Genomic DNA, 54661 nt, shown 5'->3' on the forward strand with positions numbered 1-54661 from the left:
GGGCCTTCGCCGACGCGGGTGGTATAGGCTTTGACGATGCCCAGCACATAGTTGATCGCGCCCGGTCCGATGCCGACGCCGGTCGCCGCCTGCCCTGCAATCACGTTCGACGAGGTGACGAAAGGATAGGTGCCAAAGTCGATGTCCAGCAGCGCGCCCTGCGCGCCTTCGAACAGGATACGCTTACCGGCCTTGCGCTTTTCGTTCATCACCTTCCAGACAGGTGCTGCGTATTCAAGGATCTTCGGTGCGATCTCTTTCAGCAGTTCAACCAGCCCGTCGCGGTCGATGGCTTCGACGCCCAGACCCTTGCGCAGCGGATCATGGTGCTGCAACGCGCGGTCGACGCGGGCTTCAAGCGTGGCTGTATCGGCCAGATCGGCGACGCGGATGGCGCGGCGGCCGACTTTATCCTCGTAGCACGGGCCGATGCCGCGACCGGTGGTGCCGATTTTGGTCCCTTTTGATGCGGCCTCTTCGCGGGCGCGGTCCAGCTCGCCGTGGTAGGGCATGATCAGCGGTGTGTTTTCCGCGATCATCAGCGTTTCCGGCGTGATCTCTACGCCTTGGGCGCGGATCGTCTCGATCTCTTTCAGCAGGTGCCACGGGTCCAGCACAACACCGTTGCCGATGACCGAAAGCTTGCCGCCGCGGACAACGCCCGAAGGCAGCGCGTGCAGCTTGTAGACCTTGCCGTCGATGACCAATGTGTGGCCCGCGTTATGGCCGCCCTGAAAACGCGCGATGACATCGGCCCGTTCGCTGAGCCAGTCCACGATTTTGCCTTTTCCTTCGTCGCCCCATTGGGCGCCTACGACTACGACGTTGGCCATGAAGATATTCCTTTAACAGTTCAAATAACCGTGCAAACCCGTGGAGGTATAGCGACGACCGTCGGGGACCGAAACTGTAAAATGCAGCCAAAACGCCGCCGCGTCATTTTTCTGGGCATTTATCAGCTTGGGGCCGTGAAACTTCGCATCGGGCCATAGACTTTGCCTGGGCTGCACCGATATCCCATGCCGGATCAAAGAAGGAAGTACCGGAGATGGGATTCATCATACGTTGGGCCTGCGCCTTTGTCTTGCTGGCCGCGACCTTTAACCCGACCCCCTATAACTATATCACTTGGGCGCAACGATATGGGCATATGAACCTGTCCATCGCGGTGCTGCTGGGGCTTTTGCTGTTCATCGGCTACGTGATCTATCTCCGCGCGACGCTGCGCTCTATCGGCGGGCTGGGGATGCTGCTGGTGCTGGCGTTGGTGGGGTCAAGCCTTTGGGTGCTTTATGATCTGGGCATTCTGCGGCTGGACAACCGCAGCTTTAACCTCTGGCTCGGCCTTGTCGCGCTGAGCTTTGTGCTGGGCATCGGCCTCAGCTGGAGCATCTTTCGCAGGGCGGTATCCGGTCAGGCAGACGTGGACGATGTGGAAACCTGAGGCGGCTTTCACACGGGCTTTCCGCCCAAGCGGCACCGCGGGTGCCAATCCTCCCTTGCCCCCATAGGCAAACTTGCCTAGACACGCCCAAAGTCCAAAACGCAGAGCCGTAGGTACCCATGGAAAATGTAGTCCTGATTGTCCATCTCATTCTGGCCCTTGGCCTGATTGCAGTCGTGTTGCTGCAACGGTCCGAAGGGGGCGGCCTTGGCATGGGCGGCGGCGGTGGCGGCGGGGCCGTTTCCGGTCGCTCGGCAGCCACAGCTATGGGCAAACTGACCTGGGTTCTGGCCGCGGCCTTTATCGTGACCTCGATCACGCTGACCATCATCGCGGCTGAAAAATCTGCCGGGTCTTCGGTTATCGATCGTCTGGGCGGCACGCCACCCGCGCTGAACCAGGGTGACGCACCAGCGCTGCCCGATGCCGACGCGCTGCTGCCACCGACACCTGCGGAAAATACACCGCAAGTGCCGACTGCGGATTAATCCAGACACTACAACAGCTTGAGGTTGGGCCAAGATACGCAACAGGATGTTGCGGCTTGGCCTTGCTTTTTCCATCCGAATCCTGTTAGGCTTAAGTCCCGTGATGCTGCGGTTTTCCGCAGCTCAATTGCTTGGCTTTTGCCGCATCAAATCTGAACTCACGGGGGCCTTCATCACATGGCACGCTATATTTTCATCACCGGTGGTGTGGTTTCCAGCCTTGGCAAAGGCCTTGCCTCTGCGGCCTTGGGGGCCTTGTTGCAAGCGCGCGGATACTCCGTCCGTCTGCGCAAACTGGACCCCTATCTGAACGTCGATCCCGGCACGATGTCGCCCTTTGAACATGGCGAGGTTTTCGTCACCGACGATGGCGCCGAAACCGATCTGGATCTGGGCCACTACGAACGCTTTACCGGCGTGGCCGCGCGCAAGACGGATTCGATCAGCTCGGGCCGGGTCTATTCCACCGTGCTCGAGAAAGAGCGGCGCGGCGACTATCTGGGCAAGACCATTCAGGTGATTCCCCACGTCACCAACGAGATCAAGGATTTCCTGCACGTCGGCGATGACGAGGTCGACTTTATGCTGTGCGAAATCGGCGGCACCGTCGGCGATATCGAAGGCCTGCCCTTCTTCGAAGCGATCCGCCAATTCAGCCACGACAAGCCGCGCGGCCAGTGTATCTTCATGCACCTCACCCTGCTGCCCTATCTCGCGGCCAGCGGCGAGCTGAAGACCAAGCCGACGCAACACTCCGTCAAGGAACTGCAAAGCATCGGGATCGCGCCGGATATTCTGGTCTGCCGCTCCGAACACCCCATCCCCGAGAAAGAGCGCGAGAAAATCGCCCTGTTCTGTAACGTCCGCAAAGAAGCCGTGGTCGCGGCCTATGACCTGAAAACCATCTATGACGCGCCGCTGGCCTATCATGCGCAGGGTCTGGATCAGGCAGTGCTGGATGCTTTCGATATTTCCCCAGCACCCAAGCCCGAACTGTCGGTCTGGCGCGATGTCTCTGACCGCGTGCACAACCCCGAAGGCGAAGTGAACGTCGCCATCGTCGGCAAATATACCCAGCTGGAAGATGCCTATAAGTCGATTGCAGAGGCGCTGACCCACGGGGGCATGGCCAACCGCGTCAAGGTCAAGATCGACTGGGTCGATGCCGAGGTCTTTGATCAAAGCGATGATGTATCGGCCCACCTCGAAGGGTTCCACGCGATCCTCGTGCCCGGCGGCTTTGGCGAACGCGGCACCGAGGGCAAGATCAAGGCGGCGCAATACGCCCGCGAGCAGAAAGTCCCCTATCTGGGGATCTGTCTGGGCATGCAGATGGCCGTGATCGAAGCCGCGCGCAACGTCGCCGGCCTGACGACCGCAGGCTCGGAAGAATTCGACCACGAATCCACCGGCAAGAAACGGTTCGAGCCCGTGGTCTACCACCTCAAGGAATGGGTGCAGGGCAACCACAAGGTTGAACGCAAGGTCGACGACGACAAAGGCGGCACCATGCGGCTTGGCGCCTATGACGCGACGCTGAAAGAAGGGTCGAACGTGGCCAAAGTCTATGGCACCACCTCCATCGACGAACGTCACCGCCACCGCTACGAGGTCGATACCGCCTACCGCGAGCAGCTTGAAAAAGCGGGTCTTACCTTCTCGGGGATGTCGCCCGACGGCATGCTCCCCGAGATCGTGGAATGGTCCGATCACCCGTGGTTCATCGGCGTGCAGTTCCACCCCGAACTCAAATCCAAGCCCTTTGATCCGCACCCCTTGTTCAAGGATTTCATCCGCGCCGCCAAGGAAATGTCGCGGCTGGTCTGACCCTCGCGAAAGGCGGCCAACGGCATGCTCAGCTACCAACATATCTACCACGCCGGCAATCTGGCCGATGTTCACAAACACAGCCTGCTGGCGTGGATGTTGGGGTATCTGACCCGCAAGGACAAACCGCTGTCCTATATGGAAACCCATGCGGGGCGCGCGCTGTATGACCTGTCCGACACGCCCGCGCTGAAAACAGGCGAGGCGGCGCAGGGCATTGGCCGCGTGCGCGGCTGGTTCGACGATGCGCATCCTTACGCACAGGTGCTTGACCAGATCACCGCTGAACATGGCGCAGACGCCTACCCCGGTTCGCCCCTGCTGGCGGGCAAGCTGCTGCGCGACAGCGACAGCATCCATCTGGCCGAACTGCACCCCGGCGAACATGCCGCCCTTGATCTGGCGATGTCGCCCTATGACGTCAAATGCCACCACCGCGACGGGTTCGACATGGCTTTCGCCCTGACCCCGCCCACGCCGCGCCGTGGCCTGATGCTGATCGACCCCAGCTTCGAGATCAAGACAGACTACGCCGATATCCCGCGCCACATTGGCAAGCTGGCGCGCGCGTGGAACGTCGGCGTCATTGCGCTGTGGTATCCGATTTTGACCAATAAAGCGCATCAACCGATGCTCAGCGCGCTGATGGGGGCCCACCCCGAGGCCCTGCGTCACGAGGTCAGCTTTGCCCCTGCGCGCCCCGGTCACGGGATGGTCGGTTCTGGCATGTTCGTGCTGAACCCGCCCTTTGGGCTGAAAGAAGAAGCGGCCCGTCTGGCGGCCAAGTTCAAAACCCTACCCCGATAAGGAGCCCCCGATGCCCAAAGGTTACTGGATCGCTAACGTCGACGTGCATGATGCCGAAGTCTACGACAAATACCGCGCCGCCAACGCCAAGCCCTTTGCCGATTTCGGGGCGAAGTTTCTGGTGCGTGGGGCCGCGCCCGACATCCGCGAAGGCACGTCGCACCCGCGCATCGTGGTGATCGAATTTGCCTCGCTGGCCGATGCGGTGGCCTGCTATGAAAGCGAGGGGTATCAGGCGGCCAAGGATATCCGGTCCTCCGTCTCTGACGGGAATCTGGTCATCGTCGAAGGGTATGACGCCTGAGGCCGCGACAGGCCCCCTGACGCCCCCGCCCCGCCTGCCCCTGCGGCATTGCGCTTTTTATACATCACCCCTTTGCGAATATGGGAAAAACGGAACGCTGCGCGCGGAATCGGGTTAGCCTCATGTGCCCGCAAGGATAAAGAGTTGCCATGTTTGAACGTCTATTTCCCCGCCGCAAGCCGGACCCCAAGCCGCTGCCACAGCCGACCCCCCAGCTTGCCCTTGGCGCGTTGCTGGTGCGTGTGGCGCTGGCCGACCGCACCTACCGCGCTGCCGAAGTGGGGCAGATCGACCGCATTCTCGCCCAGACCTTTGGCCTGAAACCGATCGAGGCCGCGAAACTGCGCGCCACCTGCGAAGCGCTGGAACGCCACGCCCCCGGTACGCCCGAATTCGCCCAGATCCTGCGCGAGGAAGTCGCCTATGAGGACCGCAAGGCGCTTGGCGATGCGATGTGGTCTGTGGCGCTGGCCGATGGCGCACGTGACGACGACGAAGAGATCCAGCTGCTGGCCATTGAAACCGCGCTTGGCCTTAGCGACGCCGACATGACCGCCGCCCGCGAAAAAGCGCTGAACGCTTTGTGACCTTGGCCTTGCGCCGCAACCGCTCTATATCACGCCCATGTTCGCAGAATTCATCAAACGGCTGACCCAGCCTGATCCCGCCCAGCTTCCCGATGGGGATGCCCGCCTTGCGCTGACCGCGCTTTTGGTGCGCATCGCCAAGTCGGATAATGAATACGCCCCGTCCGAGCGCGCGCGCATCGACCAGATCATCGCGAAACGCTATGCGCTGGACGCTGACGGCACCGCCTCCCTGCGCGCCGACGCCGAAGCGCTGGAAGCCGAAGCCCCCGATACCGTCCGCTTTACCCGCGCGATCAAGGATGCCGTCCCCTATGACGACCGCCTTGCCGTGATCAAAGCCCTGTGGGAAGTCGTGCTGGCCGATGGCAGCCGCTCTGACGAGGAAAACGCATTGCTGCGTTTGGTGGCCAACTTGCTGGGGGTCACAGACACCGACAGCGCCATCGTGCGCAAGCAGATTGAAGACAAAGACTAGTTTACGCGCAGGCGGTGAATTTACGCGGGGTCAAGCGTTGAATTATTGGGCAAAACCCAAGTTCTGGATTGCAAATCCCCCTTGAAATCACCTTAACTTGCTGCGGAATGCACAATAAGGCAGCACAGTGACAGATCAGCCCCCCGTTATTGAGATCAACAATCTTCACAAGGCTTATGGCCCTCTGGAGGTGCTCAAGGGGGTGTCGGTCAAGGCCCCGCGCGGGCACGTCATCTCGCTGATCGGGTCGTCCGGCTCCGGCAAATCGACGCTGCTGCGCTGCTGCAACCTGCTGGAAGACAGCCAAGAGGGCGATCTGCGCTTCAACGGCGAGGCCGTCACCTGGAAAGGCACCGGCCACCACCGCCGCCCTGCCGATCCAAAACAGGTGCTGCGCATCCGCACAAATTTGTCGATGGTGTTCCAACAGTTCAACCTGTGGTCCCATATGACGATCCTTCAAAACGTGATGGAGGCCCCGCTGACCGTCCTGCGCCGCGACCGCGCCGAGGTTGAGGCCGCCGCGCGGGCCTATCTCGACAAGGTGGGCATCGGCGACAAATGCGATGTCTTTCCGGCGCAACTGTCGGGCGGCCAGCAACAACGCGCCGCCATCGCACGCGGGCTGTGTATGGAGCCCGAAGCATTGCTATTCGACGAACCGACCTCGGCGCTGGACCCCGAGCTTGAGCAAGAGGTCGTCAAAGTCATCAAGGATCTGGCCGCCGAAGGGCGGACCATGATGATCGTAACCCATGATATGAAACTGGCGGCCGATGTCTCGGATCACGTCGTGTTCCTGCATCAGGGTTTGATCGAAGAACAAGGGGCCCCCGAAGACCTGTTCGGCGCCCCTAAATCAGAACGTCTGCGCGGGTTCCTCTCGGCCACTCACGCAGAGTAAAACCACCTAAAAACAATAAACTGGGAGACTTCAAAAATGAAAACACTCGTTCTTGCAACCGCCGCACTGGCGCTCAGCACCGGTTTCGCCATGGCAGACGCCCACGGCAAGACCATCCGCATGGGGACCGAAGGGGCCTACCCTCCCTATAACTTCCTGAATGACGCGGGCGAAGTAGACGGCTTTGAGCGCGAAGTCGGGGACGAGCTTTGCGCCCGTGCCGAGCTGACCTGCGAATGGGTCACCAACGAATGGGACAGCATCATCCCGAACCTCACGTCGGGCAACTACGACACCATCATCGCCGGTATGAGCATCACCGACGAGCGTGAAGAAGTGATTGATTTCACACAGAACTACTTCCCGCCCGCGGCTTCCGCCTATGCGGCGAAATCGGCGGATGCCGATGTGATGGGCGGTGTTGTTGCAGCACAGACCAGCACGATCCAGGCCGGTCACGTGGCTGAATCCGGTGCCACCCTGCTGGAATTCGCCACCTATGATGAAACCGTCGCAGCCGTGAACAATGGCGAAGCGGATGCGGTTTTCGCCGACAAGGACGCGCTGGTCCCCACGGTCGAGGAATCCGGCGGCGAGATGGTCTTTGTCGGTGACGACGTGCCACTGGGCGGCGGCATCGGCCTTGGCCTGCGCGAAAGCGACACAGAGCTGAAAGCGAAATTCGACGCCGCGATCCAGTCCATGAAGGACGATGGCAGCCTGAACAAGCTGATCATCAAATGGTTCGGCGAAGACGCCAATACATTCTGATCATGATCGGGGCGGCGCAGATGCCGCCCCTTTTCTCTGCCTGCCGATCTGATTAAAGACCCAAATCCAGACGCCCGCCAAAGGGCGCATACCACCGGGACATTCCGCCATTTTTGCCTGCACCGACCCAGAAACGCTTTCCGGCCTGTCGTGGCTGACGTGCTACCTGACCACGGGCAAGCATTTGGCCTTTTATGGTGCATTCGGCACCGTCTTGCTGCTGCTCGCCATCACCGCTCCCGCAGCACTTGCCTTTGGCTTTGGCGGCGCAATGGCCGCGCGGTCGCCCTTTGCGCCCCTGTCATGGCTGGGCCGCGCCTATATCGCCATTGTGCGCGGCGTGCCCGACATCGCCTTCTTCCTGTTCTTCGTCATCGCGCTGGATCAGGGCATCGAATACCTGCGCCACAAGGTGAAATGCCCCGACTGGGATCAGCCGATCCGTCAGGGCAGCGACTTTATCGTCTGTCAGGCCGCCAAGATGCCGCTTGGCAACTCTGCCCAATGGGTCCACGAGGCCTATGGCTTTTCGCTTGCGGTGCTGACCTTTGCCATCGTTTTCGGGGCCTTTGCCGCCAATGTGCTTTATGGCGCGATGCGCGCTGTGCCCCGCGCCCAGATCGAGACCGGCGAGGCGTATGGCATGACCCTGCGCCAGACCTTCTGGCGTATCCTTGTGCCGCAGATGTGGGTCTATGCGCTGCCCGGTCTGGGGAACCTGTGGATGGTGCTGATCAAGGCCACCCCACTGTTGTTCCTGCTGGGCGTCGAGGACATCGTCTATTGGGCGCGTGATCTGGGCGGAGCCAAGACCCCGCGCTTTACCGATTACCCCCACCCCGACTGGCGCATGTGGTATTTTCTGGCGCTGCTGGTGTTCTACCTCTGCTTTACCCGTGTGTCTGAAATCGTGCTCGACCGGCTGATGCGCCGTCTGACCAAGGGTCAGGCCACCGCCGGCGGCGAAGCACAGCGAAAGGCAGCGGCATGACCTGTTGGGAAACCATCCAATCCTACGGGCTGCGCTCGCTTGGCTATGGCGAACGGCTGCTGCCGCGCAGCGACTTTACGCTGTGTGACCAGTTCACCCTGATCGGGTCGGGCATGATCTGGAATGTCTACTACGGGTTTTTCGCGCTGGTCAGCGGCTTCCTGCTGGCGACCGCGCTGGCCGTGGCCAAGGCCCACCCCAGCCCTTGGCTGCGCAAACCGGCCGAATGGTTCATCTTCCTGTTCCGCGGCTCGCCCTTGTTCATCCAGTTCTTCTTTGGCTATTTCCTGTTCCTTAGCCTAAAATCTGTGCACCCGTTCTTTGATATGTTCACCTCTGCGTGGCTTGGGGCGCTGATTGTTCTGTTCTTCAACACCTCTGCCTACTCGGCCGAGATATTCTATGGCGCGCTGCAATCCATCCCCAAGGGCGACACCGAAGCCGCCGATGCCTACGGCATTTCCGGCTGGTCGCGGTTCAAGCGCATCATCTGGCCCACCATGCTGCGGCTGGCATGGCCCGCCTATACAAACGAGGCGATCTTCCTGTTTCATGCGACAACGCTGGTGTTTTTCACCGGTTTTCCGGCGCTGCAACAACGCGGGGACGCGCTGTATTACGCCAGCTATTTCGCGGACAAGACGTTTAACCCGTTTATCCCCTACCCCATTCTGGCGGGCTACTTCATTTTGCTGACGCTGGTGATCATCGCCATCTTCGGGCTGATCAACCGCCGTTTGAACCGCCATGTGCCTCAGGCTGCGGTGCGGAAAATTCGCTTGCGTCTAAATCTGATCCGGTAGTATCTGTTTTTTGATCAAATTATTTAGCGCGTGGGCGCTACCCCCGGTTTTCACGTTGTAAGAACGCCGTTCATGCCCGCCGCTTGCAAGGTGTGATATGAAAAACTGGCTCCGCAAACATCCTCAGGTCCGCACAATCCGTGTGGCCGCCGCCGACCTCAATGGTCAGGCCCGCGGCAAGCGCATCCCCACGCGTTTTGCCGACAAGGTGGTAGAGGACGGCACGCGCTTTCCGATGTCGGTGCTGAACCTCGATATCTGGGGCGAAGACATCGACGACAGCCCGCTGGTGTTTGAAAGCGGCGATGCCGATGGCATCCTGCACCCGACCGAACGCGGCTTTCTGCCGATGCCCTGGCTTGATGCGCCCTCTGCGCTGCTGCCGATCTGGATGTTCCACGAAGACGGGCGCCCCTATGGCGGCGACCCGCGCCATGCCCTGCGCGCGGTGGTCGAACGCTACAAGGATCGCGGGCTGACGCCGGTCTGCGCGGTCGAGCTTGAGTTTTTCCTGATCGACGATTCGGGCCGCAAACTGCAGGTGCCGCTGTCGCCGCGGTCGGGCAAACGCCGCAAGGCCGCCGAAACCCTGTCGATCCGCGCGCTGGACCAGTTCGATGAATTCTTCACCGATCTTTATGACGCCTGCGAAGAGATGGACATCCCCGCCGACACCGCCATTTCCGAAGCGGGTCTGGGCCAGTTCGAGATCAACCTCATGCATTGCGACGACGCCCTGCGCGCCGCCGATGATGCCTGGCTGTTCAAGATGCTGGTCAAGGGCCTCGCCCGCCGCCACGGCTTTGCCGCAAGCTTTATGGCGAAACCCTACGAAGATTACCCCGGATCTGGTTTGCACACGCATTTCTCGGTGCTCGACAAGAACGGCAACAATGTCTTTGACGACGGCGGCCCCCAAGGCACGGCGATCATGCGTCACGCGGTGGCGGGTTGTATGAATGCCATGGCCGGTTGCGCGTTGGTCTTTGCGCCCCACGCCAACAGCTTTGACCGTATGGTGCCCGGTGCCCACGCCCCCACGGGGATCTCTTGGGCCTACGAGAACCGCACCTCCTCCATCCGTATCCCGTCCGGCAGCCACAAGGCGCGGCGGATCGAACACCGTGTGTCGGGCGGCGACGTGAACCCCTATCTGATGCTGGCCGCCGTGCTGGGTGCTGCGATGAACGGCATCGAGGACGGGGCAGAGCCCCCCGCCCCCATCACCGGCAACGCCTATGCCGCCGACCTGCCGCAAATCCCCGGCGACTGGAAATCCGCGATCGACGCGTTCGAAAACTCCGCCGAGGTAAAGCGTATCTTTGCCCCTGAAATGGTGCGCAACTTTATCCTCACCAAACGGCAAGAGCTGCATTATATGCAAGAACTGACCCCGCAAGAGCAGGTCGAAATCTATCTGGACACGGTGTAATCAGATGCCCCCTATGAAAATCGGTATCCTTCAAACCGGCCACTCCCCCGACAATATGAAAGACGCGCTTGGCGATTATGGCGACATGTTCGTCAAATTGCTGGGCGGGCACGGGTTCGACTTCCAGATCTGGTCCGTGGTCGATGGCGACTTCCCCGCCTCGGCGGTGGATGCGGACGGCTGGCTGATCACCGGATCGAAACACGGTGCCTACGAGGATCACGACTGGATCCCCCCGCTGGAGCAGCTGATCCGCGCCATCCGCGAAGCAGGCCGCCCGCTGGTCGGCATCTGCTTTGGCCACCAGATCATTGCACAAGCCCTTGGCGGCAAGGTCGAGAAGTTCGCCGGCGGCTGGTCCGTGGGCCGCACCGAATATACCATCGACGGAGAGACCCTGGCCCTGAATGCCTGGCATCAGGATCAGGTCACCCAACTGCCCGATGGGGCCAAGGTGGTCGGCGCTTCCGACTTCTGCGCCAACGCTGCCCTGCTATATGATGATCAGATCTGGACCATCCAGCCCCACCCCGAATTTACCCAAGACTTTATCGACGGGCTGATCCGCACCCGCGGCAAGGGCGTGGTGCCCGATCACCAGCTTCAGGCGGCCTCTGCCCTACTGGACGCCCCCACCGACAATGCAAAAATCGCCGACCATATTGCAGATTTCCTCAAGAAAGAGAGATTATGATGTCCGACTGGCTTGAAGAGCTTCCCCCCGCAGCACGCGAATATCTGGAGGGCAAGCGGCTCGACGAAGTTGAATGTATCATCCCCGACCTCCCCGGCATCGCACGCGGCAAAGCGGTGCCCGCCACAAAATTCGCACGGCAGGAATATTTCCACCTGCCCGACAGCATCTTCTACCAGACCATCACCGGTGAATGGGGCGACGCCGCCGGTGCCGACGGGTTCATCGAAAAAGACATGATCCTGCGGCCCGATATCTCGACCGCGACCGCCGCCCCCTGGACCGGCGACTGGACATTGCAAGTGATCCACGACGCCTTTGACCGCGACGGCAATCCGGTAGAATATTCGCCGCGCAATGTGCTCAAACGCGTTGTCGATCTGTATCGCGCGCAAGGCTGGGAGCCGGTTGTCGCCCCCGAGATGGAATTCTTTCTGGTCGCGCGCAACCTCGACCCCGCGCATGAGATCAAGCCGATGATGGGTCGCTCCGGCCGCCCTGCTGCCGCGCGTCAGGCCTATTCCATGACCGCCGTCGATGAATTCGGCCCCGTGATCGACGACATCTACGACTTTGCCGAAGCGCAGGGGTTCGAGATTGACGGTATCACCCAGGAAGGCGGCGCGGGCCAGCTTGAGATCAACCTGATCCACGGTGACCCCGTGCGGCTGGCCGACGAGGTGTTCTATTTCAAACGTCTGATCCGCGAAGCCGCCCTGCGCCACGATTGCTATGCCACCTTCATGGCGAAACCCATCGCCAACGAACCCGGCAGCGCCATGCATATCCACCATTCGGTGCTGGATGCCACGACGGGCAAGAACATCTTCTCCGGCCCGCAAGGCGGCGAGACGGACGCGTTTTACCACTTTATCGCCGGCATGCAGAACCACATGCCCGACGCGCTGGCCGTCATTGCGCCCTATGTGAACAGCTACCGGCGCTACGTCAAAGACCATGCCGCGCCGATCAATCTGGAATGGGGCCGCGACAACCGCACCACCGGCATCCGCGTGCCCCTCTCCGGCCCCGCGTCACGCCGGGTCGAGAACCGCCTCGCCGGGATGGATTGCAACCCCTACCTCGGCATCGCCGCCTCGCTCGCCTGCGGTTATCTGGGTCTGATGGAACAGAAAAAGCCCAAAGCCGAATTCAAGGGCGACGCCTATGACGGCGACGGGGATATCCCGCAGGTGCTGGGATCCGCGCTGGATCTGTTTGAAGAGGCCACGACCCTGCACGAGGTGTTGGGCCCCGAGTTCGCCCGCGTCTACGCCATCGTCAAACGCGCGGAATACGAAGAGTTCCTGCATGTGATTTCCCCGTGGGAACGCGAGCACCTATTGATGAACGTCTAGGCCCGCCGCACCCGCGGGAGCCTTCGGCGAGGATTTAAGACCATTTGGAAGCGGCCAAGGGGGCCGATCTGCAATGAACCTGCTTTACGCAAACGACGCGCCGGGGCGCTATCCAGACAGCTGGTACGCCGCAACCGCAACCCCGACCGATGCCTACCCCACGCTCAAGGGCGATCAGCGCGCGGATGTCTGCGTTGTCGGGGGCGGCTATACCGGCCTGTCGGCTGCGCTGCATCTGGCACAGGCCGGTCGCCGCGTCGTGCTGGTCGAGGCGCAGCGCGTGGGCTTTGGGGCCTCGGGGCGCAATGGCGGGCAATTGGGGAGTGGTCAGCGCGTCGAACAGGACACGCTGGAAAAGATGGTCGGACGCGACACCGCAACGCGACTATGGGATCTGGGTCAGGACGCCAAAGCGCTTGTCAAAAGCCTGATCAAGACCCATGACATCGATTGCCACCTCAAGCCCGGCGTCGCCTGGACCGCCAGTTCTGCCGGTGACGTAGAGCATCTGCACACCTATGCCGGCTTCTTGCAGGACCGCTATGGCTACGACCAGATAGAGGTGTTGGACCGCGACGCGCTGCGCAACGTCTGTGCATCGCCCGCCTATCGCGGCGGTATTCTGGATATGGGGGCCGCGCATCTGCATCCTCTCAACCTCGCCCTCGGGCTGGCACGGGCGGCGCAGGCGGCAGGGGTCGAGATCTATGAACGCAGCGCCGTGCATCAGATCACCGAAGGCAGCCCCGCCACTGTGCAGACCGACGGCGGGCGGGTGACGGCGGACCATGTGATCCTGGCCTGCAACGGCTATTTGGGCGGGCTGAACCGCAAGGTCGCGGCCAAGGTCATGCCGATCAACAACTTTATCGTCGCCACCGAACCCTTGGGCGACCGCGTGAAAGACGTGCTGCCCCGGGATGTCGCCGTGGCCGATAGCAAATTCGTGGTGAATTATTTCCGGCTCAGCCATGATGGGCGGCTGCTGTTCGGCGGCGGCGAAAGCTATGGCTACCGCTTTCCCAGCGACCTCGCCGCCAAGGCGCGCAAACCCATGGGCCAGGGTTTCCCTGCGCTGCGCGACGTCAGGATCGACTATGCCTGGGGCGGCACGCTGGCGATCACCATGAAGCGGCTGCCCTTTCTGGCCCGCGTGGCCCCGAACATCCTGTCGGCTTCGGGCTATTCCGGCCACGGCGTCGGCACCGCGATCCACGCAGGACAGCTGATGGCCCGTGCGATCCAGGGCGATGGCGACGGCTTTGACACGATGAGCGCCCTGCCCACGCCGACCTTCCCTGGCGGCGGCGCGCTGCGCAGCCCGCTGCTCGCGCTCGCCATGAGCTGGTTCAGCCTGCGCGACCGTCTGGGGATATAGTCACAAAACATTCATGAAGCGGAACGGGGAAAAGACTTGGTCCCATAGGCGCATTGTTTTACCATTCTGAAAACAAACATTCAGGATATTGAAATATGACCCTGCCCGACATGCACAGCGCCGAAGCCATTCCCGACACAGCCCGCGCCGAGATAGAGCAGCTGTTGCAAAGCGGCGATCTGTTTCGCTACACCGCTGCCGCCGATGCGCCGGTGTCCCTGCTGGAGGCCGAGTTTGCGCAGATGATGGGCAGCCGCTATGCGCTGGCGGTGTCGTCCTGCTCTGCCGCGCTGTTTCTGTCGCTGCTGGCGCTGGACCTGCCGCAGAACGCCAAGGTGCTGATCCCCGGCTTTACCTTCGCGGCCGTGCCCTCTGCCGTGATCCACGCCAATTATACACCGGTGCTCTGCGAGGTCGGGGAAAACTACCGGATCGATATGTCGGATTTCGCCGCCAAGCTACCGGGTGTCGACGCGGTGATCATCAGCCACATGCGGGGGCATACCTCGGATATGGATGCGATCATGCAGCTGTGCGATGCCGCAAATGTGCCGGTGATCGAGGATGCGGCCCATTCACTCGGCACCCTCTGGCACGATCGCAAGATCGGCACCATCGGCAAGATCGGCTGCTTTTCCTTCCAGTCCTACAAGATGGTCAACGCGGGCGAAGGCGGCATCCTGATCACCGACGACGCCGATCTGGTGGCCCGTGCGATCATCATGTCCGGCGCCTATGAACACAACTGGAAGAAACACCCCGGCATCGCGGACGCCTGCGCGCGTTGGCAGAATAAACTGCCGCTTTATAACTTGCGTCTCAACAACCTGTCAGCGGTTCTGGTGCGGGCCCAACTGGCCGAACTGCCCCGCCGTGTGGCCGACGGGCTGCGCAACCACGACTACGTCGCGGCCAAGCTGAACGCCGCCCCCCAGATCGACGTCCCCGCCCCGCTGCCCCCAGAAACCCGCGCGCCGGATTCCATCCAGTTCAATCTGGTCGGGCTGGACGATGCCGCCATCCACGCCTTCGCCGAAGCCAGCGCCAAGGCCGGCGTCAAGGTTCAGGTCTTCGGCCAAAGCACCGACAACGCGCGCGCCTTCTGGAACTGGCAGTTCATCAAGGACCTGCCCGACCTGCCCCGCACCCGCGCCATGTTGATGACCGCCTGCGATGTGCGCCTGCCCGTGCAACTGCAACCAGCCGAGCTCGACGCGATTGTGAATGTGCTGCTCGGGGCGCTGGCGACGGTGACGAAATCCGCCGCGGCCTGAGGCTTCATTTTGCCAGATAAACTCCCGCCGGAGGCATCCGGCAGACACACCAAAGCCCACCCGTCAGCGGGTGGGCTTTAACCGTTCAAACGGGGGCCAAGCGCCGTCACTTCAGCTTGGACAGTTTTTCCTGCAGCTCGGCCAGTTGTTGTTTGATCGCATCCAGACTTTCGGCGTCATCGCCCTTGGCGCTGGCGGGGCGCTGGTCGGTCTTGCCCATGCCGTTCCAAGGTGTCGGCATATTGCCGGTCATCGCCTTCATGAACGCCTCTTGCTGGGCCTGCATGACCTCGAAACCGGGCATCTTCGCCATCGGGTTGATCGTGTTCATGTTCTCAAGCACCCGCGCCTGACCGTCGCGCAGCATGTCAAACGATGTCTTGAGGAACTGCGGCACAACGCTCGCATCGGGGGACATATAGCTGCGCACAAGATCGTTGAGCACATCCACGGGCAGCACGGATTCACCGCGGCTTTCGTGTTCGGCGATGATTTGCAGCAGATATTGGCGGGTCAGATCGTCGCCTGATTTCAGGTCCACAATCTGCACCTCGCGCCCGTCGCGGATAAACCCCGAGATATCATCCAGCGTCACATAGTCACTGGTTTCGGTATTATACAGGCGGCGGCTGGCATATCGTTTGATAAGCAGGGGCTTGACTGTTTCGGTCACGGTAGATCCTTCCCAAATAGCATGCTGCATTGCAGCTTAGGGCAGCTTAAATGAAAAAGATAGGTGCCACAAAAAAGGGCAGACCGCAAAGTCTGCCCTGATCAATCTTTACCTGAACCAAAGGCCGGTGCGATTACTTCGCAGCGGCTTTCTTTGTGGCGGCTGTCGCGTCGGATGTCGCTTTTTTCACAGCAGCTGTTGCTTCTTCGGACATGTCTTTGCCCGCAGCCATCATCAGCTCGACTGTGTCCATCTGGACCTTCTTCGCGATTTCAGCGAAAGCGGCCATATGCTCGGACGCGACTTCAGCAGAAGCCGAGGTGAACTCGGTCATTGCTTTGGCGTAATCTGCTGGCTCTTGCTTGGCTTTCGACATCTCGGACATTTTTGCCAGAGTGTCTTTTGTCCATTTGCTGGAAATCTCGGCGGATTTCTCGGCAGCGTTCAGCGCTACGCCGGACAGCTTTTCGTTCAGTGTCGCGGTTGTTTTGAACGCGTCGTTCATTGCGGATGTGTCAACTGGGAATGCACCCATCATGTCTTTCATCATCGCGGCGAAATCTGGTGTCTTCGTCATGGTAAACTCTCCTTCTGGGGTCAAGCGGCGTCTACCGCTACGTTATGACTACCCCATAGATAGATGCTGCGGTGCGGCATTGCAAGTTTTTTCTGCAATGCAGCATCAGGCCATTTCAGCCCGCCGCCCCATAAAAAATTGACTAATCAGATCAGCCTCTTGCCTTGCGCACCACATAGGTACCCGGGGCTTCGCCCAGGGTATCACGGCCCTTTTCACCCGGAATACGGGCATCGACTTTCCCGTCAGAGCGATTCTCGAGCCACGCGCCCCAGCGGGGCCACCACGACCCTTCGTGGAACTTTGCCCCCTCCAGCCAGTCCTCGTGATCCAGCGACAGGTTGTCGTTTGTGTAGTGGCCGTATTTGCCTTTGCTCGGCGGGTTCACGATCCCCGCGATATGGCCCGATTGGGTCATCACAAAGGTCTTGTCCGCGCTGCCCATCATGCGCACGCCGCGATAGCTGTCTTTCCACGGCGCGATGTGGTCGGTCTCGCAGCCGATGGCGATGAGCGGCACATCGATATCCTCCAGCTTCAGACGATGCCCCAACAGTTCAAAGCCGCCCTCGACCAGCTTGTTCTGCTGGCAAAGCCCGCGCAGATACTCCATCGCCATGCGCTGCGGCAGGTTCGCCCCGTCACCGTTCCAATACAGCAGATCAAAGGCCGGAGGCGTGTCGCCCAGCATGTAGCTTTTGATCGCGGGCCCATAGACCAGATCATTCGACCGCAAGAAAGAGAAGGTCCGCGCCATGATGACCGAAGGCAGGATCCCCTTGTCCTTGGTCTCTGCCTCGATCCCGTCGATAAAGTCGTCGGTCAGGAAGGGCTGGAACTCCCCCTGATCGGAGAAATCGGTGAGCGCGGTAAAGAAGGTCGCGGATTTGACGGATGTATCGCCGCGCTGCTTCATCAAGGACAGCGTCAGCGACAGCGTGGTTCCCGCGATGCAATAGCCTACGGCGTGCACCTGTTCCTGCGCCGTGATCTCCTTCACCTCGCGGATCGCGGTCAGGAACCCGTCCTCGATATAGTCGCCCATGCCGATGTCACGATGACTTTGGTCCGGATTGACCCACGACACCATAAACAGCGTATAGCCCTGATCCACGATCCATTTCACCAGACTGTTCTGGGCCTTGAGATCAAGGATATAGAATTTATTGATCCAGGGCGGGAAGATCACGATCGGCGTGGCATCGACCTTTTCGGTGCTGGGGCTGTATTGGATCAGCTCGAACAGATTGTTGCGATAGACGACCTTGCCGGGGGATGTGGCGATGTTGCGGCCCAGTTCAAACGCGCTTTCATCGGCCAGCCGCACGATCAGCTCGCCGTTATTCGCCTCCAGATCGGCAATCAGGTTCTCCAGCCCGCGGATCAGGCTTTCGCCCTCGGTCGCCACAGCGCGTTCCAGCGCATCGGGGTTGGTGGCCAGAAAATTGGTCGGGCTCATCATGTCGATGATCTGGCGGCTGAAGTATTGCAGCCGTTTCTTTTCATGCGGGGCCAAATCGGCCACATGATCCACCGCTTGGCCCAGGGCCTCTGCGTTGATCTGGTACTGCTGTTTGACAAAGTTGAAATAGGGGTGCGATTTCCACAGCGGGTTGGCAAAGCGGCGATCCTCGGGCGAGGTATCTTCCGGCGCGGCCAGCTTGCCTTTGGCCAGCGCCTGTTGCGCCTCCATAAAGTGGCCGACGGATTTGCTCCAGTAGGATACCTGCTGTTCGATCATCTTGGCGGGGTTCTGTACGGCTTCGGTCCAGTAGGACGCGGCGGCCTTTGCAAACAGCTCTTGATTCGGGCCGTCCAAACTCGCCTGATGCGTGTCCCGCCCGACCATGATCTGCGACAGCCGCGCGCCAAGCGCTTCGACCTTACGCAGGTTTTCCGCCATACGTTCCTGTGCCTTGGAGCTCTCTGCGTCGGTCTTGGTTGTTTTTATTGTCATGCTAACCGTTCCTCCCTATGTTTGCACCTGCAGCATCGCGCCGACCTTTGGGGGAGGGTCTGACAAGATGCCGGGCACAAGGCCCCCAACAGGAGACCCCTTACATGAAGTATATGGCATCTTACGATTTAATGGAAACGATGAGAAACACCAACCAGTGGCTGGGTGCCACGGCGTTGGCGATGGCATCGTATCCCGCTTTTGCCGCCATCCCGAACCCTGCGCTGAACTGGATGGCCGCATGGGGCGAAGTGACCGAACGCAGCTTTTCGCGCATGGTGGTCAAACCTGATTGGGATATCCCCCCCGCCGTGGGCGTTGATGGTGCGGACCATCCCGTCCTGATCGAGAAAGAGCTGGAAGGTGCCTTTGGCGATCTGGTGCATTTCGTCGTACAGGGCCGCGATGCGCCCAAGCGCAAGATCCTGCTGGTCGCGCCCATGTCGGGCCACTATGCGACGCTGCTGCGGTCGACCGTCATCAGCCTGATCCCGGACGCGGACCTTTATATCACCGACTGGCACAACGCCCGCGACATCCCCGTCAGCGCCGGCAAGTTCGACGTAGAGGATTATACCCTGCGGCTCGTTGACTATATGCGCCATCTGGGCCCCGACGTGCATGTCATCGCCGTGTGCCAACCCGCCCCGCTGACCCTCGCCGCGACGGCCTATCTGGCGGAACAGGACCCCAAGGCGCAGCCAAGCTCGCTCACATTGATCGGCGGCCCCATCGACACCGCGGCCAGCCCGACAGAGGTGACGGATTTCGGCCACCGCGTGAACATGAACCAACTGCAAGAGATGATGATCCAGCAGGTCGGCTTCCAGCACCAGGGCGTGGGCCGCAAGGTCTATCCCGGTCTGCTGCAGCTGAATTCCTTTATCACGATGAACGCCGAAACCCATGCCAAGGCCTTCCGCGACCAGATCATGCGTGTCGCACAGGGGCTGGCCGGCGACCACGACAAACACAACAAGTTCTACGACGAATACCTCGCCGTGATGGACATGCCCGCTGAATTCTACCTCTCCACCGTGCAGCGGATCTTCAAGGACAACGAGATCGGCACCAACAGCTTCTCGATCAAGGGTCAGCCCGTGGACATCGGCAAGATCACCGATGTCGCCGTCAAAACGGTCGAGGGCACCAAGGACGATATCTCGGCCCCCGGTCAATGTATCGCGGCGCTGAACCTCTGCACCGGCCTGCCCGACGACAAAAAGGCAAGCCACCTTGAAGACGGCGCAGGGCACTACGGGATCTTTGCCGGCAAAAGCTGGCGCGAGAATATCCGCCCGCTGGTGCTGAAGTTCATCGACGACAACCAGCGCACGGCCAAGGCGACAGCCCCCAAGGCCCCTGCGGCCCCGGCCAGCGCGGGTAAAACCTCGATCCCCGCACAGAAGTCGACGGCATAATGCCCGCCGCGCCGCGTGACCTGCCCTTTGCCTGTGCCTGCGGCACGGTCAAAGGGACCCTGCGCGGCGTGACACCCGCGCGCGGCAGCCACGCCCAATGCCACTGCATCGATTGCCGCGCGGCCGAGGTCTACCTCGACCAGCCCGACCCCGCGCCACGGGCGATCCAACTGTTCCAGACCACGCCCGACAGGTTCCACTTCGATCAGGGTTTCGACAAATTGTCGGTGTTTTCCTTCGGGGAGACAAATCTGCTGCGCTGGTATGCCTCTTGCTGTGGCACGCCGATGTTCAACACGCTGCGCAAGCCCAAGCTCGCCTTTGCCAGCATCATGACCCGCACCCTGTCCGACCCTGCCCCGCTTGGGCCGATCGTCGGCACCGGCTATATCCCGACGCCCTCGGGCAAGCTGCGGAACGAAGGGCTGCCACGGTTGATCTGGGGGGCGCTGTCGCGGGCAGCCGGGGCCAAGGTGACAGGCCGCTGGAAGGTGAACCCCTTTATCGATCCGGACACAGCAACGCCCAAACGCCCCGTGCACATCGTTCCGCGTGACCAGCGCAAGGCGATCACCGAGGCGCTGCGCTAACCCGCACTTGCCCCGCCCCGATCACGCAGGGGTCAGGGGCATCTTCAACCATTCCTTGATCGCGGCAGTCGTGGCTTCGGGCTGTTCCAGCGTGGGCAGATGCCCTGCCCCCTCGATCACGCGCAAAATCGCATAAGGCAGCAGTTCAGCCATGAAACTATGGCGCTTGACGGGGTTGAGCCTGCCCACCTCGCCACACATCACCAACGTCGGCACCTTGCACTTGCGCAATACCGCCTGCTGGTCACGGGCCCGTTGCAAGGCGCGGGCTTGGCGCACATAGACTTCCGGCCCCAGCGTGTCGGCCATATCCAGCGCAATCTCCAAAATCGCCGCGCGGTCCGGACCGGGGGCCAGCCAGACGGGGTTCAGCTCTTCGCGCATGGCATCGGCCAGCCGCCCCGACTTGACCTTGACGATCAACATCTCGCGCGCGGCAGCACTCTGCGGCGTTTCGGCCAGCGGGCTGGCATCGATCAACGCCAACCGCGTCAACCGATCCGGCGCACGGCGCAAAATCTCAAGCGCGACAGCACCGCCCAACCCCAAGCCTGCCAGCGCGAAACGCTTGGGCAACTGGTCCAGCAGACCAGAGGCGATTTCCTCGATCCGCTCGCCTTGGGTAATCGGGGCGACAGTCACAGCGGTTTTCGCCGACAGCTCGGCGATCTGCGGCCAGAACACCCGCGCGTCAGACATGAGGCCCGGCAGAAGAACAAGAGGGTCAGCCATGTATGTCCCTGTCACTAGTCATAAATTCGCGTCACTTCGGGACACTGCTGCTGCGCCGCACCTCATCACGGATAGGCGATGCCACGCAAGGGCGGAAAATCGCCATAGCGCGCACGGCGCTGTGCCAAGGGCTCCGACGGCGACTTCCCGCCGCGCAACAGCATCCCGCGCGGCGCGATATAGCTTGAGATGCTGCGCAGCGGCTGCGGTCTCCACGTCAGGTTGAAGGCGGCGAGCTTGGGGAAGAACCACATCTCGGAATAGGGCAGATGGTCATGCACCCACCACGCCAGATCACGCCAGTCGCGCCCCTGATCATACTGGTCGGCAAACCACGGGATCACGATGGTCGCCCCCGCAATCGCCTGCGCCTCTGCGCCACGGTCCCAGATGTGACATTCGATCGGGTTGTCATTGGCCGCGCAATTCAGCTTGTGCCGGTTGCCATAGGCATTCAGCGCCGCCGACCGATACCCCGACCGCACGGCGATCCGGCCAAAGGTTTCCTCTAGCGGGTCCAGCAAGGTCGTGCAGAAGGCCCGTCCGTTTTCGATGGCAAGATCGGGATTGTCGGGGATATTGGGCTGCCCGTGAAACCCCGAGATCTCGGAGTACATGAAATCGCGCATAAAGAAATGCCGCGACAGCCGGACCCGCCCAAAGGTTTCAAGGCTCCACATGCTGGCCGGTTTACGCATGGCAAAGCCCCCAATCCTCAGGCCGTGGCAGAGACCTCTTCCACCGCTTGGATCAGCAGTTCCAGACAGCGGTCGTCCGAAAAGCGGTGGTCCGCATCCTTGACCAGTTGCAACTGCATGTCCGGCCCCTGCGCATGTTCCAGCAGACGCACGGCTGTGGCAACGCTGACGGCGGTGTCTGCGGTGCCTTGCAGAAAGCGCGTCGGGAACGGCAGATGCAGCGGATCGCGCAGCACCAGCTGCTTGCGCCCGTCCTCGATCATCCGGCGGGTGATGATGTAAGGCTCCATATAATCGGACGGCAGTTCGACCTGCCCCGTCTCGGCCAAAGTCTGTTTCTGCGCCTCGGTGAAGCTGGCCCAATAGCCGTCTTCGGTAAAATCAGGTGCCGCGGCGATGGTCACCAGCCCCGCGATCCGCGCGGGCAGCGCGCGCACCAGCAGCAGAGATTGCCAGCCGCCCATGGATGATCCCACCGGCAGGATCGGGCCCTCGGTCAACGCTTCTACCGCGGCCAACGTGTCTTCGGCCCAATCGCCAATGCAGCCCTCCGTGAACGCGCCAGAAGATTCCCCGTGACCCGAATAATCGAACCGCAAGAACGCCCGCCCCTCGCGTTTGGCCCAGTCTTCAAGGAACACCGCCTTGGTGCCCATCATGTCGGATTTCAGACCGCCCAGAAACACCACGCAGGGGCCTGTGCCTTCGGTCTTGTGATAGGCCAGCCGCCGCCCTTGAGGCGTCTCCAGATACATCGGCGCCGTCATCCTCAGCCCCCCAGATAGGTGCCCTTGGCGGGGCGATAAAAGATCTTCTGATTGTGCAGACGGCCCAGCAGATCGTCGATCCGGCGCAGGCTGTCTTTGGCGGCATCGGCGGGCAGCATCGATGCGGTGTCATTCAGCGCATCCATCGACAGATCGCGTTTGGTCACATGTAGCGCTGCCTCGATCAGGTCGATATCGCTGATCGTCAGCTCGAAGTTGCGGTTGTGTTTGGACATGGGCGAACCCCTTTGGATCAAATGCGCGCCCCAGTCATACGCCCCGCCGCCCCGACGATCAATCCGCCGCTTCGACTTCGCGCAGCCCAAGCGCCGCAATCGCGGCCCCTGCGGACATGACTGCGAATAGAACCAGCGTTGCCACCGGCCCGATCAACGCGGCACCGCCCCCCGCCACGCCCGCGACCAACAGCAGCCCGCCAATCACCGTGTTGGACACGGCGGCATAGGCCGACCGCTGGTCCTTGGGCGACATATCCACCAGATAGGTAGACCGCCCCTGCCGCACCCCGTGGTAGGCGATCATCAGGATGAACAGCACCAGCGGCATGGCCCAGATCTGCGTCGCCATCCCAAGCAGCGCCAGCGCCACCGCGCCCCCCATCGCCAAGGCCCCGACAATGCCGGTCAACATCAGCACACGGCGGCTCGACTGGTCCGACAGCCGCCCCCAGACGTAGGAGCTTAACAGCGACGCCAAAGCCGAGGCGAGCACCAGCGCGCCAAGCTGGCCAAGGGCGGATTGATCCTCGCCCCCCGCCAGCACCACAAAATACGGCGGCGCAAGCGATGTGGCGACCAGCAGCCCGCGCACCAGAATGAACCGCCGCAGGTTCGCGTCCTCCTTCAGGATAGAGAAACTGGCAGGCGTCGCCTTGCCGCCCTCGCTTTTGGCCTCGTCCAGCGTGGAAAACAACAGCGCCGCGCCGCCCCATAGTGCGGCCGCCAGCCCGATCGCCGCGATCACCACGCCGCGATCCTGCACCAACCCCGACATCAGCAAAAGCGCCAGCACCAGCACCCCGGCAGAGGCGACAGACCCCGCCGTGCCCGTGATCGACCCGCGCCGCGACTTGCCCACGGTCTTGCCAAGGATATCCTTATACGACACCGAACAGGCCGCGCGGCTGACCGCCAGCCCCGCCAGCGCCGCGCAAATCGCCAGCCCCGCCGCTGATCCGTCCAACGTGAGCGCCGCCAGCACGATCAGCGCCGCGAAAATGCCCTGCCCCGCAGATCCCGCGACCCACGCCCATTTGCGCCGCGCCATCGCCTGCACCCAGCCCGCCATGACGATCTGCGGCAACAGCGCCCCCGCCTCGCGGATCGGCACCAGCGCCCCGGCATAGACCGCAGGCGCACCAAGTGCCGTCAGCAGCCACGACAGCATGAGCTTGGGGTCAATCAGCCCGTCAGCCACTTTGGTCATGGTCAGGCTGGCGATATGGCGCAGGGCGTTCGGGGCCTCGGCCTCTTGCGCGTGGGGCGACAGGTCCTGCGCGTCACCCTCTGCCCCTGAAAGCGTCTCAAACGCCCGCTGCGCCACATCATCCTGCATGTCTTCGCGTCCCGTCGCTGTCCGTTAATCTGATGTTATCTATGGCACCGCGCCCCCAAGGAAAGGACAGCGCCCCATTTCACACGCCGCGCCCGCGCGCCCCACCGCGATATTGACAAGCCAGACCACCGACGCCAAACAGGCCGGACGCATATAACCCGCAACCGGGCGTCTCGTAGGCGCCAAACCGACGAGGAGGCCCAAATGGCCCAGATCACCCTCACCCTTCCCGATGGCAACGCACGTCAGTACGACGCAGGTATCACTGCGGGCGACGTGGCGAACGACATCTCCAAATCGCTTGGCAAGAAAGCGATCAGCGCCACCGTGGACGGTGCCCATTACGATCTGGCATGGCCGATCAACGCGGACGCCAGCATCGCGATCCACACCATGGCCGACGAAGCCCAAGCGAACGAGCTGGTGCGCCACGACCTCGCCCACATCATGGCCCGCGCCGTGCAAGAGCTTTGGCCCGACACAAAAGTCACCATCGGCCCCGTCATCAAGGACGGCTGGTACTATGACTTTGACCGTAAGGAATCCTTCACCCCCGAAGACCTTGGCCTGATCGAAAAGAAGATGAAGGAAATCATCAACAAGCGTGACCCCGTCCGGACCGAGGTCTGGGACCGCGAGCGCGCGATCAAGCACTACGAGGACAACGGCGAACCCTATAAGGTCGAGCTGATCAACAGCATCCCCGGCGACGAACCGCTGCGCATGTATTGGCACGGCGACTGGCAAGACCTGTGCCGTGGACCGCACCTACAACACACCGGACAGGTGCCGGGCGACGCGTTCAAACTGATGTCCATCGCGGGGGCCTACTGGCGCGGCGACAGCGACCGCGCCATGCTGCAACGCATCTACGGCGTGGCCTTCACCGGCAAGGAAAAGCTGAAAGCCCACCTGAACATGCTGGAAGAGGCCGCCAAACGCGACCACCGCAAGCTGGGCCGCGAGATGGACCTTTATCACATGCAGGAAGAGGCCCCCGGTCAGGTTTTCTGGCACGCCAACGGCTGGCTGATCTACACCCAGCTGCAAGACTACATGCGCCGCAAGCAACGCGCCGGCGGCTATGTCGAGGTGAACACACCGCAGGTCGTGGACCGTAAACTCTGGGAAGCCTCCGGCCACTGGGAGAAATACCAAGACCACATGTTCATCGTCGAAGTGGACGAGGAACACGCCCGCGAGAAATCGGTCAACGCGCTGAAACCGATGAACTGCCCCTGCCACGTGCAGATCTTTAACCAGGGTCTGAAATCCTACCGCGACCTGCCCCTGCGCATGGCCGAATTCGGATCATGCAACCGCTATGAACCCTCGGGCGCGCTGCACGGGATCATGCGCGTGCGCGGCTTTACACAGGATGACGGCCATATTTTCTGCGCCGAAGACCAGATCGAAGCCGAAACCGCCAAGTTCATCGAATTCCTGTCGGGCATCTACAAAGACCTCGGCTTCGAAAACTTCAGCGTCAAATTCTCGGACCGTCCCGAAAAACGCTCCGGCTCGGACGAGGTCTGGGACAAGGCCGAGGCGGCGTTGCTCTCGGCCACCCGCAAGGCAGGCATCGAACCCACGCTCAACCCCGGCGAAGGCGCGTTCTACGGCCCGAAACTGGAATTCGTGCTGACCGACGCCATCGGCCGTGACTGGCAGTGCGGCACCCATCAGGTGGACTTCGTGCTGCCCGAACGGCTGGACGCGACCTATATCGGATCGGACGGCGCGAAACACCGCCCCGTCATGCTGCACCGCGCCACCTTGGGGTCGTTCGAACGCTTTATCGGCATCCTGATCGAAGAACACGCGGGCAAGCTGCCCTTCTGGCTCGCCCCGCGTCAGGTCGTCGTCGCCTCCATCACCTCCGAGGCGGATGACTACGTGCACGAGGTCGTCGCCACCCTCAAGGCGCAAGGCGTCCGCGCCGAGGCCGACATCCGCAACGAAAAGATCAACTACAAGGTCCGTGAACATTCGGTCGGCAAAGTGCCGGTGATCCTTGCAGTCGGCGCGCGCGAAGTCGAAGAGAAAACCGTGTCCGTCCGCCGTCTGGGGGAAAAGCAGACCTCGGTTCAGGCGCTGTCGGATGTGGCGAACGCCTTGGGCATCGAAGCCACACCGCCCGATTTACGCGGCTGAAAACTGTAACAAACCCCTCGGGGCGCAACGAACTTGCGCCCCGAACATGTCACTATGTTTCAAAATTGCGCCTCCCAACGCTGGAATCTCGCGAATTGTTACAAAAAAACCGGCGATTTTCTGACGCCTCCGTGACACACTCCGATGTGAGTAGCTTTGTCGCACCCCACGCGGCTTAATGTCCTTATCGACAAGCAACCAACCTCAGGAGGAAACACCAATGTCCAACACAATGAAAACACTCGCCGTTGCAGGCGCAGTTGCCGCTGCCCTGTCCGCACATTCGACCGCAGCAAACGCCGCGTCGAAAGAAAAATGCTACGGCGTGGCGCTTGCCGGTCAGAATGACTGCGCCGCAGGCCCGGGCACCACATGCGCTGGCACATCCGTCACCGACTACCAGGGCAACGCCTGGAAACTGGTTGACGCAGGCACCTGCGCCGACATGGAACTGCCCGCAATGGCAGACGGGTCCGAGCGTATGGGCTCCCTCGAAGCGCTGGACCGCGACCTGCCAGCCTAAGCCCTTAGCGGCCTAAACCCTTCGCCTGCGCGGCACGCCCCATGCCGCCGCGCAGGCCCCTTTACACGACCCCTCGGATAGGGAGCCTCTTATGCCAGACGGTGCCACCCGTTTCGACACATTGCCCGCAAGCCCGGGCGTCGGCTATAAACCCCAGCATTTCAAAGACCTGCAAGACGATCCTGGTCCAGTTGAATGGATCGAAATCCATGCAGAGAATTACATGGGCGATGGCGGCCGCCCGCTGGCGCAACTGCGCGCCTTGTCCGAAAAATTCGCCCTCTCCGTTCACGGCGTCGGGCTGAGCATCGGTGGCGAGATGCCATTGGATCGCGACCACCTCGCCCGTTTGAAAAAGCTCTGTGACTGGGCAAACCCTGCCAGTTTCTCCGAACATCTTGCATGGTCCACCCATGATAGCGAGTTCCTGAACGACCTGTTGCCCCTCCCCTATACCGAAGCCACCCTGTCCCGCGTGGCGGATCACATCAGTCAGGTGCAAGACACGATCGGGCGTCAAATGCTGCTGGAAAACCCTTCGAGCTACCTCGCCTTTGATGAATCCACCTTGTCTGAAACTGACTTTTTAGCCGAGCTAACCCACCGGACCTCGTGTGGTTTATTGCTGGATGTCAACAATGTCTTCATTTCAGCGAGAAACCTCGCCCTCTCCCCGCGCGACTATATCGACGCCTATCCGGTAGACGCCGTGGGCGAGCTTCACGTCGGCGGTCACGAGGAAGACAGCGTCGGTTTCAACCAGCCGCTGCTGATCGACAGCCACAGCCGCCCCGTGGTCGACCCCGTCTGGGATTTGCTGGCCTATACGCTGGACCGTACCGGCCCCAAGCCCGTGCTGGTGGAATGGGACAATGACGTGCCCGATTGGCCAACCCTGCGCGCCGAGGCAGAGCGTGCGGCGGATGTGCTGGCCCGATGACCACGCTGCACCGGTTTCGTAGGCCCCTGCTGGACCCGACGCAGGACCGCCCCGAGGGGCTGCGCGGTGCCGCTGGCGCGCCCGCTGACACGCGCTATGACGTTTACCGCAACAACGTCACCCATTCGCTCATTGGCGCGCTGCACAGCGCCTTTCCCTTGGTGGTCAAGATTCTGGGCACGCAGAACTTCGACCAGATCGCCCCCGCCTTTGTGCGTGCGCATCCGCCGAGCTCTCCGTTAATGATGCACTATGGCGCTGATTTTCCGCAGTTTCTTGCCGCGCAACCGCCTTTGTCAAAGATGGGTTACCTCCCCGATTGCGCCCGTCTCGACCTGGCACTCCGCCGGTCCTATCACGCCGCCGACAGCGCGCCCTTCGACCTTGCCGCCTTCCAGCAGATTGAGCCCGACGCGATGATGCAGGCGCAGCTGCCCCCCGCCCCCGCGACGGTGCTGCTCCGCTCTGACTGGCCGCTGTATGACATCTGGCGGTTCAACATGCAGGCGGATGCCCCCAAGCCGCAAATGCAGGCGCAGGACGTGTTGATCACCCGTCCCGACTTCGACCCCGCCCCGCATCTGTTGCCCCCCGGCGGCGGCGCATGGTTCGCCGCCTTGGCTGGGGGTGCCACGCTTGATCAGGCCCATGACACCGCGCTGGCCACGCACCCCGATTTCGACCTTGGCGCGGCTTTGGGCCTGTGCTTTGCAACCGGCGCGTTTTGCGCAAAGAACGGCGGATAAGATGCTGAAGACCCTCACCCTTTACGATCGCGCGACCGGCTGGATCACCGCACAAGATTGGCTGCTGCCCACCTTGGCGCGGTTCCTGTTCGCCGCGGTGCTGACGCAATATTTCTTTACCTCCGGCCTGACGAAGCTTGACGGTCTGTTCACGCTGAGCACCGGTGCCTATGTCCAGATCTTCCCCCGCGCGTTCGAGGCGGCGGGCTATGACGCGACTGCACTATCGGCGTGGCAGGGGCTGGTGGCCTATGCGGGGACGCTGGCGGAGTTCGTGCTGCCCGCGTTGATCGTGCTGGGGCTGTTCACACGGTTTGCGGCCTTGGGGATGATCGGCTTTGTGGTGCTGCAATCGCTCACCGATCTATACGGCCACGGGCAATGGAGCGCGCTTGGTCAGTGGTTTGACCGTCTGCCGGACGGGACCATTCTGGACCAACGCGGGCTTTGGGTGCTGCTGCTGGTGGTGCTGGTGGTCAAGGGCGGCGGGCCGGTTGCGCTGGATCGCGTCTTGCTGGCGCGCCGCCGCTGAGGGTTACTGCGCGGCTTTGACCTTTGCCTCTGTCACGTCGTTCCAGCCGAGGAACAGATCCTCCCCCACCGCGATCAGGGGGCGTTTCATCAAGGCGGGATGGGCCGCGAGCAATTCCAACGGATCGGCACCGCGTTCCGCGTCGTCCAGACCGCGCCATGTGGTCGACCGGGTGTTGACCAGTGCTGCCCCGAATTGCGCGTGGGCGCGGGCCAGCACGTCGGCGGGGACACCGTCCTTGCGCACGTCGACCAGCTGCGCGTCGGGCAGCGCCTTGATCGCCTTGCGGCAGGTATCGCAGTTTTTCAGACCGTAGATCAGCATTCTCACCTCACTTTTTTGGGGTTTCATATGTCCTAAGATAATCGGGCAGCGCGAAATTTCTTGATTTCCGGCGCGGGTGAACAACCTTTTATCGCGTAAGGCGGCGAAAGCAATTTTTCGACGCTGTGACAGCGATTAATGAGGAGCGTTGAGAAATGCCAACGGGTACAGTCAAATGGTTTAACACCACCAAAGGATATGGGTTCATCGCGCCGGAGGGCGGCGGATCGGATGTGTTTGTCCATATCTCTGCGGTGGAACGGTCGGGGCTGACCGGACTGGCGGACGAGCAGAAAGTGTCCTTCGAGATGTCAGAGGGCCGCGATGGCCGTCAGATGGCGACGGATCTGGAACTGCTGTAAAAAAGCCCGATGCCCAAGGGACACCGGGTTTTCTGGTCGTCATGCGGGCAAAGGCACGCGGGGCTGCGGCTTAGCGGCAGCCCTTTTCCCCCGGCACGCAGGAATAGGTGACGGGACGCGGCGTATAGTGCCGCACCTTGTGCTTTTTCGGCGCGGGATGCGCCATCATCTGCTGGTAGCTGGTGCTGGTGTTCGGCGTGCCGCAGCAGATGACACCGGAAATGGTGATCGGCTGGAGCCCTGCGGGGCAATAGTTGGCCGAGGACGGGTAGGCATAGATCTTGGGCTCTGCCGAGACCTGCGCGGGCAGCAGAACCGCGCCCATCAGACCCAATCCGGCCATCATTCCTGTTGTTAGACGCATAATATCCCTCGTTATTTTCAATTTCCCTTAATTTGCCCCGCGTCAGCGGCCAAGTCTAGCCTTTTTGCCCCCCAGGGGTGTGTTGCTGCTACGGCGTAACGGCAGAGGCGCGGGCTGCGGAGCGGGGCTCGGGTTACCCATGGGTAACTTAACCTGTTGTTATTGCTAGTTTATTTTTGGTTAGACTGGCGTGCGGTGGCGTGCGTTCGCTGGTGTGAGGCATGGTCCGGCAAAGCCGGATTGAACAGTCCAGTGGACTGTTCAAAGGGCCGAACGCGGAATGCGCAAGCATTTCGCCGGAGATGTATGCGGTGACCTAAATCGGGACCGCCACGCCCGAACAAGTGCCGGCTTCGTGTTGGGGTGAGGCATGGTTGGGGCGCAGCCCCAATCAATCCTTCCGGGGGAAGAATTGAAATGTCGAACGCGGATTTCGCGAGAAATGCGCCGGGGAGATATGGGGTGTAATCAATCGGGACCGCCGCGCCCGAACCGAGGGGTGGGAAGCAAAGCGCCTGCTCCGCGAAGGCAAGCCTTCGCTCCGTCGGTAACGCGGATGCTCTGCATCCGCTGACCCGCCCCATGTAGGTGGGTGAGAGACGGTCCGGCAAAGCCGGATTGAACAGTCCGGTGGACTGTTCAAAGTGTCGGACGCGGAATGCGGAAGCATTTCGCCGGGGATGTATGAGGTGACCTAAATCGGGACCGCCGCGCCCGAACCGAGGGGTGGAAGCGAAGCGCCGACTCCGCGAAGGCAAGCCTTCGCTCCGTCGGTGACGCGGATGCTTTGCATCCGCTGACCCGCCCCGTGTAGGTGGGTGAGAGACGGTCCGGCAAAGCCGGATTGAACAGTCCGGTGGACTGTTCAAAGTGTCGGACGCGGAATGCGGAAGCATTTCGCCGGGGATGTATGAGATGACCTAAATCGGGACCGCCGCGCCCGAACCGAGGGGTGGAAGCGAAGCGCCCGCCCCGTGGGGGCGGTTCGGGCGCTGCCCAATCGGAGATTGGGCACACCTCTTCAACGAAAGACCGCGACCTGGCTTTGGTCGACGTTTTACTTCTTCTTGCCGCCACCGCTATCATTAATCGACCTAATGGTCGGCTTGGCAGAAGTTGGTGGAGGCGGGCTAGATGGTGCATTCTTGTTCTCGGACATGTAGTTCACCTTATTACATTAGAAGCAACAACCACGCAGGAATTTGTAGCCAAGCAAAGGTTAATGCTAAAGCCAAAAAATGCCTCGTATCTGTTATAACATCTTCATTTTCATCAAAGTATCTATCCGCATCAGATGCTAGCATTTTCTTTAGATCAATGCTGCTCAAATTGTGCTCAGAATAGTAAAGCGCCATTGCGGGGCTCAAATCAAATGTGCAAGACCTCCACCCCATGAAAGCCTTTACCGAAAACCCTACGGACAGAGAAAAGCACGTAAAAATAATCCAGCTGACAGGGCTAAGACCAAGAAACGTCATTCCAGTAGAGCTAACTATCTGATCCCCTAAAATCGTTGCAAATACCGTCGAAATGAGACCAGCGACCGCAGCAGCGAACGAGGCTTGTCCTCTGAAGAACTGCAAATCTTCTTTTTGCGATCTGAGTTGCCCGTAGGCTAATTCAAAGGCAATGCTCTCACTTTCACCCTCACCCATCAATCACTCCCTTAAACTCCCGCCATTCGCCTTTAGACATACCGCTATTCTCCTGCGTGACCTCCTCACCCTTCACCATCCGGCGGATACACTCAAGAGCTGTATTGGACATGGTTGCACCACCTAAACGGTAATCCTCGAAGGCGCGGTAGGCGGCGGGGACCCAGTCGGCGACGACGTTGCAGATGGCATCGGCATAGACGCGGATCTCGTATTGGGCGTGGGCATCGGCGCGCAGACGCAGGAAGTGGAACAGGTTGTGCAGGTCCACCTTCCAGTACCATTGCGTGTAGATGTTCGACGGCAGGTTCATCCGCGCCAGCTCTCGTGCCAGACCGTCCTGCGGTTCTCCGTCGGGGCCGGTTTCGGCGATCATCGCCTCGTAATTGTCATAGGCGCGGTTGCTGTCGGACTTGAGGATCTCGAGCACACGGGCGGCCTCTGCCCCTTCCAGAACGCCACCACGGCCCTGATTGTTCACCACGCTTTGGGCGTTCACATGGGACGGCTCGGGGATGTAGAATTCGCGGTCCAGGATCGAATAGCGGGCGGAGTATTCGTTGACGTTGGCGGTGCGGTGGCGGATCCACTGGCGCGCGACAAAGACGGGCAGTTTGACGTGGAGCTTGATCTCGCACATCTCGAAGGGGGTGGAGTGCCAGTGGCGCATCAGGTAGCGGATCAGCCCTTCGTCGTTCTGCACCGATTTCGTGCCGCGCCCATAGCTGACGCGGGCCGCCTGACAGATCGCCGCATCGTCGCCCATATAGTCGATGACGCGCACAAAGCCGTGGTCGAGCACGGGAATGGCCTTGTAGAGATGGGTCTCCATCCCTTCGGAGACGGCGCGCAGGGTCTGTTTCGGCTCTGCCCGCAGAGCGTCGATTTCGGCTTGTTGGTCGGGGCTGATCGGCATGGGGGGCGTCCTGTCATATGGGCGTGGATTCGGGGTCTACTATATCTGCGGCAGCAGGCCACCGGAACCGCCATATGCGGTATTGTTTTTGGGTAGCACTTTGGCGGCAAATGCACGCGAGGCAAAGTGGAGCGTTGACAGCAGGGCGCGCGATTGGCGACTGTCGCGGCAATCAACAAGAAATTTTCGAGGCAGACAGTTATGAAATTCGGGACATCAGCGCTGGCGCTGTGCGCATTTTTGGCAGCATGTGGGAATGGGACGCCGTTTAACGGCGAAACGGACGCAGATACGGGCACGGGTACTGACGGGAGCACGGGTGAAGACGGCGGGGCCACGCTGTCGCGCGAAGGCCTTCCGCCCGGCACGGCATCCCCTACCCCCGACGACGGCATCCGTCGATCCGAGCCAGAGGATGACAACGGCAACGGCGAGGCAAAGGATTTCGCCTATAACTCCGAGGATGACACGTTCACGATTGATGGGCTCGCCTTTGACGGGGACAATGTCTACACCCGCGGCGATCCTGTCAGCAGCCTAGGGCCATACGCCGTCTATGAGGGCGCGGAGGTCGTGGCGGACAGTCAGACCGGGCAGCCGATCAACCAGTTCACTCACAGTGCGATCTATGGTGTCAGCAAGAACGTTGATGCCAGCGGGACGCCAAAGACCCAGTTCGCGATCGTGCGCACAGGGCAATACCAGAATTACGGGTTTGGCGGCTTTATCTACAAGCGCGAAAACGGCGTCACGCTTGAGACGGCGAACGGCGCGCAGGGCATCTATTCCGGCTCCACCGCCGGTATCCGCGATTTCCAGGGCGCTGGCGGGATGCAGTACACCACCGGGACATTGACCGTGCAGGTCGATTTTGGCGATTTCAACGATCAGGGTGGCGTTGTCGGGGACGGCGTTTCGGGCAGTCTGACCAATCGGCGAATCTATGATGTGAACGGTCGGGATGTCACGTCGGATGTGGTGGCGAATATCAATACCGAGAATGGCTCCTCGCTGACCAGCCTGCCCGCCGCGTTGTTCGAGGTCGGCCCCGGCGCGCTGGATGCCAACGGAGAGATCATCGGGTCGATCAACAGCAGCTTTGTCAACAACGAGGGCGACAAGGTCGCCTATGAGAGCGGGAATTATTACGCCGTGATGGCGGGGGACGACAGCCAGGAGATCGTGGGCGTGCTGGTGCTTGAGAACACGGCAGAGGCGCAAGGTGTGACGGCGCGCGACACCAGCGGATTCATCATCTACCGCGATCCCACGGCCGTCACACCGTAAGCGCGGTGGCACGGGTGGCTCAGGGTGCAAGGCAGTTGGCCGTGGTCGCCGCGATCTATGCGGCGGCGAGCGGTGGGGCGTGGGCAGAGGTGGTGCTGTCGCCCGATCAGCTGCGCAATGCCGCCGTGCGCAGTGTAGAGACAGGGGCCGCAGCGCAGGGCTTGCGCTTTGCCGATGCCCTGCTGCACCGCGATGCGGGGGATTTCAAGGCGCAGGTGCTGCGGGCCCGTGCGCTGCGTGATCTGGGCCGGACGGACGAAGCAATTGCCGCTGGCCGCACCGCTTGGCGCATGGCCGACAGCGGCACAGAGAAATACGCCAGCGCGATGATCATGGCGCAGGCGCTATCATCTGCTGGGCATAAGACGCGGGCGCAATTCTGGCTGCGCAGGGCGGCACAACATGCTCCAGGCCCCCGCGCCCGCAAACAGGTAGAACAACACTATAACTATGTGCGCCAGACCAACGCGCTGCAGACCCAGCTGTCGTTCACGCTGGCCCCCAATTCAAACATCAACAATGGCAGCGCGCGCGACACATCAGAGCTGAACTATGTGGTGAGCGAAATCCTGTTTGGCGGGCCGGTGGAATATGTCCTGTCGGGCAGTGCGCAGGCACTATCGGGGATCGAATACGGGTTCGGGCTGAACACACGCTATCGGTTCCACCAGACAGCCACGCGGGCGCATGATCTGACGCTGGGGCTGTCGTACCGCACGTTTTCACTTAGCGACAGTGCCAAGGCGGATGCGCCGATGGTGGACGGGGGCGACTTTGCCTTTGGGACGGTAATGCTGGGCTATGGGTTTCGGCAGATCAATCTGGACGCGCGGGGCGAGTTTCAAAGCTCTGCCCAGCTGGGGCAAAGCTGGTACGGCGGGGCCGAATACGCGACCCGTATGCGGGCGGGTATCTCGCAAAGCTACAAGATCGCGCCGCGCCAGAAAGCCATGCTGTCGCTGGAACATGAGCTGCAGGACGGCCAACGCACCGTCGATATGGAGACCACCAGTATTTCGGGCTCGTTCACGCAGAGCCTAAGCTCGGGCGATCTGGCCTATTTGTCTTTGGGGGCATCGGTTGCGACCTCGCCCGATGCGAATTCCGAATATGACGAGGTAGAGCTGCGCGGGGCATATGTCTTTCGCAAGCCCGTGGCGGGGGCCGCATTGCAACTGGGGATGGGCGTGGAACTGCGCGATTACGATGTATCACGCCACAGCGCGGACGGCCGACAGGATAAACGCATCTTTGCCGATATCACCGCGACGTTCCAACAGTTTGACTATTACGGGTTCAACCCGTCGGCCACGCTGCAAGCCTCGCGTACGGATAGCAATATCAACCTGTATGACATCAACCGTGTGGGCATCAGCATCGGTATTAAATCTGCCTTCTGATCAAGGTTTTGTGTAGGCTATGGCCCCCTGCCCGCTGGCAACCGCCGCCAGCCGTGCTACCCTGCAGGTCGAAGACGAAAGCAAAGGAGCCAACCCATGCCGATCAAATATTTGCACACGATGGTGCGCGTCAAGGATCTGGAGAAATCGCAAGCCTTCTACGAGCTGCTGGGCCTGAAAGAGCGCCGCCGGATCGACAATGAGGATGGGCGGTTTTCGCTGATTTTCATGTGCCCTCCCGGGCAGGACGACGGCCATGCGGATGTGGAGCTGACCTATAACTGGGACGGCGATGATGCGCTGCCCGATGACAGCCGTCATTTCGGGCACCTCGCCTACACCGTTGAAAACATTTATGAAACCTGCAAGATGCTCCAAGAGAATGGGATCACGATCAACCGTCCTCCGCGCGACGGGTATATGGCGTTCATCCGGTCGCCCGACAATGTGTCGGTCGAATTGCTGCAAGAAGGGGACCGGCTGGAGCCGCAGGAACCCTGGGCCAGCATGGAAAACACCGGCCATTGGTAAGCCGATGATCCGGGCGGCCTTCCTTGCCACAGCGCTGGGCGTCGCACCCGCGACCCTTGCGGCGGCGGAGTGCAGGCTGGCGCTGCTGCTGGCGATGGATGTGTCCAGTTCGGTTGATGCGGTCGAGGACCGTTTGCAGCGTGGCGGCACCGCCGCCGCGTTGCTGTCAGACCCGGTGCGGCGGGCGTTTTTCGCCAGCGATCTGCCGGTGGCGCTGGCCGTCTATGAATGGTCGGGGCGCTATAACCAACAGATCGTGCTCGACTGGCAGATGATAGACTCGCCCGACGATCTGAAGCGCGCGGCGGGCGTGGTGGCAAGCAGCCAGCGCAGTCATAATGATTTCCCCACGGCCATGGGCTATGCGCTGGGGTTTGGTGCGGCGGTCATGGCGCGGGCACCGCGTTGTTTATACAAGACAATTGATCTGGCGGGGGATGGTCAGAATAACGAAGGTTTTGGCCCGCCGCTGGCCTATCGGTCGTTTGATTTTGACGATGTGACGGTCAACGGGCTGGTGGTGAATGCCGCCGATTTCGAGGCCGAGACAGGGCTGATCGCCTTTTACAAACGCGAGGTCTTGCACGGCCCCGGTGCGTTTCTGGTGATCGCCAACGGGTTCGAGGATTTTGAACGCGCCATGCGGATCAAGCTGGAACGCGAGCTGACACCCCCTGCGATTGGCAGCCTGTCCGTGGTCGAGGACGCGGGATGATCCGCGCCGGGGTTGCGGCCCTTGTCGGCGCAACGCTTTGGGCGTCGGCTGGCGTGGCGGAGTGCCGGCAGGCCTTGGCCTTGGGGCTGGATGTGTCGGGGTCCGTCGATGCGCGGGAGTACCGCTTGCAATTGGACGGGGTCGCCGGGGCCCTGGACGATCCGGCGGTGCGCGCGGCGATCCTGTCGGCACCGGAGGCACCGGTGTCCCTGTTGGTCTATGAGTGGAGCGGCCCTACAGACCAGCGCGTTATTGCGCCCTGGCGGTCGATCGGTGATGCCGCCGCCCTGCAAGAGCTGATCGACGGGCTGCGGCAGGTGGAGCGCGCGGCCGCGTCGCCCGGCACCGCGCTTGGCGTGGCGGTGGCAGCGGGGGCGGCCTATCTGGCGCAGCGGCCCGCATGTTTGAAGCACACGCTTGATATCTCGGGCGACGGGATATCCAACCTTGGGCCCCGCCCCCGTGACGTGAAACGACAGCTTGCCGGGCGAGATCTGACGGTGAACGCGCTGGTGGTCGAAGCGACGGAGGAGGACAGCACGCTGACGGGGTATTTCATGGCAGAGGTGATCACCGGCCCCGGTGCCTTTGCCCTGCCCGCCGCGGGGTTTGATGCCTATCAATCTGCCATGACCACCAAGCTTCTGCGCGAGCTGGCGGTGCTGTCGCTGGCGCAACTGGCTGACGAAGCCCCGCCCGCCCTGCGCGGTCAGTAGATATAGCGGATCTGGTCCGTCCAGTAGCGTTCCATCCGTTTGAGCGCGCGGGTGATGTCATCCATGCCCGATGCGCCCAGCGCGCCCTTGTGCATCAGCCCGCTAGCGTGGCGACCGAACAGGTCTGACACGACGCCGCTGATGTGACGCCCCTTGCCGGTCAGCCGCACCCGTACCGAGCGGCGGTCGATCTGGCAGCGCTGGTGGTGCATATAGCCCATATCCACCAGTTTTTTCAGGTTATAGCTGACGTTGCTGCCCTGATAGTAGCCGCGGCTTTTCAACTCTCCGGCGGTGACTTCATTGTCGCCGATGTTGAACAGCAGCAGCGCCTGCACGGCGTTGATGTCCAGTACGCCGACGCGTTCGAATTCATCCTTGATCACGTCCAGCAACAGGCGGTGTAGCCGTTCGACCAGCCCGAGCGCATCGAGGTAGCTTTGCATGAATCCCGCCTCTGACGGGGGGATGGGGATGGGGTTTTGGATACTCATATTCAACTCCGACATTGCGATTGGGGCGGAAGCTGAAGATAAAAATAAAATATATCGTTAAACCGGACGGATGTCGGCGCGCGGGGGCCGACATCCGCAGGGGAAACCGCGCCTAAAGCGGGTTTGCAGCCAGATGAATCTGGATGTCCGCGATCAGCGCGGTAAAGGGTTCGGGCGCAGGTGTTTGCCCCGTAACCCACTGATAAAGGTCGTGATCATTCTCGCTCAGCATGTCGTCATAGAGCGACAATGCCGCGTCATCCATCGTCGCGAGACGGGTTGCGGCATAAGAAGGTAAAATGAGATCCATTTCCTTAATACCTCGCCGCATGGAGCGCATATGCAGACGTTTGACCTTGTGTTCGTGCAGCTCAGCCATGGGTGTTCCCTTTGAAAATCCGGCGTAGTTTCTTTTCGAGACGGCCCATTTGTTCGGCCCGTTTCAACAGATCGGCGCGCATGTCGCGCAGTTCGATCAATGCTTCTTTGATATTGGCGTCGCTGGCGGCTGTGTCATCGGGGGCGTCGATGCCTTCGCCCTCGCCGTTGATCAGCCACATCATCGACACGCCCAGAACCCCGGCGAGCGTGGACAGGCGGTTGGCGCGGGGTTCGGACAGGTCGTCTTCCCAGCCGCGCAGGGTGGATTGCTTGATCCCCAACCGCTTGGCGAGCGCGGCTTGCGTCATATCCGCGTTCTCGCGCGCGGCGGCGACCCGGTCGCCAAAGGTTGCCACGTCGGATGCGTACCAGTCTTCGTTCTCGGCCATTGCGTCTCTCCTGTTTGGACCGATCTGGCTTGATCGGTGCGGGGGTGCGCCCTATGAGGGTGCTGCACACATATCAAACTGAGGCCGAAATGGAACTGCTGTCCAAGACCCTTGCGCGCGTAAAACCGTCGCCCACCATCGCCGTGACCCAAAAAGCTGCCGAGCTGAAGGCCGCAGGCAAGGATGTGATCGGGCTGGGTGCCGGAGAGCCGGATTTCGACACGCCGCAGAATATCAAGGACGCCGGGATCGCCGCGATCACCGCGGGCAAGACCAAATACACTGCCGTGGACGGTATCCCCGAGCTGAAGCAGGCGATTTGCGCCAAGTTCAAGCGCGACAACGGGCTGGACTATACGCCGTCTCAGGTCAGCGTCGGCACGGGTGGCAAGCAGATCCTGTACAACGCGCTGATGGCCACGATGAACCCCGGCGAAGAGGTCGTGATCCCTGCGCCCTATTGGGTCAGCTACCCCGATATGGTGCTGCTGGCCGGTGGCACGCCGGTGATTGCCCCCGCGACGCTGGAGAATGATTTCAAGCTGACCCCAGAGGCCTTGGAAGAGGCGATCACCCCCAATACGAAATGGTTCATCTTCAACTCGCCCTCGAACCCCACAGGCGCGGGCTATAGCTGGGATGAGTTGAAGGCGCTCACCGATGTGCTGATGCGTCACCCCCATGTCTGGGTGATGACCGATGATATGTATGAACATCTGGCCTATGATGATTTCAAATTCTGCACCCCCGCGCAGGTGGAGCCCGCGCTGTATGACCGGACATTGACGGTCAACGGTGTGTCCAAAGCCTATGCCATGACCGGCTGGCGCATCGGCTATGCCGCGGGGCCGGAAAAGCTGATCGGGGCGATGCGCAAGGTGCAGTCGCAATCCACGTCGAACCCCTGCACCGTCAGCCAATGGGCCGCGGTGGAGGCGTTGAACGGCACGCAGGATTACATCGCCGAGAACAACAAGATGTTCACCCGCCGTCGCAATCTGGTGGTGGACATGCTGAACGAGATCGACGGCATCGTCTGCCCCAAACCCGAAGGCGCGTTCTATGTCTATCCGTCCATCGCAGGGTTGATCGGCAAGACCACCCCGTCGGGCGTCACCATCACCGATGACGAGGTTTTCGCCACAGCGCTGCTGGAAGACACCGGTGTTGCCGTCGTCTTTGGCGCGGCCTTTGGCCTGAGCCCGAACTTCCGCATCAGCTATGCCACCTCGGACGAGGCGCTGAAAGAAGCCTGCACTCGTTTGCAGCAGTTCTGCGCCGCGCTGAGCTAAGCCAGACCGTAAAGGAGCCCCCATGGCGAGCGACCTGCCAGAGTATTACTTTCGCGTGCGCGAGAATGGCGCGGCGGTGTTTCGCGTGGATGCAGAGAACCGCCAGCGGCGGATCGAGATGGACCAGATCGCCGTTGTGAACATCCGCAACGGCGAGATCAAACCCCAAGGCGATCGCGTGCTGTCGGACAGCGATCTGGAGCGTATCCGCCAGTGGATGACCGAGCGCGCACAGGTGCTGGCGCAGCGCGACATCGACGATATCCACCGTGCGGTGGATTATCTGAACCTGACAACGCAGTGGGTGCAGTCAAAGGCCACGGACGACCAGCTTGATGCCGTCACCGACGCGCTGCTGTTGGCGATGCATGATCTGCGCAGCACGTTGGTGCGCAAGAAGGCCGACCGGCTGCCCTAGGCGGCTGCCAGTCAGCAGGTGGTGTTACGCGGCTGCGGGGTCTGTTGGCCCCAGACGTTTCAGAACGCTGCCCCAGAAGCGCGCGTTCAGCAGGATCGCCGCCACCCCAAGACCAAAGACCAGCCCGAGCCAGACGCCGACCCCTTCAAGATCGAAGACAAAGCCCAGCAGATACGACGCGGGCATGCCCACGATCCAATAGCTGAAGCCCGCAAGGAGCATCGGCACGGTGGTGTCCTGCACCCCGCGCAGAATGCCCAAGGCCACGGCCTGCGCGCCATCGACAAGCTGGAACAGTGACGCCATCGCCAGCAGCCCCACCCCGATCACAAGGATCTGGTCGCGCGCGGGTTCGTCACGTTGCATGAACAGGTTGATCAGCGGTTCGGGCCACATCACGAAGACAAAGATCGTCAACACGGCGACCAGCGCCGACATCACCGTCGCGGTGATCGCGCCACGCGCCAGATGCGCCGGATCGCGGCGGCCATAGGCATTGCCTGCGCGGATCGTGGCCACGTTGCTGATACCAAGGTGCACCATAAAGGTGATTGATGCCAGTTGCAGCGCGATGCCGTGGGCGGCCAGCGCTACGGTGCCCAGCCACCCCATCATGACGGCGCTGGCGGCAAAGAGCCCGACCTCGCTGAGCCCCGTGAACCCAATGGGCAGGCCAAGGCGGAAAACACGGGCCAACATCTCCCAATCAGGGCGCCAGAGGCGGACAAACATCTGGTGTTGCGGCATTTTCCACAGCACATAGATCACCACGGCGACCAGCGACACGCTGTGCGACGTGACAGAGGCGATGGCCGCACCGCGCACGCCAAGCTCTGGCGCGCCCCAGTTGCCGAAGATGAACGCATAATTGGCCAGCACATTCGCAACGCCCGCCAGCAGCGTGATCCAGAGCACGACCTGTGTGCGTTCCAGCGCGGCGAGGTAGCTTTTCAGCACCATGACCATCAGCGCGGGGAAGATACCCCAAGCAGCGATGAACAGATAGCCGTCGACCATATCGGCCAGCGCCTGATCCTGCCCCATCAACGCCATGATCGGCCGCGACCAGATCATCAGCGGCAGCGCCAGCACGGCAAAGCCCATCGACAGCCACATGCCCATACGGGTGGCGCGGCGCAGGCCGACCTCGTCGCCCTCGGCGTCAAAGGCCGCGACCAGCGGCATCACGCCCCATGCAAACCCCGACCCGAAGATCAGCAGCACGAAGAAATAGGTGCTGGCGAGGGTGACAGCGGCCAGCGCCTCTACGCTGTACCAGCCCGCCATGACCGTATCGGAGACCCCGATCGCGATCTGCCCCAGATGCCCGCCTACAAGCGGAAGCCCCATCACGGTGATGGCTCGGGCGTGGCCCGGATATGTCATTTGCTGTGTCATGCGCCTTTCCTACGCCGCCCTGCCCGCAAGGGGAAGAGCCGATGACCTAGGGGAAGGCAGCGCGGCGGTCTGCGTGGTCGGGCGGGCTTGCACCCTGCGGCTGGCCGCGCCACAGTCGCGACACCAATGTTGGGAGGATACCGCCTTGCACAACCGCATCGATCTGCTGCGCCCCGACGCGCCAGCGCTGGCGCAGCGTGGCCCCCATCCCGTCGGCGTGACCACCCTGACCGCCCCTGTGTCCGACACGCGCCAATTGACGCTAGAGGTCTGGTATCCGGCGGCCGACGGCACGGGTGCGGGGACGTCCTATGCCACCTTGCTGCGCGACGGGGTGACGCCGACTGTGCTGCACGGGTCGGCCTGCCGCGAGGCTTTTGTCGCCGCGGGCTTTTCCGCGCCGCTGATCGTGATCTCGCACGGGTATCCCGGCAACCGCTTTTTGCTGAGCCATCTGGCGGAATCCCTTGCGCGCCAAGGCTTTGTTGTGGCGGCACCCGATCACGCGGGCAGTACCTACGAGGATCAGCAAGCCTTCGGGGTGACGTTGCTGAACCGTCCGCTGGACCAGCGCGCGGTGATTGACGCGATGGAGGCGCTGACGGGCCCCTTGGGCGATCTGGTGGCGTGTCGCCGCGTCGGGCTGATCGGCTATTCCATGGGCGGCTACGGGGCGATGATCTTTGGCGGGGCCGGTCTGGCCGAGACGGCGTTGCAGCATCCCCGCGCGCCCGAGGGCGGCAGCCTTGCGCGGCATCTTGCGGGGTCAAAGACCCACGCCGCCCTGCGCGACCCGCGGCTGTGCGCGATCATGCCCATCGGCCCTTGGGGCAACGGGCAGGCGATGTGGGATGCCGATGGGCTGGCGCAGATGGACACGCCGCTGTTCATGATGGCCGGCACCGTCGATGATGTATCAGACTATGCCGCGATGCGCCGCCTCTTCACCGGCTGCGCCAGCGACCGCTATTTGTTAAGCTTTATCAACGCGGGCCATAATGCCGCCGCGCCGATCCCTGCCCCGCTGGAAAGCTGGGCGCATTCGGATCTGCTGGGGTGGGCACCGTTCCAGCACTATGCCGATCCGGTCTGGGACACGCTGCGCATGAACAACATCGCGCAACATTATGCGGCGGCCTTTATGGGGATGCATCTGCGCGGCGACGACACGGCAGGGATGCTGGACGGGGCTGACTGGCCCGGTTTCGCCCCGGGCTCTGCCGCAGGGCTGCGGCTGGAGCATTTGCCCGCAGGCCCCGCCCCGGACAAACCGAAAAGGAAGACGATATGACCGCCCATTGGACCGAAACCCGCCAGATCAACGGCAATCCTTTCTTTATTCGCCACTGGGGCGATGAGAACGCGCCCAAGCTGCTGATGCTGCACGGCTTTCCCGAATATTCGGGCGCGTGGAACGATCTGGCCCCGCTGCTGGCAAAGCGGTTCCATTGCATCGCCCCCGACCAGCGCGGCTATGGGCAAAGCTGGCGACCCGCCGAGGTAGAGCAGTATAAGACATCGAAGCTGGTGTCGGATATGGCGGCGTTGATCGGGGACGAGCCCGTGATCCTGCTGGGCCATGACTGGGGGGCCTCTGTCGCCTATGCGCTGACCATCGGGCGGCCTGATCTGGTATCGAAACTGATCATCATGAACGGCGTCCACCCCGCCCCCTTCCAGCGCGAGCTGGCCAAGGGCGGCGCGCAGACGGATGCGTCGCAATACATCCATTTCCTGCGCCGTGAGGGGTCAGAGGATATTCTGGCCGCGGATGATTTCGACAAGCTGATGGGGCTGTTCTCGGCGCATATGGATATGAGCTGGCTAGAGGGTGAGACGCTGGCGGGCTACAAGCAAGCGTGGCGCGATGCGGCGGGGCTGCGCGGGATGGTGAACTGGTATCGCGCCTCTCCGCTGAAGCTGGGGGCCGAGGGCGAGGCGATTGACGATGCGCTGAGCTTTGATCCGGCGCGGTTGCAGGTGCGCTGCCCGCATCTGCTGGTCTGGGGCACCGATGATACCGCGCTGCTGCCCGAGACGACCCGCGGGCTTGAGGACTACGCCCCTGACCTGACCCGCGCCCCCATCGAGGGCGCGGATCACTGGCTGCACCACCAAAAACCGCAAGAGGTGGCGGAGGCCATTCTGAACTGGCTTTAGGCCACGCCTGCCCCGTCCCGCGCGTTATTTACGGGCGCGGGTAAAGACCATTTTCTGCTGGTGCAGATCGGCAGGATCGCCCATCCACGCATAGGCCAGAAGCGCCGGTTCGCGGTCGCCCACCGTGATCCGGTGCAGATGTTCGGGCGGGTTAAAGATCATCGAACCGGGCACATAGACGCCCTGATGATTTTCCGACACCGCGCCGGACAGGCAGACGTAGCTTTCGGTTATCCCCTTATGGGCATGGGCCGGATAGGTGCAGCCCGGCGCGAAGAGCACCACGCCCAGAATGATATCATGGCTGACAACCGGCCCCTGCGCCCCTGCCAGTTCGGCATAGGCATAGCTGTTGGTCAGCCCCTTGGGGACTTTCTCGTAGCCGTATTGCCAGCTGAGGTCATGGGCCACGGCATCCAGCGCCCGGACCGCGGGGGCCAAGGCCCCCTGCTTGCCCTCGTCCAGCGCGCGGCGCAGATGGGCGGTGACGGGCTTTTCCGCACGCGGCTGCAACCGCAGTTCGGCATTGCCCCGCAGCAGCCTAGCGATGGCCTCGCGCGCCTTGCGTTGATGGCTTTTGATCCGGTCGCTGCCGCCCGCGGGCAGGTAGCGATAAAGCTCGTCACATTCCTGCATCATATAGCGCCAGTCGGGCACATCGCGCAGGGTGGTGGGAGCAGCGGTGTCAAACGTCATGGCAAGCCTTCCAACGGTTTCCTGCCCCGATGATAGCAAAGGCACAGCCGCAGGAAACACCGCATTGCGACGTCATCCGCCCTTCCCCCGACCATAGCGCTCTGGCATAGTGGGAGGCTCAACAAAAGCAACAGACAGGCAGGCCCCTACATGTCCGATCTTCTTTCCGGTGCGCAGAGCAACGCCAAGGAATATGATGCCTCTTCGATCCAGGTTCTTGAGGATATGGAGCACGTGCGCCTGCGCCCCGGCATGTACATCGGGGGCAAGGACGATCGCGCGCTGCACCATATGGTCGCGGAAATCATCGATAACTCGATGGACGAGGCCGTCGCGGGCCATGCCACCTGGATTGAACTGGAACTGCATGAAAACGGCCATGTCACCGTGCGTGACAACGGGCGCGGCATCCCCACCGATCCGCACCCCAAAGACCCCAGCAAATCGGCGCTGGAGATCATCTTTTGCACACTGAACGCGGGCGGCAAATTCTCGGGCGATTCGTACGAGACTTCGGGCGGTCTGCACGGCGTCGGGTCGTCCGTGGTCAACGCGCTGTCGGATCACCTGCGGGTCGAGGTCGCGCGCAACCGCGAGCTGTTCGCGATGGAGTTTTCGCGCGGCATCCCCCAAGGCAAGCTTGAAAAGATCGGCGCGGCCCCGAACCGGCGCGGCACGGCTGTCACCTTCCACCCCGATGCAGAGATTTTTGGCCCGCTCAAGCTCAAGCCCGCGCGGCTGTTCGCGATGGCGCGGTCCAAGGCCTATCTGTTTTCCGGCGTCGAAATCCGCTGGAAATGCGGCCAGCAGGACGGCGACACCCCGCAAGAGGCGACGTTCCACTTCCCCGGCGGCCTGTCGGACTATCTGAACGAAACGCTGAAAGGGTCGACAACCTACGCCGAGCATCCCTTTGGCGGCACCGTCGACTTCCGCGAGAAATTCAACGCACCGGGCAAGGTCGAATGGGCGATCAACTGGACACCGTCGCGCGATGGCTTCATCCAGTCCTATTGTAACACCATCCCCACCCCCGAAGGCGGCACCCACGAGGCGGGCTTCTGGTCCGCGATCCTGAAGGGTGTCAAAGCCTACGGAGAGCTGGTCGGCAACAAGAAGGCCGGCACCATCACCCGCGACGATCTGATCACCGGCGGCTGTGCGCTGGTGTCCTGCTTTATCCGCGAGCCTGAATTCGTCGGCCAGACCAAGGACCGTCTGGCGACGGTGGACGCGCAGCGCATGGTGGAAAACGCCGTGCGCGACCACTTTGACAATTGGCTGGCGGCGGATACCAAAAGCGCGGGTGCGATCCTTGATTTCCTTGTGCTGCGCGCCGAAGAACGCCTCCGCCGCCGTCAGGAAAAAGAGACCGCGCGCAAGACCGCCACGAAAAAGCTGCGCCTGCCCGGCAAGCTGACCGACTGTACCTCCAAGACCCGCGAAGGCACCGAGCTGTTCATCGTGGAGGGCGATTCCGCTGGTGGCTCCGGCAAGGGCGCGCGCAACCGGAACACGCAAGCCTTGCTGCCGCTGAAGGGCAAGATCCTCAACGTGTTGGGGGCCGCGTCGAGCAAGCTGAACACCAATGCCGAGATCAACGATCTATGCGAGGCGCTTGGCGTCGGGATGGGCACGAAGTTCAACCTGGATGACCTGCGCTATGACAAGATCATCATCATGACCGATGCGGATGTCGACGGGGCCCATATCGCGGCGCTGCTGATGACGTTCTTCTACACCCAGATGCGCCCGATGATCGACGCCGGGCACCTCTACCTCGCGTGTCCGCCGCTTTACCGTCTGACCCAAGGGGCCAAGCGCGTCTATGTGGCGGATGATGCGGAAAAGGACATGTGGCTTGAGAAAGGCCTGGGCGGCAAAGGCAAGATCGATCTGCAACGGTTCAAGGGTCTGGGCGAAATGGACGCGAAAGACCTGAAAGAGACTACGATGGACCCCACCACCCGCAAGCTGATCCGCGTCACCGTCGACGAAGACATGCCCGGAGAGACCGGCGATCTGGTCGAGCGTCTGATGGGGAAGAAGCCCGAGCTACGCTACCAGTATATTCAGGAGAACGCCCAGTTTGTGGAGGAGCTGGATGTTTGATTGGGGGGGATGAAAACAGGTGATCTATGAATCTGGGATATGGCGAAAGGGCTTAATTTCAGCATCGTCTCAAATTCATCGGTTTATGAAACTTCGGCGCTACCGAGAAGATTCCATTGCGATCACAGAACGCGAAATAATGATAGGTTTTTTCGCGGTGCGAAAACTGATCGATTCAAAACTTAAGTTATCGCCCAACTTTGCTAAAAAACTCATTCCTGTAGAAAGGTTTCAATCAGTTGAAGCTATGGGAAGTTTTGAACGATTTGATTTCTACGATCATTACGATTTAGACAATTCAATTCCGGACGAAGTCACAACTTTGTATTTGTCTAACCAGTTTATTCACTCTCTCCTTTTTAATTTTTCATGGGACGAACATGATAGACCTCTCGGAGTACATTTCACCTCGGATTATGATCGAACTAAACACTGCTTCCACATAAGTTTGCAGCAAATTGCATTAGTTTTTGAAGAAGCCGCCGCGAGCAAAGCGGTGAGCTATCGATTGCAAGATGACCCCAAAGGAGGTCGAAATATAGTTGCTACAAACTAACACTAGCCCGAGGCCCCGCCTCGGGCCGCGCCCGACCCTCCCGACGGGAGGGCGCACTTCGTGCCCCCTGGTCTTCGACCGCTCCAGCCTCAAACTGTCCCCCGGACAGTTTGCAAGACGGCCTCCGCCCCAGGGTCAGGCGCGGCCCTTAACATCTGTTCCGCAGGATATCTGCTCCGCCCGTTCGCCCCTGAAACCTTCCCCCGGAAGGTTTTCAACACGGGCCTCACGTCAAAAATACCGCTTGATCCGCACTGCGCTTTCACTCAACGTTTCGCCATGATCCGAGCTTTCATCCTCCTTATGTTTCTGGCCTCTTGCGGGCGGCCGTTGACCCAGAATGAACTGCTGTTCGCGGGCGACATCATGGGGGATACGCTCAATTACCCCAAGGTGCGGCTGCATGACGGGTCGCCCTCGCGCGGGGTGACGATGACGCGCAAGGCGCGGCCGCGCACGACCTGTCGCGAACGTATCCTGCCGCCCGAAAAGGTCGGCGAGGTGATCACTACCAAACCCGCTGCCGTGGCGTTGTGGAATACGGTGCTGTTTGACGAAGACTGGTATCTGGACGATTACTTGCCCGACTATCCCGACCGGATCGGGCTGATCGCGGCGATGATCTTTGCCCATGAGCTGACCCATATCTGGCAGTGGCAGAACCGCAAGACGACGGGCTATTCGCCGCTGCGTGCGGCGTTTGAACATGGCGGCGGGGCAGACCCGTATCTCTTTGATCTGGAGAGCGACCCGAAGTTTCTGGATTTCGCCTTTGAACAACAAGGCTCTATCGTCGAGGAATTCGTCTGCTGTCGTGCGTTGGACCCGCAGGCACCGCGCACCAAACGGCTGCATGCGCTGATCTCGCAAGAAATGCCCGTAGCACCCCTGCCCCAAAGCCGGCCCTATGCGGTGCGGATGCCCTGGGACGGGGTCGAGGTGAACGGGATCTGTAGTTAACGCTGGATGCTTTCAAGATAGACCAGCAGCCCCGCCAGCACCCGTGGTGTGGGCGTCAACTGGCCATCCAGATCGACAGGCACCAGATCCAGCGCCATGCCCTCGCCAAACTGCGGCATCACCCGTTGCAGGTGGCTGTCTGTGGCGTCAACCGCCGGGTCGCCGTAGATGTAGGCCAGCGTTTTGGTCTGCGGAAACCGCCCGCCATTGTCGCGCGCCAGTAGGGTCAGGTCGCGGGGCTGCGGGCGAAGGCCCTTGGCCGCGGCACCGGCCCCTTGGGCGTTCAGCCCGTGGCATTGCACACAGTTTTCGGCAAAAAACACCGCTCCTTCCGCGCGGTCGGGGGCGTCGGGCGGGGTCTGTGCGGGCATACAGGCGGCCAGCCCCAGAAACAGCGGCACGCCGAGGGCGATTGTGGTTTTCATCATATGATCCTCCGGTAGGTCACGGGGATGCTTGCCCTTGGCGGGGGTCTTCGCCATGATCTGGATCAAGAAACGGGAAAAGATTAGGAATACTCATGGCGCATTATGCAGTTGTGATGCTTTTGGCCGGGGTTGGCATTCCCGTTCTGGCCGCGTTGAACGCAGGGCTTGGCAGCCGGATCGGATCCCCCGCAGCAGCGGCTACGGTGCTGTTTGTGGTGGCGTTTACAGTCAGCTTGCTGGTCGCGATGCTGGTGGGGCGGCAAGGGTTTGCGCAGATCCCCGCGGCCCCGAAGCATCTGCTGCTGGCCGGATTTCTGGTGGCTTTCTACATCCTGTCGATCACCTTTATCGCGCCGCATTTCGGCGTCGGCAACGCGGTGTTCTTTGTTCTGGTGGGCCAGCTTTTCAGCGCCGCGGCGATTGACCATTTCGGGCTGTTCGGCGCGCAGGTGGCGCCCTTGGGGGCCGCGCGGGCGGCTGGCATTGCCCTGATGTGTGCCGGTGTCTGGTTGACCCAGCAAGCCTGAGAACGATCAGGCCTCGTCTTGTAGTGGGTTGGTCAGCACAAAGAGGATTTCGTCCTCCGCCAAGGGGTTTTCGATCCCCGGCAGGGTGATGGTGAGCCCTGTGCTGAGCGTGACCGTCAACTCCCCATCCGCGACGGTCTGATCGGTGACAGAGGCGTTTTCATCGTCGGTTTCGACAATCAGCGCATCGGTGCCCACGTCATAATCGCTGACCGTGATCCCGCCCGTGGCACCGTAGATCGCGGTGAAGCTGTCCGCGCCCGTGCCCCCGATGCCGGTGTCATTCGCCCCCAATCGCAGGCTGTCGTCGCCGTCTTCGCCGATCAGCTCGTCCGCGACCCCGTCGTCGCTGCCGTCTTGGGCGTTGACCCCACCCGAAAGCGTGTCATTGCCCTGCCCGCCAAACAGGATGTCGCGCCCGTCGGTGCCTTGCAATGTATCATCCCCCGCCGTGCCGGTTTGCGACTGTGTGTCATCCTCGGGCGGTTGCGCGGTGTCGTCGATATTCTCGACCGCTGGATCGTCCGCGGTCGGCGTGTCGGTTGGCGCGTCGGCTTCAGGCGCTGCCGGATCGGGGGTCAGCGCATCGTCCATGCCCGCGCCCGTGGTCGTCCCCATATCGGGCATGCCGATGGGGATTTCTTCGTCCTCGACCTCATCCTCCGTATCATCGCCGAACGGGTCAAACACGGCCAGCATGGGGCCGAAAGCGGCAAAGAGCATGACGAGCAAAGGTGACATGGCAACATCCTGTTTTGACACAGTTTGCCCCCTGCTCGTGGCGCCAGTTGGGTCTGGGTAAGGATAAATTAAGGCAGCCGCCTTAAAGCGCGACGAGCTGCCCTGCTTCAAGCCGGATCTGGCGGTCCATCCGCGCGGCAAGCTCAAGGTTATGGGTCGCGATCACCGCCGACAGCCCCGTGCCCCGCACCAGCGTCATCAGCGCGGCAAAGACCTGATCCGAGGTGGTCGGATCAAGGTTGCCTGTGGGCTCATCCGCCAGCAGCAGCCGCGGCGCATTGGCCAGCGCACGACAGAAAGCGACCCGTTGCTGTTCGCCCCCCGACAGCGCCGCCGGGCGGTGGTCGGCGCGGTGGCCGATACCGACCTCGTCCAACAGCGACAGCGCGCGGGTCTGCGCCTCGGACTGCGAGACACCGTTCGCCAGCTGCGGCAGGACGATATTTTCCAGTGCGGAGAATTCAGGCAGCAGGTGGTGGAACTGATAGATAAACCCCACATCACGCCGCCGCACACCTGTACGTTTGCGATCGGACTGCCCTGTCATATCGGTGCCGCCAATCTCGACCGTGCCGGCGTCGGGCGTGTCCAGCAGCCCCGCGATATGCAGCAGCGTTGACTTGCCCGCGCCAGAGGGGGCGACCAGTGCGACGACCTCTCCAGCGGCGACGGTCAGGTCGATGCCGCGCAGCACGTTGACCTCGTTCGGTTGGCCGGGGTTGTAGGATTTGCCAATCCCCGAGAGCCGCAAAACAGGATCATTCATAGCGCAGCGCCTCGACTGGGTTCATGCGCGCGGCACGGCGCGCGGGGAAGATGGTAACGACGAAGGACAGGCCAAGCGACAGGCCGATGGCCGACATCACGTCACCGAATTGCAGTTTGGCGGGCAGGAAGTAGATGCCACGGATCGACGGATCCCATGCGTTACCCCCCGAGAGGTAGTTCACGACGGCGAAAATCTGATCGACATAGAGCGCGAAGAGACAGCCAAGGATCACCCCCATCGCGGTCCCGATGATGCCCGTGAAGGCCCCGCAGATGAAGAACACGCGCAGGATCGACCCTTCGCTTAGCCCCATGGTGCGCAGGATCCCGATGTCGCGCCCCTTGTTCTTGACCAGCATGATCAGGCCCGAGACGATGTTCATCGCCGCGATCAGCACAAGGATGCTGAGGATCACGAACATCACGCGGTCCTCGATATCCAGCGCGCTTAAAAACGAACCCGACGCATCACGCCATGTCCAGATCAGGCCGCGTTCCCCCGCGGCGGATAGCAGCGGCACGGTCAGATCATCCACGCTATCGGGGTTTTCGACCATCACCTCAAGCTCGTCGGCGACGCCTTCGCGGTTGAAGAAGGATTGCGCCTCGGCCAGAGGCAGATAGGCGCGGGTGCGGTCGATGTCATAGCGCCCGGCCGAGAAGATATAGGTCACCTCGTAACCATTCACGCGGGGCGATGTGCCAAAGGCGGTTTTCACCCCGTTCGGAGAGATGATCTTGATCGTATCGCCCAAGCCGACCCGCAGTGCTTGTGCCACGCCGGACCCGATGGCGATGCCCTGTTCGAAATCGGCCAGATCGCCGTCGGCGGTTTCGGGGTTGGCGATGCGCGGGATATTGGCCAGATCGGCGGCCTCAATGCCGAAAATCTCGATCCCCGCGTTGGCCTGCCCCTTATTGGCCATCACCTGACCGCGCACCAAAGGGGCCACCTGTGTCACGCCCGGCACCTGGGCCACACGCGCGGCCATCTCGGTGTAATCGGGTATCCCCGTCTGGGACACGCCGTTCTCATCCACCGACGCCATATTATACACGGTCACATGGGCATTGGCCCCAAGGATCGTATCGACAAATTCAGCCCGAAAGCCCGACCGCACGGCAAGGGTCGCGATCAGGGCAAAGACCGCCAGCGTGATCCCGATCAGGCTGATCCAGGTCATCACGCTCACGCCACCTTCGGCGCGACGCGCACGCAGATAGCGCCAGGCGATCATCCATTCAAAAGGGGCGAAGGGCGGTGTCGAGGATACTGGTTTGGCCAAGGGATGGTTCCGATCTGGGATCAATCGCGCGCAACCTCGCGGTTTCGGCGCATCGGGTCAAGCGAGGAATAGGGTCAAGCGAGGAGTGGTCGCGCGGCAGCTTGTACCGCAGGTAAAGGTGCGCGTGTCAGCGGCCCTGCGCCGGTATGCGGGCACCGCGCCGCCGGAACGGGGCGCGTAACAGTCGCAGCAGCACCCCCAGCCCCAAGCCGCCCGCGACAAAGCCCGCGCCCGCAAACACCACCCCGGCAAAGTTCAACGGTACGGCGGGCTGAAACGCCTGCCACGCCGCCCCCGCGATCTGCGGGTCCGACATCTGCGGCAGGTGGTAGGCGCGCATGAAAGGCCCCTGCCCCTGCAATCGGGTCAGGGCGGTTTGCAATGTCTCGTAGCGGGTAAAGGTCGCGGCCATATCGGCGCGGCGACGCTCCATAAACGCGGTGCCGGTCATCTGCGCCAAGGCATCGCTGCGCGACAGGCCGACCGCTTGGGCGCTGGCATCGAAATCGGCAACGACCTCGTGCAGCGCATCGACCGCCCCGCCCAACCGTTGCAGATATTGCTGTGAGTATTCGGGGAATTGCGAGGTCACCGCCGCGCCCGCCACACCGCCAGCAAGGGTCAGCGCCCGCAGGATCATGAAACGCCCCAAAGGTCCGTTGTGTAGCGCTTCATGATCCGCCCCCGTTTTTCAAGGCCCCACGTTCCAAGGCCCGTCGTTAAAGGTTAAGCGATACCGCGATAAATCCCGGCGATCTTTTCGACCGCGGCCTCGGGCGTCATCTCTTCGCTTTCGCCGGTGCGGCGCGAGGTCAGCTCGACCACACCGTTTTTCAGCCCCCGCGGCCCGACGGTGATCCGCCATGGCAGACCGATCAGGTCCATCGTCGCGAACTTGCCACCCGCGCGTTCCTTGGTGTCGTCATACAGCGGGTCCAGACCCAGAGCCTGCAGGCTGGCATACAGCGCCTCACAGGCCGCATCCGCCTGTTCGTCGCCCTGCTTGAGGTTCACAATCCCCACATGGAACGGCGTCACGCCCTCAGGCCAGATGATGCCCTTGTCGTCATGCGATGCCTCGATGATCGCGCCCAGCAGACGGCTGACGCCGATGCCGTGCGACCCCATGTGCACCGGCACGGGCTTGCCGTCGGGCCCCTGTACGGTCGCCCCCATCGGTTCGGAATATTTCGTCCCGAAATAGAAGATCTGCCCGACTTCGATCCCGCGCGCGCTGCGCTGGCGTTCGGCGGGGACTTCGGCAAAAAGCGCTTCGTCATGGGTCTCGTCCGTGCGGGCATAGCGCGAGGTGAACTCCTCCATCACGGCCTGACACTGGTCGACGGAATCATAGTCGATCTCGCGGTCGCCGAACTTCAGCTCGGTGATCTGGCTGTCATAGAACACCTCGGATTCGCCGGTTTCCGCCAGCACGAGGAATTCATGCGTGTCGTCGCCGCCGATCGGGCCGGAATCCGCGCGCATCGGGATCGCCTGGAGCCCCATGCGCTCGTAGCTGCGCAGATAGGTCACCAGATGGCGGTTATAGGCGTGCAGCGCATCTTCTTTTGTCAGATCAAAGGTATAGCCGTCCTTCATCAGGAACTCGCGGCCCCGCATCACGCCGAAACGGGGGCGGACCTCGTCGCGGAATTTCCACTGGATGTGGTACAGCGTCATCGGCAGGTCCTTGTACGACCCGACGTGGCTGCGGAAGATATCGGTGATCATTTCTTCGTTCGTGGGACCATAAAGCATATCGCGGTCCTGACGGTCCTTGATGCGCAGCATCTCGGGGCCATAGGCGTCAAAGCGGCCGGATTCCTTCCACAGGTCCGCCGATTGCAACGTCGGCATCAGCATCGGGATGTGGCCCGCACGCTGCTGTTCTTCGTGCACGATGGTTTCGATCTTGCGCAGCACCTTGAAGCCAAGCGGCAGCCACGAATAGATCCCCGCCGCCGATTGCTTGATCATGCCCGCCCGCAGCATCAACCGGTGGCTGACAATCTGCGCCTCAGAGGGGTTTTCCTTGAGCACAGGCAAAAAATAACGGGACAGACGCATGATGATCCTCTCAGAGTGAATTGGCACCTGACTATGATAATCCCCGCGCCGAGACAATCACGAAGAGACGGGGCACCAACAGACGGGGCACCAAGAAGCGGGGCACCAGGTCACGCGTCCCGCAACTGATTGACCCTCGGCGCACAGACGCGTTTGTTGTCAGCGGCACAAAACAAAAAGGACGCCCCATGACCATGATCCTAGAGCCCGCGCGCGAAACCCCTGTGATCCACGAGACCGGCGTGCTGGTGATCGGCTCGGGCCCCGGTGGTCTGGCCGCGGCCCTTGCCGCC

At 61.7% G+C, this 54661-nt stretch carries 62 protein-coding genes (2 of these 62 running past the window's edge); 38 read left to right on the forward strand and 24 right to left on the reverse strand.

The window, feature by feature from the left end; translation table 11 throughout:
• Positions 1 to 833, reverse strand: partial view of an adenylosuccinate synthase gene (locus ACNQ62_RS06965; RefSeq protein ID WP_005852471.1) — the 5' portion only. The gene continues 463 nt to the left of window position 1, outside the view; 833 of the gene's 1296 nt are visible here — the first part of the coding sequence; the start codon lies at positions 831 to 833; the stop codon falls past the left edge of the window.
• Positions 834 to 1048: 215 nt separating this feature from the next.
• Between ACNQ62_RS06965 and ACNQ62_RS06970 the strand changes: the two genes are divergently transcribed.
• The 16 genes from ACNQ62_RS06970 (at position 1049) to ACNQ62_RS07045 (ending at position 15540) form a co-directional block, all read left to right on the forward strand.
• A complete protein-coding gene (locus tag ACNQ62_RS06970; protein WP_289079897.1) occupies positions 1049 to 1444 on the forward strand; it encodes a DUF6524 family protein in 396 nt (131 codons plus the stop codon).
• Between the two features lie 119 nt (positions 1445 to 1563).
• Positions 1564 to 1932: a preprotein translocase subunit SecG gene (secG, locus tag ACNQ62_RS06975; protein WP_037943847.1), complete on the forward strand. Its 369-nt coding sequence runs from the start codon at positions 1564 to 1566 to the stop codon at positions 1930 to 1932.
• 177 nt (positions 1933 to 2109) lie between these two features.
• Positions 2110 to 3759 (forward strand): CTP synthase, encoded by a 1650-nt coding sequence (locus ACNQ62_RS06980; RefSeq protein WP_005852465.1) that lies wholly within the window; start codon positions 2110 to 2112, stop codon positions 3757 to 3759.
• A 24-nt stretch (positions 3760 to 3783) separates the two neighbouring features.
• Positions 3784 to 4566, forward strand: coding sequence for a 23S rRNA (adenine(2030)-N(6))-methyltransferase RlmJ (rlmJ, locus tag ACNQ62_RS06985; RefSeq protein WP_418094490.1), 783 nt, complete (start codon positions 3784 to 3786; stop codon positions 4564 to 4566).
• Positions 4567 to 4576: 10 nt separating this feature from the next.
• Positions 4577 to 4870: a DUF1330 domain-containing protein gene (locus ACNQ62_RS06990; protein WP_005852461.1), complete on the forward strand. Its 294-nt coding sequence runs from the start codon at positions 4577 to 4579 to the stop codon at positions 4868 to 4870.
• A 149-nt stretch (positions 4871 to 5019) separates the two neighbouring features.
• Positions 5020 to 5457, forward strand: coding sequence for a TerB family tellurite resistance protein (locus tag ACNQ62_RS06995; protein WP_064216932.1), 438 nt, complete (start codon positions 5020 to 5022; stop codon positions 5455 to 5457).
• A gap of 37 nt (positions 5458 to 5494) precedes the next feature.
• A complete protein-coding gene (locus tag ACNQ62_RS07000; RefSeq protein ID WP_005852457.1) occupies positions 5495 to 5935 on the forward strand; it encodes a TerB family tellurite resistance protein in 441 nt (146 codons plus the stop codon).
• A 127-nt stretch (positions 5936 to 6062) separates the two neighbouring features.
• Positions 6063 to 6839: an ABC transporter ATP-binding protein gene (locus tag ACNQ62_RS07005; RefSeq protein WP_005852455.1), complete on the forward strand. Its 777-nt coding sequence runs from the start codon at positions 6063 to 6065 to the stop codon at positions 6837 to 6839.
• Positions 6840 to 6875: 36 nt separating this feature from the next.
• Entirely contained in the window at positions 6876 to 7610 is a 735-nt protein-coding gene (locus ACNQ62_RS07010; protein WP_005852453.1) for a transporter substrate-binding domain-containing protein, read from the forward strand.
• A gap of 109 nt (positions 7611 to 7719) precedes the next feature.
• Positions 7720 to 8601: an ABC transporter permease gene (locus tag ACNQ62_RS07015; protein WP_418094704.1), complete on the forward strand. Its 882-nt coding sequence runs from the start codon at positions 7720 to 7722 to the stop codon at positions 8599 to 8601.
• Positions 8598 to 9404: an ABC transporter permease gene (locus tag ACNQ62_RS07020; RefSeq protein WP_064216931.1), complete on the forward strand. Its 807-nt coding sequence runs from the start codon at positions 8598 to 8600 to the stop codon at positions 9402 to 9404. The genes ACNQ62_RS07015 and ACNQ62_RS07020 overlap by 4 nt, the downstream gene beginning before the upstream one ends.
• Positions 9405 to 9501: 97 nt before the next feature.
• On the forward strand, positions 9502 to 10836 hold the full coding sequence (locus ACNQ62_RS07025; RefSeq protein ID WP_005852447.1) for a glutamine synthetase family protein: 1335 nt from the start codon (positions 9502 to 9504) through the stop codon (positions 10834 to 10836).
• 13 nt (positions 10837 to 10849) lie between these two features.
• A complete protein-coding gene (locus ACNQ62_RS07030; protein ID WP_168592374.1) occupies positions 10850 to 11530 on the forward strand; it encodes a type 1 glutamine amidotransferase in 681 nt (226 codons plus the stop codon).
• Positions 11530 to 12888 carry a glutamine synthetase family protein gene (locus ACNQ62_RS07035; protein ID WP_037944976.1) on the forward strand — a complete coding sequence of 453 codons (1359 nt, stop codon included), beginning with the start codon at positions 11530 to 11532 and terminating at the stop codon, positions 12886 to 12888. Before ACNQ62_RS07030 ends, ACNQ62_RS07035 begins: the two co-directional genes overlap by 1 nt.
• Positions 12889 to 12961: 73 nt before the next feature.
• Positions 12962 to 14266 (forward strand): NAD(P)/FAD-dependent oxidoreductase, encoded by a 1305-nt coding sequence (locus ACNQ62_RS07040; protein WP_418094491.1) that lies wholly within the window; start codon positions 12962 to 12964, stop codon positions 14264 to 14266.
• A gap of 95 nt (positions 14267 to 14361) precedes the next feature.
• Positions 14362 to 15540: a DegT/DnrJ/EryC1/StrS family aminotransferase gene (locus ACNQ62_RS07045; RefSeq protein ID WP_418094492.1), complete on the forward strand. Its 1179-nt coding sequence runs from the start codon at positions 14362 to 14364 to the stop codon at positions 15538 to 15540.
• A 106-nt stretch (positions 15541 to 15646) separates the two neighbouring features.
• On the opposite strand, the gene phaR is transcribed toward ACNQ62_RS07045, so the two are convergent.
• The 3 genes from phaR to ACNQ62_RS07060 all read right to left on the reverse strand — a co-directional run bounded on the left by phaR (position 15647) and on the right by ACNQ62_RS07060 (position 18747).
• Positions 15647 to 16213, reverse strand: a complete 567-nt coding sequence (gene phaR, locus ACNQ62_RS07050; protein ID WP_005852439.1) for a polyhydroxyalkanoate synthesis repressor PhaR — start codon at positions 16211 to 16213, stop codon at positions 15647 to 15649.
• Positions 16214 to 16346: 133 nt separating this feature from the next.
• Positions 16347 to 16790, reverse strand: coding sequence for a phasin family protein (locus ACNQ62_RS07055; protein ID WP_005852437.1), 444 nt, complete (start codon positions 16788 to 16790; stop codon positions 16347 to 16349).
• A gap of 151 nt (positions 16791 to 16941) precedes the next feature.
• Entirely contained in the window at positions 16942 to 18747 is a 1806-nt protein-coding gene (locus ACNQ62_RS07060) for a PHA/PHB synthase family protein (RefSeq protein ID WP_418094493.1), read from the reverse strand.
• 104 nt (positions 18748 to 18851) lie between these two features.
• Here ACNQ62_RS07060 and phaZ point away from each other — a divergent pair, with 104 nt between their 5' ends.
• Together phaZ and ACNQ62_RS07070 are read left to right on the forward strand one after the other, a co-directional pair.
• Positions 18852 to 20168: a polyhydroxyalkanoate depolymerase gene (gene phaZ, locus ACNQ62_RS07065; protein ID WP_037943833.1), complete on the forward strand. Its 1317-nt coding sequence runs from the start codon at positions 18852 to 18854 to the stop codon at positions 20166 to 20168.
• Positions 20168 to 20758, forward strand: a complete 591-nt coding sequence (locus tag ACNQ62_RS07070) for a DUF6151 family protein (RefSeq protein WP_037963046.1) — start codon at positions 20168 to 20170, stop codon at positions 20756 to 20758. The genes phaZ and ACNQ62_RS07070 overlap by 1 nt, the downstream gene beginning before the upstream one ends.
• Positions 20759 to 20779: 21 nt before the next feature.
• On the opposite strand, the gene ACNQ62_RS07075 is transcribed toward ACNQ62_RS07070, so the two are convergent.
• From ACNQ62_RS07075 to ACNQ62_RS07095, 5 genes are all read right to left on the reverse strand, one after another.
• On the reverse strand, positions 20780 to 21490 hold the full coding sequence (locus ACNQ62_RS07075; protein WP_037943831.1) for an alpha/beta fold hydrolase: 711 nt from the start codon (positions 21488 to 21490) through the stop codon (positions 20780 to 20782).
• 65 nt (positions 21491 to 21555) lie between these two features.
• Entirely contained in the window at positions 21556 to 22170 is a 615-nt protein-coding gene (locus ACNQ62_RS07080; protein WP_286698638.1) for a hypothetical protein, read from the reverse strand.
• A 35-nt stretch (positions 22171 to 22205) separates the two neighbouring features.
• Positions 22206 to 22955, reverse strand: coding sequence for an alpha/beta hydrolase (locus tag ACNQ62_RS07085; protein WP_037963050.1), 750 nt, complete (start codon positions 22953 to 22955; stop codon positions 22206 to 22208).
• A 2-nt stretch (positions 22956 to 22957) separates the two neighbouring features.
• Positions 22958 to 23191, reverse strand: coding sequence for a hypothetical protein (locus tag ACNQ62_RS07090; RefSeq protein ID WP_005852428.1), 234 nt, complete (start codon positions 23189 to 23191; stop codon positions 22958 to 22960).
• 58 nt (positions 23192 to 23249) lie between these two features.
• A complete protein-coding gene (locus ACNQ62_RS07095) occupies positions 23250 to 24530 on the reverse strand; it encodes an MFS transporter (protein WP_407474537.1) in 1281 nt (426 codons plus the stop codon).
• A gap of 204 nt (positions 24531 to 24734) precedes the next feature.
• Between ACNQ62_RS07095 and thrS the strand changes: the two genes are divergently transcribed.
• The 5 genes from thrS to ACNQ62_RS07120 all read left to right on the forward strand — a co-directional run bounded on the left by thrS (position 24735) and on the right by ACNQ62_RS07120 (position 29425).
• Positions 24735 to 26684: a threonine--tRNA ligase gene (gene thrS / locus ACNQ62_RS07100; protein ID WP_009826554.1), complete on the forward strand. Its 1950-nt coding sequence runs from the start codon at positions 24735 to 24737 to the stop codon at positions 26682 to 26684.
• Between the two features lie 220 nt (positions 26685 to 26904).
• Entirely contained in the window at positions 26905 to 27207 is a 303-nt protein-coding gene (locus ACNQ62_RS07105; protein WP_005852422.1) for a DUF2282 domain-containing protein, read from the forward strand.
• Between the two features lie 91 nt (positions 27208 to 27298).
• A complete protein-coding gene (locus ACNQ62_RS07110; protein WP_418094494.1) occupies positions 27299 to 28147 on the forward strand; it encodes a DUF692 domain-containing protein in 849 nt (282 codons plus the stop codon).
• Entirely contained in the window at positions 28144 to 28893 is a 750-nt protein-coding gene (locus tag ACNQ62_RS07115; protein WP_418094495.1) for a putative DNA-binding domain-containing protein, read from the forward strand. The genes ACNQ62_RS07110 and ACNQ62_RS07115 overlap by 4 nt, the downstream gene beginning before the upstream one ends.
• A gap of 1 nt (position 28894) precedes the next feature.
• The gene (locus ACNQ62_RS07120; RefSeq protein ID WP_064217441.1) at positions 28895 to 29425 is read left to right on the forward strand and encodes a DoxX family protein; all 531 of its coding nucleotides are present in this window, start codon (positions 28895 to 28897) and stop codon (positions 29423 to 29425) included.
• Between the two features lie 3 nt (positions 29426 to 29428).
• Here the strand turns inward: ACNQ62_RS07120 and ACNQ62_RS07125 are convergent, their stop codons facing one another.
• On the reverse strand, positions 29429 to 29749 hold the full coding sequence (locus ACNQ62_RS07125) for an arsenate reductase family protein (protein ID WP_418094496.1): 321 nt from the start codon (positions 29747 to 29749) through the stop codon (positions 29429 to 29431).
• Positions 29750 to 29904: 155 nt separating this feature from the next.
• Between ACNQ62_RS07125 and ACNQ62_RS07130 the strand changes: the two genes are divergently transcribed.
• Positions 29905 to 30111 (forward strand): cold-shock protein, encoded by a 207-nt coding sequence (locus ACNQ62_RS07130; RefSeq protein ID WP_005852411.1) that lies wholly within the window; start codon positions 29905 to 29907, stop codon positions 30109 to 30111.
• Positions 30112 to 30181: 70 nt separating this feature from the next.
• Here ACNQ62_RS07130 and ACNQ62_RS07135 read toward each other — a convergent pair whose 3' ends face one another.
• From ACNQ62_RS07135 to thyX, 3 genes are all read right to left on the reverse strand, one after another.
• Positions 30182 to 30475, reverse strand: coding sequence for a hypothetical protein (locus ACNQ62_RS07135; protein ID WP_235183766.1), 294 nt, complete (start codon positions 30473 to 30475; stop codon positions 30182 to 30184).
• A gap of 1172 nt (positions 30476 to 31647) precedes the next feature.
• Positions 31648 to 32130, reverse strand: coding sequence for a hypothetical protein (locus tag ACNQ62_RS07140; RefSeq protein WP_418094497.1), 483 nt, complete (start codon positions 32128 to 32130; stop codon positions 31648 to 31650).
• Positions 32123 to 33046, reverse strand: coding sequence for an FAD-dependent thymidylate synthase (gene thyX, locus ACNQ62_RS07145; protein WP_418094498.1), 924 nt, complete (start codon positions 33044 to 33046; stop codon positions 32123 to 32125). The genes ACNQ62_RS07140 and thyX overlap by 8 nt, the downstream gene beginning before the upstream one ends.
• 201 nt (positions 33047 to 33247) lie before the next feature.
• Between thyX and ACNQ62_RS07150 the strand changes: the two genes are divergently transcribed.
• The 5 genes from ACNQ62_RS07150 (at position 33248) to ACNQ62_RS07170 (ending at position 37695) form a co-directional block, all read left to right on the forward strand.
• Entirely contained in the window at positions 33248 to 34333 is a 1086-nt protein-coding gene (locus ACNQ62_RS07150; RefSeq protein WP_418094499.1) for a hypothetical protein, read from the forward strand.
• Positions 34334 to 34374: 41 nt separating this feature from the next.
• A complete protein-coding gene (locus tag ACNQ62_RS07155) occupies positions 34375 to 35733 on the forward strand; it encodes a surface lipoprotein assembly modifier (protein WP_418094500.1) in 1359 nt (452 codons plus the stop codon).
• A 96-nt stretch (positions 35734 to 35829) separates the two neighbouring features.
• Complete coding sequence (locus tag ACNQ62_RS07160; protein ID WP_005852400.1) at positions 35830 to 36264, forward strand: VOC family protein; 435 nt, start codon at positions 35830 to 35832, stop codon at positions 36262 to 36264.
• A gap of 4 nt (positions 36265 to 36268) precedes the next feature.
• A complete protein-coding gene (locus ACNQ62_RS07165; RefSeq protein ID WP_418094501.1) occupies positions 36269 to 36979 on the forward strand; it encodes a DUF1194 domain-containing protein in 711 nt (236 codons plus the stop codon).
• Complete coding sequence (locus ACNQ62_RS07170) at positions 36976 to 37695, forward strand: DUF1194 domain-containing protein (protein ID WP_418094502.1); 720 nt, start codon at positions 36976 to 36978, stop codon at positions 37693 to 37695. The genes ACNQ62_RS07165 and ACNQ62_RS07170 overlap by 4 nt, the downstream gene beginning before the upstream one ends.
• On the opposite strand, the gene ACNQ62_RS07175 is transcribed toward ACNQ62_RS07170, so the two are convergent.
• The 3 genes from ACNQ62_RS07175 to ACNQ62_RS07185 all read right to left on the reverse strand — a co-directional run bounded on the left by ACNQ62_RS07175 (position 37689) and on the right by ACNQ62_RS07185 (position 38959).
• A complete protein-coding gene (locus ACNQ62_RS07175) occupies positions 37689 to 38189 on the reverse strand; it encodes a MarR family winged helix-turn-helix transcriptional regulator (protein ID WP_037943810.1) in 501 nt (166 codons plus the stop codon). The two genes, ACNQ62_RS07170 and ACNQ62_RS07175, sit on opposite strands and share 7 nt — an antisense overlap.
• A gap of 112 nt (positions 38190 to 38301) precedes the next feature.
• Entirely contained in the window at positions 38302 to 38568 is a 267-nt protein-coding gene (locus ACNQ62_RS07180; protein ID WP_037943808.1) for a succinate dehydrogenase assembly factor 2, read from the reverse strand.
• Entirely contained in the window at positions 38561 to 38959 is a 399-nt protein-coding gene (locus tag ACNQ62_RS07185) for a helix-turn-helix domain-containing protein (protein ID WP_168592392.1), read from the reverse strand. The genes ACNQ62_RS07180 and ACNQ62_RS07185 overlap by 8 nt, the downstream gene beginning before the upstream one ends.
• 89 nt (positions 38960 to 39048) lie before the next feature.
• Here ACNQ62_RS07185 and ACNQ62_RS07190 point away from each other — a divergent pair, with 89 nt between their 5' ends.
• Positions 39049 to 40251 carry a pyridoxal phosphate-dependent aminotransferase gene (locus ACNQ62_RS07190; protein WP_180829118.1) on the forward strand — a complete coding sequence of 401 codons (1203 nt, stop codon included), beginning with the start codon at positions 39049 to 39051 and terminating at the stop codon, positions 40249 to 40251.
• A gap of 22 nt (positions 40252 to 40273) precedes the next feature.
• Positions 40274 to 40669 (forward strand): hypothetical protein, encoded by a 396-nt coding sequence (locus tag ACNQ62_RS07195; protein ID WP_180829116.1) that lies wholly within the window; start codon positions 40274 to 40276, stop codon positions 40667 to 40669.
• Between the two features lie 24 nt (positions 40670 to 40693).
• Here ACNQ62_RS07195 and ACNQ62_RS07200 read toward each other — a convergent pair whose 3' ends face one another.
• The gene (locus ACNQ62_RS07200) at positions 40694 to 42067 is read right to left on the reverse strand and encodes an MATE family efflux transporter (RefSeq protein ID WP_005852382.1); all 1374 of its coding nucleotides are present in this window, start codon (positions 42065 to 42067) and stop codon (positions 40694 to 40696) included.
• Between the two features lie 145 nt (positions 42068 to 42212).
• Between ACNQ62_RS07200 and ACNQ62_RS07205 the strand changes: the two genes are divergently transcribed.
• On the forward strand, positions 42213 to 43358 hold the full coding sequence (locus ACNQ62_RS07205) for an alpha/beta hydrolase family protein (RefSeq protein WP_418094503.1): 1146 nt from the start codon (positions 42213 to 42215) through the stop codon (positions 43356 to 43358).
• Positions 43355 to 44227, forward strand: a complete 873-nt coding sequence (locus ACNQ62_RS07210) for an alpha/beta fold hydrolase (RefSeq protein WP_418094504.1) — start codon at positions 43355 to 43357, stop codon at positions 44225 to 44227. The genes ACNQ62_RS07205 and ACNQ62_RS07210 overlap by 4 nt, the downstream gene beginning before the upstream one ends.
• Positions 44228 to 44251: 24 nt before the next feature.
• Here the strand turns inward: ACNQ62_RS07210 and ACNQ62_RS07215 are convergent, their stop codons facing one another.
• Entirely contained in the window at positions 44252 to 44923 is a 672-nt protein-coding gene (locus tag ACNQ62_RS07215; protein ID WP_005852376.1) for a dimethylsulfonioproprionate lyase family protein, read from the reverse strand.
• A 150-nt stretch (positions 44924 to 45073) separates the two neighbouring features.
• On the opposite strand from ACNQ62_RS07215, the gene ACNQ62_RS07220 reads away from it, so the two are divergent.
• The 3 genes from ACNQ62_RS07220 to ACNQ62_RS07230 all read left to right on the forward strand — a co-directional run bounded on the left by ACNQ62_RS07220 (position 45074) and on the right by ACNQ62_RS07230 (position 48551).
• Complete coding sequence (locus ACNQ62_RS07220; RefSeq protein ID WP_005852372.1) at positions 45074 to 47035, forward strand: DNA gyrase/topoisomerase IV subunit B; 1962 nt, start codon at positions 45074 to 45076, stop codon at positions 47033 to 47035.
• Positions 47036 to 47054: 19 nt separating this feature from the next.
• Positions 47055 to 47591 (forward strand): hypothetical protein, encoded by a 537-nt coding sequence (locus ACNQ62_RS07225; RefSeq protein ID WP_418094505.1) that lies wholly within the window; start codon positions 47055 to 47057, stop codon positions 47589 to 47591.
• A gap of 279 nt (positions 47592 to 47870) precedes the next feature.
• Positions 47871 to 48551, forward strand: coding sequence for a hypothetical protein (locus ACNQ62_RS07230; protein ID WP_005852368.1), 681 nt, complete (start codon positions 47871 to 47873; stop codon positions 48549 to 48551).
• Here the strand turns inward: ACNQ62_RS07230 and ACNQ62_RS07235 are convergent.
• Positions 48548 to 49033, reverse strand: coding sequence for a c-type cytochrome (locus tag ACNQ62_RS07235; RefSeq protein WP_418094506.1), 486 nt, complete (start codon positions 49031 to 49033; stop codon positions 48548 to 48550). The genes ACNQ62_RS07230 and ACNQ62_RS07235 overlap by 4 nt on opposite strands.
• 38 nt (positions 49034 to 49071) lie before the next feature.
• Between ACNQ62_RS07235 and ACNQ62_RS07240 the strand changes: the two genes are divergently transcribed.
• Positions 49072 to 49506 (forward strand): DMT family transporter, encoded by a 435-nt coding sequence (locus ACNQ62_RS07240; RefSeq protein ID WP_005852364.1) that lies wholly within the window; start codon positions 49072 to 49074, stop codon positions 49504 to 49506.
• 6 nt (positions 49507 to 49512) lie between these two features.
• Here the strand turns inward: ACNQ62_RS07240 and ACNQ62_RS07245 are convergent, their stop codons facing one another.
• The 5 genes from ACNQ62_RS07245 to proS all read right to left on the reverse strand — a co-directional run bounded on the left by ACNQ62_RS07245 (position 49513) and on the right by proS (position 54368).
• On the reverse strand, positions 49513 to 50247 hold the full coding sequence (locus tag ACNQ62_RS07245) for a calcium-binding protein (RefSeq protein WP_418094507.1): 735 nt from the start codon (positions 50245 to 50247) through the stop codon (positions 49513 to 49515).
• Between the two features lie 82 nt (positions 50248 to 50329).
• The gene (locus ACNQ62_RS07250; protein ID WP_005852360.1) at positions 50330 to 51013 is read right to left on the reverse strand and encodes an ABC transporter ATP-binding protein; all 684 of its coding nucleotides are present in this window, start codon (positions 51011 to 51013) and stop codon (positions 50330 to 50332) included.
• A complete protein-coding gene (locus ACNQ62_RS07255) occupies positions 51006 to 52253 on the reverse strand; it encodes a lipoprotein-releasing ABC transporter permease subunit (RefSeq protein ID WP_005852358.1) in 1248 nt (415 codons plus the stop codon). Before ACNQ62_RS07255 ends, ACNQ62_RS07250 begins: the two co-directional genes overlap by 8 nt.
• Before the next feature lie 175 nt (positions 52254 to 52428).
• Positions 52429 to 52941 carry a DUF2937 family protein gene (locus ACNQ62_RS07260; protein ID WP_168592399.1) on the reverse strand — a complete coding sequence of 171 codons (513 nt, stop codon included), beginning with the start codon at positions 52939 to 52941 and terminating at the stop codon, positions 52429 to 52431.
• A gap of 86 nt (positions 52942 to 53027) precedes the next feature.
• Positions 53028 to 54368: a proline--tRNA ligase gene (proS, locus tag ACNQ62_RS07265; RefSeq protein WP_037963099.1), complete on the reverse strand. Its 1341-nt coding sequence runs from the start codon at positions 54366 to 54368 to the stop codon at positions 53028 to 53030.
• Between the two features lie 188 nt (positions 54369 to 54556).
• Between proS and ACNQ62_RS07270 the strand changes: the two genes are divergently transcribed.
• Positions 54557 to 54661 carry the beginning of an FAD-dependent oxidoreductase gene (locus ACNQ62_RS07270; RefSeq protein WP_418094508.1) on the forward strand. 1257 nt of this gene lie beyond the right edge of the window, so the window shows 105 of its 1362 coding nt (coding positions 1-105); it begins with the start codon at positions 54557 to 54559; its stop codon lies beyond the right edge, outside the window.

Origin of the sequence: Sulfitobacter sp. SBS6, from assembly GCF_048285585.1 — a bacterium.
Classification (GTDB): domain Bacteria; phylum Pseudomonadota; class Alphaproteobacteria; order Rhodobacterales; family Rhodobacteraceae; genus Sulfitobacter; species Sulfitobacter pontiacus.

Bases quoted from the DNA above. Each gene is read 5' to 3' on its own strand.
- ACNQ62_RS07040 (WP_418094491.1), top strand. From the start codon at position 12,962: ATGAACCTGCTTTACGCAAACGACGCGCCGGGGCGCTATCCAGACAGC.
- ACNQ62_RS07170 (WP_418094502.1), top strand. From the start codon at position 36,976: ATGATCCGCGCCGGGGTTGCGGCCCTTGTCGGCGCAACGCTTTGGGCG.
- ACNQ62_RS07230 (WP_005852368.1), top strand. From the start codon at position 47,871: ATGATCCGAGCTTTCATCCTCCTTATGTTTCTGGCCTCTTGCGGGCGG.
- ACNQ62_RS07055 (WP_005852437.1), bottom strand. From the start codon at position 16,790: ATGACGAAGACACCAGATTTCGCCGCGATGATGAAAGACATGATGGGT.
- ACNQ62_RS07165 (WP_418094501.1), top strand. From the start codon at position 36,269: ATGATCCGGGCGGCCTTCCTTGCCACAGCGCTGGGCGTCGCACCCGCG.
- ACNQ62_RS07240 (WP_005852364.1), top strand. From the start codon at position 49,072: ATGGCGCATTATGCAGTTGTGATGCTTTTGGCCGGGGTTGGCATTCCC.
- ACNQ62_RS07235 (WP_418094506.1), bottom strand. From the start codon at position 49,033: ATGGCGAAGACCCCCGCCAAGGGCAAGCATCCCCGTGACCTACCGGAG.
- ACNQ62_RS07000 (WP_005852457.1), top strand. From the start codon at position 5,495: ATGTTCGCAGAATTCATCAAACGGCTGACCCAGCCTGATCCCGCCCAG.
- ACNQ62_RS07120 (WP_064217441.1), top strand. From the start codon at position 28,895: ATGCTGAAGACCCTCACCCTTTACGATCGCGCGACCGGCTGGATCACC.
- ACNQ62_RS07125 (WP_418094496.1), bottom strand. From the start codon at position 29,749: ATGCTGATCTACGGTCTGAAAAACTGCGATACCTGCCGCAAGGCGATC.
- ACNQ62_RS07245 (WP_418094507.1), bottom strand. From the start codon at position 50,247: ATGTCACCTTTGCTCGTCATGCTCTTTGCCGCTTTCGGCCCCATGCTG.
- ACNQ62_RS07105 (WP_005852422.1), top strand. From the start codon at position 26,905: ATGTCCAACACAATGAAAACACTCGCCGTTGCAGGCGCAGTTGCCGCT.
- ACNQ62_RS07250 (WP_005852360.1), bottom strand. From the start codon at position 51,013: ATGAATGATCCTGTTTTGCGGCTCTCGGGGATTGGCAAATCCTACAAC.
- ACNQ62_RS07200 (WP_005852382.1), bottom strand. From the start codon at position 42,067: ATGACACAGCAAATGACATATCCGGGCCACGCCCGAGCCATCACCGTG.
- ACNQ62_RS07255 (WP_005852358.1), bottom strand. From the start codon at position 52,253: ATGATCGCCTGGCGCTATCTGCGTGCGCGTCGCGCCGAAGGTGGCGTG.
- ACNQ62_RS07195 (WP_180829116.1), top strand. From the start codon at position 40,274: ATGGCGAGCGACCTGCCAGAGTATTACTTTCGCGTGCGCGAGAATGGC.
- ACNQ62_RS06970 (WP_289079897.1), top strand. From the start codon at position 1,049: ATGGGATTCATCATACGTTGGGCCTGCGCCTTTGTCTTGCTGGCCGCG.
- ACNQ62_RS07115 (WP_418094495.1), top strand. From the start codon at position 28,144: ATGACCACGCTGCACCGGTTTCGTAGGCCCCTGCTGGACCCGACGCAG.
- ACNQ62_RS07085 (WP_037963050.1), bottom strand. From the start codon at position 22,955: ATGACGGCGCCGATGTATCTGGAGACGCCTCAAGGGCGGCGGCTGGCC.
- ACNQ62_RS07060 (WP_418094493.1), bottom strand. From the start codon at position 18,747: ATGACAATAAAAACAACCAAGACCGACGCAGAGAGCTCCAAGGCACAG.
- ACNQ62_RS07045 (WP_418094492.1), top strand. From the start codon at position 14,362: ATGACCCTGCCCGACATGCACAGCGCCGAAGCCATTCCCGACACAGCC.
- ACNQ62_RS07135 (WP_235183766.1), bottom strand. From the start codon at position 30,475: ATGCGTCTAACAACAGGAATGATGGCCGGATTGGGTCTGATGGGCGCG.
- ACNQ62_RS07090 (WP_005852428.1), bottom strand. From the start codon at position 23,191: ATGTCCAAACACAACCGCAACTTCGAGCTGACGATCAGCGATATCGAC.
- ACNQ62_RS07175 (WP_037943810.1), bottom strand. From the start codon at position 38,189: ATGAGTATCCAAAACCCCATCCCCATCCCCCCGTCAGAGGCGGGATTC.
- ACNQ62_RS07075 (WP_037943831.1), bottom strand. From the start codon at position 21,490: ATGGCTGACCCTCTTGTTCTTCTGCCGGGCCTCATGTCTGACGCGCGG.
- proS (WP_037963099.1), bottom strand. From the start codon at position 54,368: ATGCGTCTGTCCCGTTATTTTTTGCCTGTGCTCAAGGAAAACCCCTCT.
- ACNQ62_RS07210 (WP_418094504.1), top strand. From the start codon at position 43,355: ATGACCGCCCATTGGACCGAAACCCGCCAGATCAACGGCAATCCTTTC.
- ACNQ62_RS06980 (WP_005852465.1), top strand. From the start codon at position 2,110: ATGGCACGCTATATTTTCATCACCGGTGGTGTGGTTTCCAGCCTTGGC.
- ACNQ62_RS06995 (WP_064216932.1), top strand. From the start codon at position 5,020: ATGTTTGAACGTCTATTTCCCCGCCGCAAGCCGGACCCCAAGCCGCTG.
- ACNQ62_RS07010 (WP_005852453.1), top strand. From the start codon at position 6,876: ATGAAAACACTCGTTCTTGCAACCGCCGCACTGGCGCTCAGCACCGGT.
- ACNQ62_RS07080 (WP_286698638.1), bottom strand. From the start codon at position 22,170: ATGTGGAGCCTTGAAACCTTTGGGCGGGTCCGGCTGTCGCGGCATTTC.
- ACNQ62_RS07150 (WP_418094499.1), top strand. From the start codon at position 33,248: ATGAAATTCGGGACATCAGCGCTGGCGCTGTGCGCATTTTTGGCAGCA.
- ACNQ62_RS07025 (WP_005852447.1), top strand. From the start codon at position 9,502: ATGAAAAACTGGCTCCGCAAACATCCTCAGGTCCGCACAATCCGTGTG.
- ACNQ62_RS07215 (WP_005852376.1), bottom strand. From the start codon at position 44,923: ATGACGTTTGACACCGCTGCTCCCACCACCCTGCGCGATGTGCCCGAC.
- ACNQ62_RS07030 (WP_168592374.1), top strand. From the start codon at position 10,850: ATGAAAATCGGTATCCTTCAAACCGGCCACTCCCCCGACAATATGAAA.
- ACNQ62_RS07260 (WP_168592399.1), bottom strand. From the start codon at position 52,941: ATGATCCTGCGGGCGCTGACCCTTGCTGGCGGTGTGGCGGGCGCGGCG.
- ACNQ62_RS07095 (WP_407474537.1), bottom strand. From the start codon at position 24,530: ATGCAGGATGATGTGGCGCAGCGGGCGTTTGAGACGCTTTCAGGGGCA.
- thrS (WP_009826554.1), top strand. From the start codon at position 24,735: ATGGCCCAGATCACCCTCACCCTTCCCGATGGCAACGCACGTCAGTAC.
- ACNQ62_RS07140 (WP_418094497.1), bottom strand. From the start codon at position 32,130: ATGGGTGAGGGTGAAAGTGAGAGCATTGCCTTTGAATTAGCCTACGGG.
- secG (WP_037943847.1), top strand. From the start codon at position 1,564: ATGGAAAATGTAGTCCTGATTGTCCATCTCATTCTGGCCCTTGGCCTG.
- ACNQ62_RS07190 (WP_180829118.1), top strand. From the start codon at position 39,049: ATGGAACTGCTGTCCAAGACCCTTGCGCGCGTAAAACCGTCGCCCACC.
- thyX (WP_418094498.1), bottom strand. From the start codon at position 33,046: ATGCCGATCAGCCCCGACCAACAAGCCGAAATCGACGCTCTGCGGGCA.
- ACNQ62_RS07110 (WP_418094494.1), top strand. From the start codon at position 27,299: ATGCCAGACGGTGCCACCCGTTTCGACACATTGCCCGCAAGCCCGGGC.
- ACNQ62_RS07180 (WP_037943808.1), bottom strand. From the start codon at position 38,568: ATGGCTGAGCTGCACGAACACAAGGTCAAACGTCTGCATATGCGCTCC.
- phaZ (WP_037943833.1), top strand. From the start codon at position 18,852: ATGAAGTATATGGCATCTTACGATTTAATGGAAACGATGAGAAACACC.
- ACNQ62_RS07130 (WP_005852411.1), top strand. From the start codon at position 29,905: ATGCCAACGGGTACAGTCAAATGGTTTAACACCACCAAAGGATATGGG.
- ACNQ62_RS07220 (WP_005852372.1), top strand. From the start codon at position 45,074: ATGTCCGATCTTCTTTCCGGTGCGCAGAGCAACGCCAAGGAATATGAT.
- ACNQ62_RS07070 (WP_037963046.1), top strand. From the start codon at position 20,168: ATGCCCGCCGCGCCGCGTGACCTGCCCTTTGCCTGTGCCTGCGGCACG.
- ACNQ62_RS07020 (WP_064216931.1), top strand. From the start codon at position 8,598: ATGACCTGTTGGGAAACCATCCAATCCTACGGGCTGCGCTCGCTTGGC.
- ACNQ62_RS07185 (WP_168592392.1), bottom strand. From the start codon at position 38,959: ATGGCCGAGAACGAAGACTGGTACGCATCCGACGTGGCAACCTTTGGC.
- ACNQ62_RS07035 (WP_037944976.1), top strand. From the start codon at position 11,530: ATGTCCGACTGGCTTGAAGAGCTTCCCCCCGCAGCACGCGAATATCTG.
- rlmJ (WP_418094490.1), top strand. From the start codon at position 3,784: ATGCTCAGCTACCAACATATCTACCACGCCGGCAATCTGGCCGATGTT.
- ACNQ62_RS06990 (WP_005852461.1), top strand. From the start codon at position 4,577: ATGCCCAAAGGTTACTGGATCGCTAACGTCGACGTGCATGATGCCGAA.
- ACNQ62_RS07160 (WP_005852400.1), top strand. From the start codon at position 35,830: ATGCCGATCAAATATTTGCACACGATGGTGCGCGTCAAGGATCTGGAG.